The organism is Arthrobacter sp. Y3221048, assembly GCF_059092685.1.
In genome coordinates this window covers 793,066-850,235 of sequence record NZ_JBNHHX010000001.1, presented here as the reverse complement: position 1 = coordinate 850,235, position 57,170 = coordinate 793,066, and the positions used below count along the sequence as shown (strand labels likewise).

Annotated in this window: 46 protein-coding genes, 13 pseudogenes and 1 riboswitch; of the genes and pseudogenes, 33 read left to right on the top strand and 26 right to left on the bottom strand. The window is 62.9% G+C overall.

Going from position 1 to position 57,170, the window contains the following annotated elements; all coding sequences use genetic code 11:
• Positions 1-70 precede the first annotated feature (70 nt).
• Positions 71-214, bottom strand: coding sequence for a hypothetical protein (locus AC5RVS_RS04000; RefSeq protein WP_494107199.1), 144 nt, complete (start codon positions 212-214; stop codon positions 71-73).
• Positions 215-420: 206 nt separating this feature from the next.
• Between AC5RVS_RS04000 and AC5RVS_RS03995 the strand changes: the two genes are divergently transcribed.
• Together AC5RVS_RS03995 and AC5RVS_RS03990 are read left to right on the top strand one after the other, a co-directional pair.
• A complete protein-coding gene (locus AC5RVS_RS03995) occupies positions 421-1,233 on the top strand; it encodes a GDSL-type esterase/lipase family protein (RefSeq protein WP_494107198.1) in 813 nt (270 codons plus the stop codon).
• Positions 1,234-1,488: 255 nt separating this feature from the next.
• Positions 1,489-3,066, top strand: coding sequence for an amino acid permease (locus tag AC5RVS_RS03990; RefSeq protein ID WP_494107197.1), 1,578 nt, complete (start codon positions 1,489-1,491; stop codon positions 3,064-3,066).
• Between the two features lie 58 nt (positions 3,067-3,124).
• On the opposite strand, the gene AC5RVS_RS03985 is transcribed toward AC5RVS_RS03990, so the two are convergent.
• A complete protein-coding gene (locus tag AC5RVS_RS03985; protein ID WP_494107196.1) occupies positions 3,125-5,593 on the bottom strand; it encodes a hypothetical protein in 2,469 nt (822 codons plus the stop codon).
• Positions 5,594-5,600: 7 nt separating this feature from the next.
• A complete protein-coding gene (locus tag AC5RVS_RS03980; RefSeq protein WP_494107195.1) occupies positions 5,601-6,392 on the bottom strand; it encodes a peptidoglycan-binding protein in 792 nt (263 codons plus the stop codon).
• 300 nt (positions 6,393-6,692) lie between these two features.
• Positions 6,693-6,794, top strand: a riboswitch (glycine riboswitch).
• 147 nt (positions 6,795-6,941) lie between these two features.
• Here AC5RVS_RS03980 and AC5RVS_RS03975 point away from each other — a divergent pair.
• From AC5RVS_RS03975 to AC5RVS_RS03960, 4 genes and pseudogenes are all read left to right on the top strand, one after another.
• Positions 6,942-7,264, top strand: a pseudogene (locus AC5RVS_RS03975) (glycine dehydrogenase (aminomethyl-transferring)); the annotation flags it as partial.
• A gap of 46 nt (positions 7,265-7,310) precedes the next feature.
• Positions 7,311-7,697 (top strand): glycine cleavage system protein GcvH, encoded by a 387-nt coding sequence (gene gcvH, locus AC5RVS_RS03970; protein ID WP_494107194.1) that lies wholly within the window; start codon positions 7,311-7,313, stop codon positions 7,695-7,697.
• The gene (gene glyA, locus AC5RVS_RS03965) at positions 7,694-9,019 is read left to right on the top strand and encodes a serine hydroxymethyltransferase (protein ID WP_494107193.1); all 1,326 of its coding nucleotides are present in this window, start codon (positions 7,694-7,696) and stop codon (positions 9,017-9,019) included. Before gcvH ends, glyA begins: the two co-directional genes overlap by 4 nt.
• 8 nt (positions 9,020-9,027) lie before the next feature.
• Complete coding sequence (locus AC5RVS_RS03960; RefSeq protein ID WP_494107192.1) at positions 9,028-10,443, top strand: L-serine ammonia-lyase; 1,416 nt, start codon at positions 9,028-9,030, stop codon at positions 10,441-10,443.
• 58 nt (positions 10,444-10,501) lie between these two features.
• Here AC5RVS_RS03960 and AC5RVS_RS03955 read toward each other — a convergent pair whose 3' ends face one another.
• Positions 10,502-11,536: an AAA family ATPase gene (locus tag AC5RVS_RS03955; RefSeq protein ID WP_494107191.1), complete on the bottom strand. Its 1,035-nt coding sequence runs from the start codon at positions 11,534-11,536 to the stop codon at positions 10,502-10,504.
• A 94-nt stretch (positions 11,537-11,630) separates the two neighbouring features.
• On the opposite strand from AC5RVS_RS03955, the pseudogene AC5RVS_RS03950 reads away from it, so the two are divergent.
• From AC5RVS_RS03950 to AC5RVS_RS03915, 8 genes and pseudogenes are all read left to right on the top strand, one after another.
• A pseudogene (locus AC5RVS_RS03950) lies at positions 11,631-11,813 on the top strand (recombinase family protein); the annotation flags it as partial.
• A 56-nt stretch (positions 11,814-11,869) separates the two neighbouring features.
• Positions 11,870-12,994: a type IV secretory system conjugative DNA transfer family protein gene (locus AC5RVS_RS03945; protein WP_494107190.1), complete on the top strand. Its 1,125-nt coding sequence runs from the start codon at positions 11,870-11,872 to the stop codon at positions 12,992-12,994.
• Positions 12,995-13,087: 93 nt separating this feature from the next.
• Positions 13,088-13,225 carry a hypothetical protein gene (locus AC5RVS_RS03940; RefSeq protein ID WP_494107189.1) on the top strand — a complete coding sequence of 46 codons (138 nt, stop codon included), beginning with the start codon at positions 13,088-13,090 and terminating at the stop codon, positions 13,223-13,225.
• A 15-nt stretch (positions 13,226-13,240) separates the two neighbouring features.
• Positions 13,241-13,678, top strand: a complete 438-nt coding sequence (locus AC5RVS_RS03935) for a DUF4913 domain-containing protein (RefSeq protein WP_494107188.1) — start codon at positions 13,241-13,243, stop codon at positions 13,676-13,678.
• 1,398 nt (positions 13,679-15,076) lie between these two features.
• Positions 15,077-15,571: an HtaA domain-containing protein gene (locus tag AC5RVS_RS03930; protein WP_494107187.1), complete on the top strand. Its 495-nt coding sequence runs from the start codon at positions 15,077-15,079 to the stop codon at positions 15,569-15,571.
• A 663-nt stretch (positions 15,572-16,234) separates the two neighbouring features.
• Complete coding sequence (locus tag AC5RVS_RS03925; protein WP_494107186.1) at positions 16,235-17,437, top strand: cytochrome P450; 1,203 nt, start codon at positions 16,235-16,237, stop codon at positions 17,435-17,437.
• Positions 17,438-17,457: 20 nt separating this feature from the next.
• On the top strand, positions 17,458-17,664 hold the full coding sequence (locus tag AC5RVS_RS03920) for a ferredoxin (RefSeq protein WP_494107185.1): 207 nt from the start codon (positions 17,458-17,460) through the stop codon (positions 17,662-17,664).
• Positions 17,645-18,025, top strand: a pseudogene (locus AC5RVS_RS03915) (alcohol dehydrogenase catalytic domain-containing protein); the annotation flags it as partial. The gene AC5RVS_RS03920 and the pseudogene AC5RVS_RS03915, both read left to right, overlap by 20 nt.
• 15 nt (positions 18,026-18,040) lie before the next feature.
• Here AC5RVS_RS03915 and AC5RVS_RS03910 read toward each other — a convergent pair.
• The 8 genes and pseudogenes from AC5RVS_RS03910 to AC5RVS_RS03875 all read right to left on the bottom strand — a co-directional run.
• Positions 18,041-18,442 carry a hypothetical protein gene (locus AC5RVS_RS03910; RefSeq protein ID WP_494107320.1) on the bottom strand — a complete coding sequence of 134 codons (402 nt, stop codon included), beginning with the start codon at positions 18,440-18,442 and terminating at the stop codon, positions 18,041-18,043.
• Positions 18,443-18,692: 250 nt separating this feature from the next.
• A pseudogene (locus tag AC5RVS_RS03905) lies at positions 18,693-19,378 on the bottom strand (transposase); the annotation flags it as partial.
• A 401-nt stretch (positions 19,379-19,779) separates the two neighbouring features.
• Positions 19,780-21,039 carry an NAD(P)/FAD-dependent oxidoreductase gene (locus AC5RVS_RS03900; RefSeq protein ID WP_494107184.1) on the bottom strand — a complete coding sequence of 420 codons (1,260 nt, stop codon included), beginning with the start codon at positions 21,037-21,039 and terminating at the stop codon, positions 19,780-19,782.
• A 457-nt stretch (positions 21,040-21,496) separates the two neighbouring features.
• Positions 21,497-22,537 carry an NAD(P)-dependent alcohol dehydrogenase gene (locus AC5RVS_RS03895; protein WP_494107315.1) on the bottom strand — a complete coding sequence of 347 codons (1,041 nt, stop codon included), beginning with the start codon at positions 22,535-22,537 and terminating at the stop codon, positions 21,497-21,499.
• Complete coding sequence (locus tag AC5RVS_RS03890; protein WP_494107183.1) at positions 22,537-23,646, bottom strand: serine hydrolase domain-containing protein; 1,110 nt, start codon at positions 23,644-23,646, stop codon at positions 22,537-22,539. Before AC5RVS_RS03890 ends, AC5RVS_RS03895 begins: the two co-directional genes overlap by 1 nt.
• 195 nt (positions 23,647-23,841) lie before the next feature.
• The gene (locus AC5RVS_RS03885) at positions 23,842-24,573 is read right to left on the bottom strand and encodes an SDR family NAD(P)-dependent oxidoreductase (protein WP_494107182.1); all 732 of its coding nucleotides are present in this window, start codon (positions 24,571-24,573) and stop codon (positions 23,842-23,844) included.
• A gap of 104 nt (positions 24,574-24,677) precedes the next feature.
• Positions 24,678-25,563 (bottom strand): annotated as a pseudogene (locus tag AC5RVS_RS03880) (transposase).
• Positions 25,564-25,902: 339 nt separating this feature from the next.
• Positions 25,903-26,323, bottom strand: a pseudogene (locus AC5RVS_RS03875) (IS110 family transposase); the annotation flags it as partial.
• A gap of 250 nt (positions 26,324-26,573) precedes the next feature.
• Here AC5RVS_RS03875 and AC5RVS_RS03870 point away from each other — a divergent pair.
• A pseudogene (locus AC5RVS_RS03870) lies at positions 26,574-27,479 on the top strand (transposase); the annotation flags it as partial.
• Positions 27,480-27,556: 77 nt separating this feature from the next.
• Complete coding sequence (locus tag AC5RVS_RS03865; RefSeq protein WP_494107181.1) at positions 27,557-27,907, top strand: transposase; 351 nt, start codon at positions 27,557-27,559, stop codon at positions 27,905-27,907.
• Positions 27,908-28,166: 259 nt separating this feature from the next.
• On the opposite strand, the gene AC5RVS_RS03860 is transcribed toward AC5RVS_RS03865, so the two are convergent.
• From AC5RVS_RS03860 to AC5RVS_RS03850, 3 genes are all read right to left on the bottom strand, one after another.
• Positions 28,167-29,438, bottom strand: a complete 1,272-nt coding sequence (locus AC5RVS_RS03860) for a type 2 periplasmic-binding domain-containing protein (RefSeq protein ID WP_494107180.1) — start codon at positions 29,436-29,438, stop codon at positions 28,167-28,169.
• A gap of 412 nt (positions 29,439-29,850) precedes the next feature.
• A complete protein-coding gene (locus tag AC5RVS_RS03855) occupies positions 29,851-31,209 on the bottom strand; it encodes a TRAP transporter large permease (protein ID WP_494107179.1) in 1,359 nt (452 codons plus the stop codon).
• A 181-nt stretch (positions 31,210-31,390) separates the two neighbouring features.
• The gene (locus tag AC5RVS_RS03850; protein WP_494107178.1) at positions 31,391-31,900 is read right to left on the bottom strand and encodes a TRAP transporter small permease; all 510 of its coding nucleotides are present in this window, start codon (positions 31,898-31,900) and stop codon (positions 31,391-31,393) included.
• Positions 31,901-32,083: 183 nt separating this feature from the next.
• On the opposite strand from AC5RVS_RS03850, the pseudogene AC5RVS_RS03845 reads away from it, so the two are divergent.
• Positions 32,084-32,253: pseudogene (locus AC5RVS_RS03845) on the top strand (IS1380 family transposase); the annotation flags it as partial.
• 999 nt (positions 32,254-33,252) lie between these two features.
• Here the strand turns inward: AC5RVS_RS03845 and AC5RVS_RS03840 are convergent.
• From AC5RVS_RS03840 to AC5RVS_RS03805, 8 genes and pseudogenes are all read right to left on the bottom strand, one after another.
• A pseudogene (locus AC5RVS_RS03840) lies at positions 33,253-33,489 on the bottom strand (IS110 family RNA-guided transposase); the annotation flags it as partial.
• A gap of 137 nt (positions 33,490-33,626) precedes the next feature.
• Positions 33,627-33,909: pseudogene (locus AC5RVS_RS03835) on the bottom strand (hypothetical protein); the annotation flags it as partial.
• A 57-nt stretch (positions 33,910-33,966) separates the two neighbouring features.
• Positions 33,967-34,152 (bottom strand): annotated as a pseudogene (locus AC5RVS_RS03830) (IS110 family transposase); the annotation flags it as partial.
• Positions 34,153-34,944: 792 nt separating this feature from the next.
• Positions 34,945-35,298, bottom strand: a complete 354-nt coding sequence (locus AC5RVS_RS03825; protein ID WP_494107314.1) for an enoyl-CoA hydratase/isomerase family protein — start codon at positions 35,296-35,298, stop codon at positions 34,945-34,947.
• Positions 35,234-35,539: pseudogene (locus tag AC5RVS_RS03820) on the bottom strand (enoyl-CoA hydratase-related protein); the annotation flags it as partial. The gene AC5RVS_RS03825 and the pseudogene AC5RVS_RS03820, both read right to left, overlap by 65 nt.
• 418 nt (positions 35,540-35,957) lie before the next feature.
• Positions 35,958-36,647 carry a CbiQ family ECF transporter T component gene (locus AC5RVS_RS03815; RefSeq protein WP_494107177.1) on the bottom strand — a complete coding sequence of 230 codons (690 nt, stop codon included), beginning with the start codon at positions 36,645-36,647 and terminating at the stop codon, positions 35,958-35,960.
• Positions 36,644-37,435, bottom strand: coding sequence for an energy-coupling factor ABC transporter ATP-binding protein (locus AC5RVS_RS03810; protein ID WP_494107176.1), 792 nt, complete (start codon positions 37,433-37,435; stop codon positions 36,644-36,646). The genes AC5RVS_RS03815 and AC5RVS_RS03810 overlap by 4 nt, the downstream gene beginning before the upstream one ends.
• A gap of 5 nt (positions 37,436-37,440) precedes the next feature.
• Positions 37,441-38,073 (bottom strand): biotin transporter BioY, encoded by a 633-nt coding sequence (locus AC5RVS_RS03805; RefSeq protein WP_494107175.1) that lies wholly within the window; start codon positions 38,071-38,073, stop codon positions 37,441-37,443.
• Positions 38,074-38,352: 279 nt separating this feature from the next.
• Between AC5RVS_RS03805 and AC5RVS_RS03800 the strand changes: the two genes are divergently transcribed.
• From AC5RVS_RS03800 to AC5RVS_RS03785, 4 genes and pseudogenes are all read left to right on the top strand, one after another.
• Positions 38,353-38,511, top strand: coding sequence for a hypothetical protein (locus AC5RVS_RS03800; protein WP_494107174.1), 159 nt, complete (start codon positions 38,353-38,355; stop codon positions 38,509-38,511).
• Positions 38,512-38,674: 163 nt separating this feature from the next.
• Complete coding sequence (locus AC5RVS_RS03795; protein ID WP_494107313.1) at positions 38,675-38,998, top strand: substrate-binding domain-containing protein; 324 nt, start codon at positions 38,675-38,677, stop codon at positions 38,996-38,998.
• Between the two features lie 36 nt (positions 38,999-39,034).
• Positions 39,035-39,559, top strand: coding sequence for an acyl-CoA thioesterase (locus AC5RVS_RS03790; RefSeq protein ID WP_494107173.1), 525 nt, complete (start codon positions 39,035-39,037; stop codon positions 39,557-39,559).
• Positions 39,560-39,743: 184 nt separating this feature from the next.
• A pseudogene (locus AC5RVS_RS03785) lies at positions 39,744-40,356 on the top strand (carbonic anhydrase); the annotation flags it as partial.
• Positions 40,357-41,194: 838 nt separating this feature from the next.
• On the opposite strand, the gene AC5RVS_RS03780 reads toward AC5RVS_RS03785, so the two are convergent.
• The 3 genes from AC5RVS_RS03780 to AC5RVS_RS03770 all read right to left on the bottom strand — a co-directional run bounded on the left by AC5RVS_RS03780 (position 41,195) and on the right by AC5RVS_RS03770 (position 44,800).
• Complete coding sequence (locus AC5RVS_RS03780; protein ID WP_494107172.1) at positions 41,195-42,274, bottom strand: M20 family metallopeptidase; 1,080 nt, start codon at positions 42,272-42,274, stop codon at positions 41,195-41,197.
• A gap of 72 nt (positions 42,275-42,346) precedes the next feature.
• Positions 42,347-43,138, bottom strand: a complete 792-nt coding sequence (locus AC5RVS_RS03775; RefSeq protein WP_494107171.1) for an SDR family oxidoreductase — start codon at positions 43,136-43,138, stop codon at positions 42,347-42,349.
• Between the two features lie 303 nt (positions 43,139-43,441).
• Positions 43,442-44,800 (bottom strand): MFS transporter, encoded by a 1,359-nt coding sequence (locus AC5RVS_RS03770; RefSeq protein ID WP_494107170.1) that lies wholly within the window; start codon positions 44,798-44,800, stop codon positions 43,442-43,444.
• A gap of 568 nt (positions 44,801-45,368) precedes the next feature.
• Between AC5RVS_RS03770 and AC5RVS_RS03765 the strand changes: the two genes are divergently transcribed.
• The 12 genes from AC5RVS_RS03765 (at position 45,369) to AC5RVS_RS03710 (ending at position 57,020) form a co-directional block, all read left to right on the top strand.
• Positions 45,369-46,892, top strand: coding sequence for a pyruvate carboxylase subunit B (locus AC5RVS_RS03765; protein ID WP_494107169.1), 1,524 nt, complete (start codon positions 45,369-45,371; stop codon positions 46,890-46,892).
• A 2-nt stretch (positions 46,893-46,894) separates the two neighbouring features.
• On the top strand, positions 46,895-47,419 hold the full coding sequence (gene accB, locus AC5RVS_RS03760) for an acetyl-CoA carboxylase biotin carboxyl carrier protein (RefSeq protein ID WP_494107168.1): 525 nt from the start codon (positions 46,895-46,897) through the stop codon (positions 47,417-47,419).
• The gene (gene accC, locus AC5RVS_RS03755; protein WP_494107167.1) at positions 47,412-48,773 is read left to right on the top strand and encodes an acetyl-CoA carboxylase biotin carboxylase subunit; all 1,362 of its coding nucleotides are present in this window, start codon (positions 47,412-47,414) and stop codon (positions 48,771-48,773) included. The genes accB and accC overlap by 8 nt, the downstream gene beginning before the upstream one ends.
• Before the next feature lie 111 nt (positions 48,774-48,884).
• Positions 48,885-49,889 carry a LacI family DNA-binding transcriptional regulator gene (locus AC5RVS_RS03750; protein WP_494107166.1) on the top strand — a complete coding sequence of 335 codons (1,005 nt, stop codon included), beginning with the start codon at positions 48,885-48,887 and terminating at the stop codon, positions 49,887-49,889.
• A 78-nt stretch (positions 49,890-49,967) separates the two neighbouring features.
• Entirely contained in the window at positions 49,968-50,309 is a 342-nt protein-coding gene (locus tag AC5RVS_RS03745; protein ID WP_494107165.1) for a CHY zinc finger protein, read from the top strand.
• 1 nt (position 50,310) lies between these two features.
• Positions 50,311-51,060, top strand: a complete 750-nt coding sequence (locus AC5RVS_RS03740; RefSeq protein WP_494107164.1) for an energy-coupling factor ABC transporter ATP-binding protein — start codon at positions 50,311-50,313, stop codon at positions 51,058-51,060.
• Positions 51,060-51,683 (top strand): energy-coupling factor transporter transmembrane component T family protein, encoded by a 624-nt coding sequence (locus AC5RVS_RS03735; RefSeq protein WP_494107163.1) that lies wholly within the window; start codon positions 51,060-51,062, stop codon positions 51,681-51,683. Before AC5RVS_RS03740 ends, AC5RVS_RS03735 begins: the two co-directional genes overlap by 1 nt.
• Positions 51,684-51,726: 43 nt before the next feature.
• Entirely contained in the window at positions 51,727-52,356 is a 630-nt protein-coding gene (locus AC5RVS_RS03730) for a biotin transporter BioY (protein ID WP_494107162.1), read from the top strand.
• 322 nt (positions 52,357-52,678) lie between these two features.
• Positions 52,679-53,374: a maleylpyruvate isomerase family mycothiol-dependent enzyme gene (locus AC5RVS_RS03725; protein ID WP_494107161.1), complete on the top strand. Its 696-nt coding sequence runs from the start codon at positions 52,679-52,681 to the stop codon at positions 53,372-53,374.
• Positions 53,375-53,936: 562 nt separating this feature from the next.
• Entirely contained in the window at positions 53,937-54,188 is a 252-nt protein-coding gene (locus tag AC5RVS_RS03720) for a hypothetical protein (protein WP_494107160.1), read from the top strand.
• A gap of 214 nt (positions 54,189-54,402) precedes the next feature.
• Positions 54,403-55,026, top strand: a complete 624-nt coding sequence (locus AC5RVS_RS03715; protein WP_494107159.1) for a recombinase family protein — start codon at positions 54,403-54,405, stop codon at positions 55,024-55,026.
• Between the two features lie 1,139 nt (positions 55,027-56,165).
• A complete protein-coding gene (locus AC5RVS_RS03710) occupies positions 56,166-57,020 on the top strand; it encodes a hypothetical protein (RefSeq protein ID WP_494107158.1) in 855 nt (284 codons plus the stop codon).
• Positions 57,021-57,170 lie beyond the last annotated feature (150 nt).

Below are 57,170 nucleotides of genomic sequence, written 5' to 3'. Positions count from 1 at the left end.
GTCAGTGTAGCGAGGCCCTCCGGAAAAGCATGCGAGTGCGGCCGCTGGGGAACCTGCGGCGCCGGAGAGTTCAGGAAAGACGGCGGAACTCGCCTGCCCGGAGCTGGACATAGATCGGCAGTGCCAACTGGATGTGTGAGACGCCGACGGGCTCGTCAAGCAGTTCATTGATCGAGGTCTGCCCTTCCAGCTCGGTCACTTGGCGCCCATCCATGACTCGACCCTACGTCGACAGGACGCTCCCTTAACTAAGACACGCGAGCGCGTTCCACCAGCCGGTAGCCACCTGCGAGCGGATGTTGGAAAATTTACGCGTCGGGGGCTTCGCCCTCAACGGGGTCCCACCCCAATGAGGAGCGTTAGTTGCGGTTCCATTTGGGGTTGGCCTCAGGACGTGGCCCTCGTCCCAGAGGAGGTTCCGTGGGCAGCACCGTCCGGTTTCTGATCCTGCCGCTGATGTTGTTCGCGCTGCTGGTCGTGCCGGGATCCGCCGCCCTGCGATCGTATCCAAGCGCCATTGCGGGTCTCGGGGATTCCATTACCCAGGCCGCAAACACCTGTTGCCAGCCCGGCAACTACCCGGCCCAGTCCTGGTCCACGGGCGACGAGCGGTCCGACGGCATACGCAGCCACTACGAGCGACTGGTGGCGTTGCACCCGCAGATCAGCATCAGCAATTACAACAATTCCGCCGGCGGCGCCGAAGCGGCGGATCTTCCGGCGCAGGTGTCCATGGCCGTGGCCCAGAAGGCGGACTACATCACCCTCCTCATTGGAGCCAACGACCTGTGCGCCTCTTCGGCAGCAGCGATGACGTCCACCGCCGACTTCACCGAACAGGTCGCTACTGCTCTCGAGGCGCTGCATCACGGGCTGCCGCACGCCAACATCTACGTCAGCAGCATTCCCGACCTTCACCGCCTGTGGTCCGTTCTGCGCACCGATCAGGAGGCCAGACGGGTCTGGGCGGCCAACGGAACCTGCCCGTCCATGCTCGGCGCCGAGGTCACCGAGAACCAGCGGCAGGAAGTTGTGGCCCGCGAGCTGGCCTTCAACGAGATCCTCGAAGACACGTGTGCAAGGTACAAGAACTGCCACTGGGACCGGGGCGCCGTCTACGCCTACAGATTCTCCGCCACCGAAATCAGCACCCTGGATTACTTCCACCCCGGCCCCGGCGGCCAGGCCGCACTGGCCGAACTGACGTGGCAGGCATTCCAGGGACACCGTTGACCCGGATATTGGGACGGGCCGTCGCAGCCGGGCCCGTAGCAGATGAACAAGAGATATTTACTCAAAAGCGCGAGTAAGTTAGCAACTCTGATGCTTTTTCCGCGGCTGCTTCGGTACTCGTAAGATTTTGAGGTCCTTGTCAGAAACATTCGCTTCGCATGAAAACTCTTTTTCAGCGCGTGTTAGCTTGATCACCGTCCTTTCCGGCGGGCCCACCGGAAAGCTCAACCAACGCTGCTACCTTCCGGAGGCACAATGGGACTCAGCTCCCCCACGCACACAGACGACAGCGCTGTCGCGCCCGGACCCGCTGCAGAAACACAACGCGGGTCCTCCCCAGGGACAGGGGCAGTCCACATCTCCGGCAAGGCCGACAACGAACTCAAGCGCGGGCTGAGCAGCCGCCACCTGCAGATGATCGCCATCGGCGGTGCGATCGGCACGGGGCTGTTCGTGGCCTCGGGCGGCACGATTTCCCAGGCTGGTCCCGGCGGAGCCTTGGTCGCCTATGCGCTGGTCGGCCTGATGGTGTTCCTGCTGATGCAGTCGCTGGGCGAAATGTCGGCCAAGATTCCGGTAGCCGGCTCCTTCCAGACCTTTGCCACCCGATTTGTCTCGCCGTCCTTCGGGTTCGCGATCGGCTGGAACTACTGGTTCAACTGGGCCATCACGGTGGCCGCCGAGCTGGTCGCCGCCGGAATCATCATGGATTTCTGGTTCCCGGGGGTCCCCGGCTGGGTGTGGGCCGGGGCCTTTCTGCTGGTCTTGACCGGGCTCAACGCCCTCTCCGCCGAGTCCTTCGGTGAGTCAGAGTTCTGGCTCTCCCTCATCAAGGTCGCCGCAGTGGTGCTCTTCCTGATCGCCGGCGTGCTGATGATCTTCGGCATCCTCGGGAACAACTCCCCGGGCCTGAGCAACTGGGAAAACCGCGATGAAGTGTTCCACGGCGGTTGGGTCTCGATCATCTCGGTCTTCATGATTGCCGGGTTCTCCTTCCAGGGCACCGAGCTGGTGGGCGTGGCCGCAGGCGAAGCCAAGAACCCGCGCCGCGAAGTGCCGAAGGCCATTCGCACGGTCTTCTGGCGCATCATGCTCTTCTACATTGGTGCCATCTTCATCATCGGCTGCCTGATCCCGTTCACCGATCCGAGTTTGCTGGCCTCCGGCGAGGCCGATGTCGCAGTATCCCCGTTCACGCTGGTCTTCTCGCGCGCCGGAATCGCCTTCGCAGCGGCCCTGATGAACGCGGTGATCCTGACCGCCATTCTCTCGGCGGGCAACTCCGGATTATATGCCTCCACGCGCATGCTTTATGCCATGGCCCATGACGGGAAGGCCCCGAAAATCTTCCGGAGAACCAATGCGCGCGGCGTGCCGATTCCGGCGCTGCTGGCCACCGCGGCGGTGGGTCTCTTCGGGTTCCTCTCCGCGATCGTCGGTCAGGGCGCGGCCTACTCCTGGCTGCTGAATATGTCCGGCCTGTGCGGCTTCATCGTGTGGGCGGGAATCGCTATCTCCCACTACCGCTTCAGGCGCGGCTTCCTGGCCCAAGGCAACAAGGTCAGCGACTTGCCGTACAAGGCCTCCCTGTTCCCGATCGGTCCGCTGCTGGCCTTCGCCCTGCTGATCCTCGTGATCGCCGGACAGAACTACGAGGCCGTGCTTGCCGGCCGGGGCATGGAGGTGCTTTCCTCCTACATCGGGTTGCCGGTCTTCATCGTTTTGTGGCTGGCCCACCGCTTCATCACCAAGTCCAAGGTGGTGCCGCTGCTCGAGATGGACCTCGGGGCGCCCGAGGACCTCGAGGACGAACCCGCCGGCGCCACCCGGTGACCCCTGCTGCTTCCGGGCTACCCAGGCACTGCGTCTCGCCGGCGGTAGCCGCCGAGGGTTATCCACTCGGCACCGGCGCCGGTTCGTCAGCCGGATCGGGCGTAGGGGCAGGCTCCTGCACGGGGGCGGGTTCGGGCTGCGGTGTGCCGGTGGGTATCGGTGTCGGGGAAGTCGTTGCCGTTCCGGGCTCGGGTTCACCGGCGGGTGCCTCTGCCGGGGCGGATGGCTGCCCGCTGCCGGTGTCCGCCGGAGGTGTTGCCTCCGGAGACGGGCCCGTGTCGGAGGTCGGCTGTGTTTCGGACGCCGCGTCGGTGCCTGTGTCGGCGCTGCCGTCACCGATGGCGGCGTCCTGTTCGATGATGCCGAGAATGCGCATCTTGTAGTCGTTCAGCCGGGCCTGAATTTCGTCCAGGGGAACGTCGTCGAGCGACCGGCCGTAGGTTGCGATCTCCTCCCACAGGGTTGCCAGTTTCTCCGTGCCTGCGTCGCTGAGCGGGCCGTCGAGGGTGAGGACCAACTGGCTGGCGAGGGCGTAGGTGAGGCACTCGACGCAGTTGTAATTGGCCGCTGCCGAAAGGTTTTGGGGGACGACGACGTCGGTCTGGCCGAGGATCAGGACAACCTGAAAGCCGACGGCGACGGCGGTGCAGCCCCGGCAGGAAGCGAAGGCGTAGGCCTCGTTCGTGGCGTCTACCGGTCCGTCGGCGGCCCAGACAAGGGCGAAGGCGACGTCGTAGACCACGGATCCGTCCTCAACGTTGACGGCGAGGGCCTGGTTTCCGTCCTCCTCGGGGGCCAGCGGCCGGTCGAAGGGGAAGACCCAGGCCGGCGGTGGGTTTGCAGAAGGTTCAGTAACGGTGGTGCCGGGACCGCCGTCGTTCTGTAAATCCTCGGTAGTGTCCGCCGTGGCGGTCTCTTGGTGCCCGGCCTGCATCTCGCGGGGAACGAGGACCATCGCCAGTTGCGGATCCTCCGCCGTGGGCAGGTCGGTACCGGAGGGCCACGCCGCCACCGTTTGCCCTGCGCGGCCTTCGGCCAGCCCTGCTGATGACACCGGGGCGACGGAAGCTGCCGCATCGAACAGGGTTCCGCGTTCGTAGGGCTGCACCGGGCGGTAGGCGCCGTCGTCGGGCCACCAGGCCCAGGCCAAACCGGCGAGAACGGCGACGGCGGCGGCCATGGCGGTCACCCGCCGGAGCGGCCGGCCACGGGTTTTCGCCCAGACCGCCGTGCCGAGCTGGCGGGCTAGGCGGAGCAGGATGTAGGCAATCCCGAGAATGGGAAGCGCGACGGCGGTGATCGCCAGGACACGCACGGCCATGATGGCGAAGTCGCCGTCCGAACCGGCATCGGCCAGCAGCCTTTGTTGGTCCATGATGCTGGCCCAGGCCGTCCCCAGGACCCGGGGAAGCGAGACCACCATCATGAAGAGGCAGAACAGGAGCAGCGGAACCGTGACCAGGACCCAAGCGGTCACGACGGCCCTGGCCCAGGGCTTGAGCAGCTTGGGTTCGGGATCGGACCACCGCCAGGGCAGCAGCGCCAGCAGGGTGGGCTTGATCCGTTGGAACAGGTCGGGAACCCCGGTTGCGTCGGCGAGGATGTGGTAGCCGTCGAAGCGAACCAGGGGCAGCAGCTGGCGCACCATCTGCAGTATCTGGGTCACCACCACCAGCAGCAGCGCGTCGAAGCCGGTGAGCCACCAGGCGCCTATCGTGCCCACCACGACGATGGCGTTAAAGTACAGGCCGCCCAGATCCGTGCGGAGCCGGCCGCCGCGTCCCAGCCGGTAGGAGTCCGTGACGTCGGTGTAAAAGGCGGGCCAGATCAGGTACAGGCCGACGCCCATGGCTCCCGGCGTTGCGCCGCCGCGGCGTGCCCCGGCGGCATGGCCAAACTCGTGGAAGCCGGCCGAAAGAATGGTGGTGGCGAAAACCAAGAGCAGCAACCCGGGGTTGGCGAAGGCTTGGTGCGTTGCCGAGCCGAGGCCCTTGACCATCAGCACCCACCAGCACGCCGCCAAAAAGGCCAAAGTCACGGGCAAGGCGATCAGCGGATGGAACAGGACGGCGAAAGGAGCCGTCAGCTTCCGGGTCAGCGCGGGATCCGTGACCGTGTAGCGGAAGCGCATGCTCAGCAGCGGGCTGGCCTTTTTGACTTCGGGTTGTGAGCCGTCCGCGAGCCGCAGCAGGCCCAGCGGCAGCAGCTGTTTTTCGATCAGGGTCTGCACGTTTTCGGCAGTGATCAGCCTGCCGGACGTCCCGCCGGCATGTTCGGCAATTTGGTCGAGGCTTCGAGAGCCGTCCACGCCCTCCAAAACCGCATAGAGCAGCGGAGTGAGCTGGAGCGTCTGCCCGTCCGCGCGCCGGACCAGCGCGGGCGGCTCCCGGTAGCCGGAACCCTGTGCCGGTCCGAGGAGCTGCACGCCGTCGGCCAGCGTCGGGACGTCAATCGAAGGGGGTGCAGCCGACCGGCCGCCGGACAACACGTCACTCGCGGCCGGCGGCCGGCTCGGACCCATGCTCATTCAGGGACTATTGTTCGAGGTCGGACTGCTGGCCGGCGCTGGCCTCGGCGCTGCCGTCGATCTGCTGGTTGATGATGGCGTCCTGCTGCGCCACCGCGACGGCATTGCTGTCGACTGAGCCGATATTCGCCGCCACCGCGGCGTCAATCGGCGCGGCAACGTTGGCGTTGGCGGCCACAGCACCATTGATCGGGGCGGCAATATCGGCGTCCGCGGCCAGATTGACGTTGACGTTGAGCAGGTTCCCGTCGAGGGTCGACCCAAGGCCTTCCGTGACGGATCCGGTGTCGGGCAGGGTGCCGTCCGGCAGCGTGCCATCGGGAAGGGTGCCGTCGGGAAGGGTGCCGTCGGGAAGCAGCGCAGGAGCAGTTGCCTCCGGCCCGGAGGCGCCCTCCTGGGAAAGGCCGGAATCGCCGACGGCGGCTGTCCCGGCAGCGGGGCCGGCCGTTGCCCCGGCGTCGTCCACGGTGTCATTGCCCTGGTCGATGGTGCTGTCCTGCGTGGACTCGGCGGTCGCGTCCGCAGTGATGCCCTGGTTGATGATGACTCCCTGGTCGGACAGGGCCTGCGCCGTGGAGCCGGTCGAGAGGATGTTGGCCGAGGCGGCGGCATCGATGGGGGCCGCGACATTGGCGTTCGCCGCGACGGCCAGGTCGATGGGCGCGGCCGCATCGATGGCCAGGTCGAGATCGGCATTCAAATCCAAGATGGACGCGACTTCCTTGTCCGGCAGCGCCGTTCCGGACTGGGATTCGAGTTCCTCCGGCGACAGCGGCGTGCGTCCCTCTTCGTTGCTCATCAAAATCTCCGTCTCCGGCGCAAGGCGCCTTCCGTTCCAACCCGTGGTCGAAACCTGTCGATTCTTGTCAACGGCCCGGCGGCACACCGGGCCCTCGGTCATCAGCCTTCCTCTCGAGGACATCAACGCAAAGCATACTGATGAATCCTTTTATTGGGTAGGCGACGGTGCGGTTCCGGGCGCGCGGCGGCCGACGAAACCTTGGATGGGACCGGACTGATGCTCGGCGACCGGATTTTGATCGCACCGGGCACTGTGTGTATCGTGTGAGACGAATCACCCACAACTGAATGTGCCTTTCGAACCGTGGCGGGAGAGTCCTCTCCGCACACCATCCGGGCAGGCGCCGTAGGAGCAAATCCTCCCCAGGAATCTCTCAGGCCCATGTACCGCCGCGGCGAGGCAACTCTGGAAAGCAGCCAGGCAGCAGCCAGGCTCACCGACGGTGCAAGCGGAACACACTCCGCGGAATCTCTCAGGTCAAATACAGAGCGGGGAGGAACCCAATCCCAGCCGAGCCCTCGGGCCGGCCCGATCTTGGAGTTCCTCATGACGGTTCAACCACTTTCATCAACCTTTGCCGACCGGCATATCGGTGCCCGCCGGCATGCGGACATCGAGCCCATGCTCAAGCTGGTCGGCCACGACAGCGTGGACGGCCTGGTGGACGCTGCCGTTCCCCCATCCATCCGCCAGGCGAGCGTCCTCGATATCGACGACGCCCTGAGCGACACCGCCACGCCGCCGGTGAGCCGTCGCAATGTGGTGGAATCCCCGGCCTAATCCAGGACCTCACCGCCCTGCCCGTCGCCAACGCCTCCCTGCTGGACGAGGCCTTGGCGGTCGCCGAGGCCGTGCAGTGGCGCCGGCAGTAATTCTTTTCCGCATCAACAGCACGTTTCCAAGAAAGGCATCACAGTGAGCAAGGTCAACGCCGAACTACGATATTCCGCAGAGCACGAGTGGGTGGCCGCCGACGGTTCCGGCCCGTCCAGGATCGGCGTTTCTGCCGTGGCAACCGAGGCGCTGGGCGACATCGTGTACGTGGATCTTCCCGAGGTCGGTACCGTCGTGACGGCCGGCGAAACCTGCGGTGAAATCGAGTCCACCAAGTCCGTTTCGGACCTCTACTCTCCGGTGACCGGCGAGGTCACCGAAGTCAACGGCGACGCCGTGGCCGACCCTGCCGTGATTAACGATGACCCCTACGGCGCGGGCTGGCTGTTCACCGTCCAGGTGTCGGAGGAAGGCCCGCTGCTCTCCGCCGAGGAGTACGCCACCGCCAACGGTGGTGAAGTAGCATGACCGCGGCCATGACGGCTGTCGCCAGCGCCAGCCTGAACGCGGACCTGGGCGTCCTCGATCCGGAAATCGCCGCCCAGATCGACAACGAGCTGCGCCGCCAGCAGGCCGGGCTGGAAATGATCGCCTCGGAGAACCACACGTCCGTCGCCGTCATGCAGGCCCAGGGCTCGGTGGTGACCAACAAGTACGCCGAGGGTTACCCGGGGCGCCGGTATTACGGCGGCTGCGAGCACGTCGACGTGATCGAGCAGCTGGCCATCGACCGGGTCAAGGAGCTGTTCGGTGCCGGCTTCGCCAACGTCCAGCCGCACTCCGGTGCGCAGGCCAACGCCTCGGTCATGCACGCCCTGATCAAGCCCGGCGACACGATCCTGGGCCTGAACCTGGCCCACGGCGGGCACCTGACCCATGGCATGAAAATCAACTTCTCCGGCAGGCTGTACAACGTGGCCGCTTACGGCGTCTCCGAAGAGGACCACCGGGTCGACATGGCTGAGGTGGAGCGGCTGGCGCAGGAGCACAAGCCGCAGCTGATCATCGCCGGCTGGTCCGCCTACCCGCGCCAGCTCGACTTCGCGGAGTTCCGCCGGATCGCGGACGCCGTCGGGGCGTACCTGATGGTGGACATGGCGCACATCGCCGGCCTGGTGGCGGCGGGCCTGCACGCCAGCCCGGTGCCGCACGCCCACGTGGTCACGTCCACCACGCACAAGACGCTGGCGGGTCCGCGCGGCGGCATCATCCTGACCAACGAGGCCGACATCGCCAAGAAGATCAATTCCGCGGTGTTCCCCGGCCAGCAGGGCGGGCCGCTTGAACATGTCATCGCGGGCAAGGCCGTGGCGTTCAAGGTCGCCGCGTCCGAGGAATTCGCCGACCGCCAGCAGCGCACGCTGGCGGGCGCACGGATCCTTGCCGAGAGGCTGTCTCAGCAGGACGTCGCAAAGAAGGGCATCACGGTGCTGACCGGCGGCACCGACGTGCATCTGGTCCTGGTTGACCTGCGCAATTCCGCGCTGGACGGCCAACAGGGCGAGGACCTGCTGGCCGCCATCGACATCACGGTGAACCGCAACGCGGTGCCGTTCGACCCGCGTCCGCCCATGGTCACCTCCGGCCTGCGCATCGGCACGCCAGCGCTGGCCACCCGAGGCTTCGGCGAAGAGGCGTTCCACCAGGTCGCGGACATCATCGCCGAAGCCCTCATTGCCGGGCCGGCCGCCGACCTGTCCGTCCTGAAGACCCGGGTGGAGGCACTGGCCCAGGCGCATCCGCTCTACCCGGACCTGGCCCCGGTTTCCACACCAACCGAAGGTCGCTAAGGAGCATCATGGCTGTCGGCGTATTCGACCTCTTCACCGTGGGCATCGGTCCCTCCAGTTCGCACACCGTCGGTCCGATGCGGGCAGCCGCCGTCTTTGCCGGGGAACTGGTGTCAACCGGTGTGCTGGACCGGGTCGCCGGGCTGCGGGTGGATCTGTACGGATCCCTCGCGGCTACCGGCCGCGGCCACGGCACCTTCACGGCGGTGATGCTCGGGCTGGAAGGTTTCCAGCCCGAACAGATCCTGCCGGACGACGTCGAATCCCGTCTGGCAGAGATGGCCTCGACCGGCGAGCTGCAGTTGTGCTCACGGGTCGAGGGCTCGGCCGGCCTGGTCCTGGACTACCGGGTTGAGGACATGGTGCAGCATCCGCTCACCGTGCTGCCCCGGCACACCAACGGAATGAAATTCCAGGTGACCGACGACGCCGGCGCGATCCTTCACGAGGCGACGTTCTTTTCCGTGGGCGGCGGCTTCGTGGTCCGCGACGGCGAGGAAAGTGCGGCAGCGCGGGAACTGAATGCCTCCAAGGAGGAGCTCCCCTACCCCTTCCGGACGGCGGCGGAACTGCTGGAACACTGCCGCAACACCGGCCTGGGCATCAGCGACATCATGATGCTCAACGAGAAGGCCTCACGCTCCGAGGCGGACATCCGTGCCGGCCTGATCCACATCTGGCAGGTGATGGAGGAATGCAAGGACTCCGCCATCAAGCGCGAAGGTCTCTTGCCCGGGGGGCTGAACGTCCGCCGCCGGGCCCCCGCCTGGCATGAGCGGCTGCGCAAGGAAGACAAGGACCGGGACCACAAGTACTGGCAGGAATGGGTCAACCTGGTGGCCCTGGCCGTGAACGAAGAGAACGCCTCGGGCGGCCGCGTCGTCACCGCACCAACCAACGGAGCGGCGGGCATCATTCCCGCGGTCATGTTCTACGCCACGCACTACGCGCCGGGCATGGACAAGGCCACGCAGGCGGACAAGGAAGACGTCATCGTGAAGTTCCTGCTGGCGGCCGCCGCCGTCGGGGTCCTGTACAAGGAGCAGGCCTCCATCTCCGGCGCGGAGGTCGGCTGCCAGGGCGAGGTGGGTTCCGCGTCCTCCATGGCTGCCGCAGGTCTAGCCGAGGTGATGGGCGGCAGCCCCGCGCAGGTGGAAAACGCCGCCGAGATCGCCATGGAGCACAACCTGGGGCTGACCTGCGACCCGATCGGCGGCCTGGTGCAGATCCCTTGCATCGAGCGCAACGCCATCGGCGCCGCCAAAGCCGTGAACGCGGCCAAGATGGCGCTCTGGGGCGACGGGACGCACCGCGTCTCGCTGGACGAAGTCATCATCACGATGCGCGAAACCGGCAAGGACATGAGCTCCAAGTACAAGGAAACCGCGATGGGAGGCCTGGCCGTCAACGTCGTCGAATGCTAGGCGCGCCACGCTAGCCGCAGCGAACGCGGCATTCGCCTGACAGCCGCCGCAGATCCGGTCAGGCCAGCCAGCGCCGCCAGCGTGACTGCTCTGGTTCCGGCGTTGGTTCCGGCTCCGGCTCCTCGCCCAAGGCCAGCGCGGCTTCGACGATGTCGTCCTCGGTGAGCATCATGACGGCTTCACGATCGAGCGTATCGAAACTTTGTTCCTCGTCCAGCGACAGCCGCAGCGCCTGGCGGTTGAGCGCCTGCTCGAACAGCGTACGGGCGAACCGTGCGTTGCCGGAGTCCTCGCCCGCGTGGAGCCCGGTGAAAATGCGGCGCAGCATCTGGTCCGCACCCGGCTCCAGCGTGTACTCGTGTTGGGCCAGCATCTGGTGGAAGATCGTCTGGAGTTCGTCGATGGAGTAGTCGGGGAACGTGATTTCCCGGGCGAATCGGGAGCGCAGTCCGGGGTTCGAGAGCAGGAAGGACTCCATCAGCTGCGGGTACCCAGCCACGATCACGACCAGGCGGTGGCGGTGGTCCTCCATCCGCTTGAGCAGGACCTCGATCGCCTCGGGGCCGAAGTCCGCCCGGCCGTCGTCCGGGGCCAGCGCGTAGGCCTCATCGATGAACAGGACGCCGTCCAGCGCACGCCGGATCACCCGGTCCGTCTTGATGGCGGTCGCGCCGACGTACTGCCCCACCAGGCCCGAACGGTCGACCTCGACCAGGTGGCCTTTCTGCAGTAGACCGACCGCGCGGTACATCTCGGCCAGGAGCCGCGCCACGGTGGTCTTGCCCGTCCCCGGGTTTCCGAGGAACACCAGATGCTGTGATGTGGCCACCTCCGGCAGGCCGTGCGCCTTGCGGCGGGCCTGGACCTGGAGCAGTGCGACGAGGGCCCGCACCTGTTCCTTCACGGTCTCCAGTCCGACCAGCGTGTCGAGCTCGGCCTGCACCTCGGACAGCGGCCGGGCCGGCCCAGGCCTCGCACCGATGCGATCGCCGACCAGGTCGTCGACGCGCTCCGAACCGTGCAGCTTGAGCTGATCGGCCAGATGGCCGATGGTTTCGCGCAGGTCGTCGAGCGGATTGCGGCTGGCAGCCATGCACCCACTGTAGTACCCGGTTCCCGACCGGGGTGGGGGTGGCCTCACTAGTATCACCCCCCCTTTTGGCCGTAGTTCACGCGCCACAGGAGTCCGCGCCGACGACACCTTGGTCATCACCAAACTCGACCGACTCGCCCGATCCCTGCCCGACGCCCGGGACATCGTCGAAGAGCTCACGAAGAAGAAAGTGAAGCTAAGCATCAGAGAATCCGTGCACTACCCCACTGACCCCGTCGGCCGCCTGCTCTTCAACGTCCTGGCCATGGTCGCCGAAAAGGCGCAACAGCCAAAGCCGGACGACTCGGGGTAAAGGACAACCCCGGTATCGTCGTGGGCCAGGTCGTCTCCACCAACCAGGAATTCATCCAGTCCTGGGAAGACCTCAGCCTCGATATCTGGGGACCACGAACAGGTAAGTCGACCTCCCGGGTGATGCCCGCAATCCAGAACGCACAAGGGGCTGTGGTTTCGACGTCGAACAAGCGCGACGTCGTGGACGGCACCCGCGGCGTCCGCGAGGCCACGGCCCCGGTGTGGGTGTTCGATCCGCAGAAAATTGCCCAGGAGGAACCGGACTGGTGGTGGAACCCGCTCTCCTACGTCACGGACGAAGAGAAGGCCTACAAGCTCACCCAGCACTTCTCGGTCGGTTCACGGGTCCCGGGATCCAAGCCGGACGCCTACTTCGATCCCAAAGCCGAAGACATTCTCTCCTCGTACTTCCTCGCGACCGCACTGGGCGGGCTGCCCATCACGCAGGTCTATCTCTGGGTGACGGAGCAGGTAAACCGCGAACCCATCAACATCCTCAAAACACATGACTACGAGCTGCAGTACAAAGGCCTGGAGTCCACGCTGGAACTGGCAGACAAACAGCGCGACGGCATCTTCGGCACGGCCGAGAAAATGATTCAGTGCCTCAAGAGCAGGAACACGCTGCGGTGGGTCGCCCCGACTGGCGGCGCGAGCGTGGCCACCGATAGGCGCCGTCAGTTCAACCCGCACGCGTTCGCTGCCTCACAGGAGACGATTTACATCCTCTCCAAGGAAGGGGCCGGCTCGGCCGCTCCGCTCACCACGGCACTGACGGTGGCCATCGCTGAGGCCATGGAAGAACGCGCCGAGCGCAGCGGCGGACGCCTGCCCAAGCCTGCGCTGTTCGCCCTTGACGAGCTGGCCAACGTCGTCCGCTGGGCCGGGTTGCCCGACCAGTTCAGCCTCTACGGATCCAAGGGCCTGATCGTCATGGGCATCCTGCAATCCTGGTCCCAGGGCGTCGAGCTCTGGGGCGAGGCGAACATGCGCAAAATCTGGTCCGCCGCGAACGTCAAGGTCTACGGCGGCGGCGTGGCCGAAGAAGGATTCCTCCGGGCGCTCTCGGATCTGATCGGTGACTACAGCTACATCAATGTCTCTGTCTCTTCCGGCAAGTCCGGGTCCAGCCGCTCCCGGTAGGAGGGCAAGGAACGCATTTTCGATGTCTCCAACCTCGCTGAACTCGACCGCGGCCGCGCGGTGGTCCTCGCTTCGAGGGCACCGGCAACGCTGGTGCGCACACTGCCCTGGTACACGGGCACGCACAAGGAAGCCGTGGAAGCGTCCATCCAGAAGTACAGCCCGCAGCTCGAAGTTGAGCCAGTCCCGGTCCCGGCCGCGCCGGACGCTAATCCCTGGGTCACGAAGTAAGGAAGCGCCTGCCTCATGGAAGATGATTTCGGATTATTCGATACCGACACTCCCGCACTCAGTCCCGGCGAGAGCGAGGACGGAAAGGCCGGGGAGACACCGGAGCTCGTCTACGGTTCGGCCGAAGAATTCCTGCACGAGCAGCTGCTGCCCACGTACGTCCGCAGCGTCACCGGGAAATCCGCGAAATGGTGCATCGAGTGGTACTTCCACCCCGAAGCAGTCTCACGTGTGGCGGCCATGTGGCGTTCCTGGGAGCACCTGCGGCTGGACGCTGCCACCGGCATGAGCGTCTGGTGGCGGGACCACGCAGATCACCACATGAGAGTCCTCCTGGACCCACAAGGACCGTTCTACAACTGCGATATAAAAGAACACCCCGACCCCGAACATCTGGAACCGAAGAAAGCACCGGAGGGCCGGTTCCCAGACGTGCGGACGCAGCCGGTCTGAGAGTGCGCGCACCGCAAGAGGTTCATAATCCCAAGCCTGGCGCTATGGGGTTTCACCAGCGATCGTCAAAATCCCAAATAAGACCCGGACTCTGACAGCCCCCAAGAAGCCCGTCAGATGTAACACTTGAGCTGCCTGCGCGGGCGCTTTTCACGGGCAGGGGCAATCGCTCATTGGTGAACCACGGAAACGCGGCGAACCTCACGTCTCGTTTCCCTCGGGGTCGTCGCAGCGCGCGATGACCTCGGCGAGCTCGTTGGGTTTGCTCACCCTGGGTGCATGGCCGCGCGCCGCGGGTTGCGGGTCAACACCCTCGATCTGCCGAGCCGGCGAGCCGGCGCATGCCTCGCCGACGATAGGTCTGTCACGACGTGGAACCAGATCCAGCGCCGGTGTAGGCGCCGTGGACGAGAAAAATCGGCTTGGGCATGGCGGTGTCGCTTTTCTCTGGGAACGGCTCCGGTTAGGTAACCGGCCGCATGGTCGAGATCCTAGGCTAAAGCACCCTGAACTAGAACCGCTGCGACATGATCGTCGATTGCCCCCGGAAGCTGTTGCGGTGAGGGACCGGCTGAGCGACAGCGGGGGAGGAGGTTTGCTGGGAGTGGTGTCTCCGTTCGAAAACGGTGCTTTGGTCGGAGCCGGATCCGGACCCGGCAGGGGGATGGGCCCGGATCCGGTGCGGCTGCCGGCAGCAACTGACTGAACGGATGCCCCGAGAGCATCGGCAGGGGAGTGCCGCGGTTCCCTTGGCGGAGGCATCCGTCTCCAGCGGCGCCGTTCCGGGCGCCGCGGGTCTAAGTGGTGTGGGGGGCGGGAGTACGGGTATTGCTTAGGGAGTGCCCGGGTCTTCCCGCTCGTACGCGGTTTGGCACCGGCATATGCGACGGGGATTGCGGAGGAGGCGCCAAGGTGTGCCCAAACCTGACGTTAGGTCCGGCGGAGCGCTGCATCAACCGCATTGAGCAGTGCCGCTGCTTCGGTCCATGCGTCGGATGAACTGGTCCGGACTGATCCGCAACTCGATCCCATTGGCTTTTTCGAGAAGGTATCGGTCCCCACTTGAATCGGAGATGAGCCAGGCGACGGAAGAGTCGGGGTAACGGTGTCTATGCTGCCGGTCCCCAGCAGCTTGCCGTAATGCCATGCCTCGACCGAGGCACCCAGCAGCCTGGTTCAGTCTACGTCCGGAAACGTGCCTTGGGAAAACGCGACAACCAAGCTGATTGCCCTCGCTCGACATCGTTGCGACGTGCTCTTCGCCAGACTCCGCGACATGATTTCGACGAAACACCATCAAGGCAGCCTGACCCTTGACGAAGAAAAGGGACACCCTCACCCAAATGTCCGAAGAGTCAAAGATATCGGGCTTGGGCAAGGATAGGTTACGATTCGAGAATGGGACGCCCTAGCGAAGAGGTCTTCGAGTTCACCCTCGCGTGGGGGATCAAGCGTAGTCTGATCGACTACGTCGACGGGCTCCCCGACGGTGCCATCGCCACTGACGGCTTAGTCGTCGCGCCGGAACTGGAGTTTCATTTCCCGCTTCACGACACGTCGGACTTCGATTCGACTACTGGCTCGGGCGTCGTCCGATTTCGCGGCGTTGTGCAATTCAGTGGGCACTTCGGAATGATGCTCTTCACTTTCGCCAACCCCTGGATGCACGTCGACGCCGTAGGCAGCTCGCTATCGGTTGACGCGTTCTCCGGCTCCGGTTCGCGCCTCACTCTGCTCTCGCTCGGTGAGGTGGAATCGACGAAGAACGATGCGTCGACGGACTTTGTCGCGATGCGCCCCGTACTGACGGAATTCGGCGCAGGACTGCTCGACTTCTATCCTGCCGGTGCTGAGTTCGACCCGCTTAGCGCCCGAATCCCGCTCACACACTAGAGCGTGTCTCCCTTGTGTAGGCGTCTATGACTCTTCTATGTCTTGTCAAGAGCTGCTCGGCATGGAATGGCGGCGTTAAGCGTACGGTAAACGCCGCAGGCTAGGTAGCGTTTGATGCATCGTTGGAATTCCGGTCGGTGCGGCCTTCTGCTCGCTGGTTCTCAACGTGTCTGCCGGTCTATTCGTCGTGGATCGTCTCGGCAAACCGCCATGGTCACCGATACGATGGTCCATCGCCCCGGAGAGCGGCAGCAGGAGACGGCCCGAGCCCGCGGCGGATCAATTATGACCAACTCATACCGCCCTTATCCCGGGCAGCTCACCTGAATCCTTCGAGCTCGAGCGCCATATGCGCTGGTGTCGGGGGTGGCATCTGAAGCCTTGAACAGGGTTGCCGGCGGTCGGATCGGGTCGTGGGCGGCAGGGGTTGACGCTGGTTGGTCTTGAAGCAGCCACATGGTGCACTCGCCGGTGTTTACGCCTATTACTGCCCGTTCGTATTGTTGATCAGTCGATGGATGTCACTCTCTTCTCGATCTAATTGGACGCAGCTCCTCGTCTAAACTGCCCCGCCTCTTCTCGTGTCACAATGTAGCGGCCGCCACAGCGCCAGTGTAGCGTCCGCTATACTGGCGCTATTGTTCGAAGACGAAAGGGATCGCGATGATCGAGTCGGTGTATCAGATTGACGGCAACCAGAGCGTGATCGTCGCGACCGCGTTGCGGCGCGAGATCCAAGAGCTCAAGGAGGCGCACGGACCGGTGATCCGCGCCACCATGCCCTACGGAGGTGACGGCTGGTTGGTGCTCGGATATGACGAGGTGAAAGAAATGACGTCGTCTCCGTTCTTCTCTACGGACGTTCACGGCAAGGATGTTCCGCGCATGCGGCTAAACAACGGTGCGAAGCCGCCGTGGCCGCGGACGATCTCGATGTACGACGGCCAGGAGCACCTCGCTCGCCGTCGTCTGCTGACGAAGCATCTGAGCGTCAAACGAGTCATGGCGCTCGAGCCTCAGACCGTCCATGATGTCGAAGAACAGCTCGACCGCGTCGTTGCGATGGGTCCGGGCGTCGACATCATCAAGGAGTTCGTAGACATAGTTCCCGTCGCGGTGATCTGCAGTCTCCTCGGCGTCAATTTCGAGGAGCGGGACCGGTTCGTCCCGGCGACGCAGGCTCTCATCGGCGGCTCCGTCACGGACCCCGTCGAAGGGGACCGGCTCATCCTGAGCGTCAAGGAGTACTTCGCGGAGGTGATCAAACGGCGCCGGCAGAACCCGACCGATGATCTCCTGGGTGCGCTGATTCACGATACCCAAACGAATGAGGTCTTCACGGAGGACGACCTCAACAGCATAGGATTCACGGTGCTATCCGCAGGGCACGATGCGACGACCGCCATCATGGGCGGAATGCTCTACTTCCTAGCGCATTCGCAGCAGCTGTTCCAGCAGCTGAAGGCCGATGAGAGCCTCATTCCGAACGCGCTGGAGGAGTTCGTTCGCTTCCTTCCGGCGGGGACGGGACCGCGTAGCCGAATTGCCATGCAGGATGTCGAGATTGGCGGGGTGACGATCAAGGAGGGGGAGGGCGTCATCTTCTGGGTGCACGCCGCCAATTTCGACGAGTCGGTCTTCAATGCTCCGGAGCGCTTCGATGCTGCGCGAGATGAGGCCCCGCATCTCGGATTCGGATACGGTGTGCACGGTTGCCTCGGTCAGCAGCTCGCTCGGATGGAGCTCAGTGTTGTGCTGAAATCGATCCTCCGCAGGTTCGACCGTTTCGACGCCGTTGACCCGTCGCCCGACTGGCGGGAAGGCCTATTGTTGCGCGGTCCGAAGTCGTTGCGGGTTACCTGGTAGATCTGAGCAAGAGGAGAGCTATGATGAAGATTCGTGTTGATGCCGACCAGTGCATTGCCAGCGGTATGTGCGTACTTCAGGCACCGGACCTGTTTGATCAGGACGAGGACGGCATCGTCGTCGTCCTGAACGATAGCCCATCGCCCGAACGTGAGGCGGCCGCTCGACGCGCAGCAGCAGTGTGTCCTGCAGCGATCATCTGCGTCGATGACGACCCCGGCGCCTGAGAAAGCGATGACGAGCAACACGATGCGCGCGGTGGGGATCACGCGAGGCGGCGGGCCAGAGGTGCTCTCCGTCGTCGCCATTCCTATTCCAGAGCCGAGTCGTGGTCAGATCCGAATTCGGGTTCACGCCGCAGCGGTGAACCCCACCGACCTCGGCATGCGCGGACGCGGCGAGAACGGCTCGATGACGGGTCCACCGCCTTGGGTGCCCGGAATGGACGCCGCGGGGGTCGTCGAGGCGCTCGGCGTCGGAGTAAAAGATTTCACCATCGGTGATCGCGTCATGGCAATAGTGACGCCTTTCGGCACGGCCAACGGTGCGCAGGCCGAGTATGCGGTTGTACCCGAGGAGTCGGCGGTGCTCATCCCAGACCGACTAACGATGGCGCAGGCTGCCTGCTTGCCAATGAACGGCCTTACCGCCCTTGTTGCCCTCCGCGAATTGGATCTCGCGCCTGGAAGCTCCCTCCTGGTAACCGGCGGGGCGGGGCAGTTGGCCTCCTACGTGATCCCGTTCGCGAAGCAGCGTCACCTCGAGGTAATCGCCGACGCGGCGCCGGGAGACGCCGATGCGGTCAGATCCCTCGGGACGGATCATGTCGTCCACCGGGGGGACGGTCTCGCCGATCGGGTGCGTGCGTTGTACCCGGCAGGGGTCGATGGCGTCATCGACGGGGCATCTTTGGGCCAGCACGTTCTGCCAGCTCTCAAGGACGCCGGCAAAGTCATCGTGGTCACGACATGGCTTGGATCGATCGAGCGGGATATCGAGGGACAACAATCCGAGTCAGCCGGTTCGCCAAGGACCGTGAGGGGCTCCAGAAGGTCGCGGATGCCGCTGCTGAAGGGATCATCGTCCCGCGCATTGTCCGGCGACTCTCGCCCGAGGACATCGCAGAGGCGCACCGAGCCATGGCAGCACGGGGGGTGCGGGGTCGTTTCATCATCAGCTTCGACTGAGCGTGACCCCCGTCCCTACGAAGCATCCATATCCCGTCCCCTCCCCCCGATTTTGCGGAGGCGGCGTTGCTGAGGTGGCGGTAGAGGCGTCGGTCGAGGTAGCGCTTGAGGCAGCGGGGGATCTCGCGCCCTGTCTTCCCTTAGGCGCGACGCCTGACGGCATAGGCGCGGGTTTCGGGGCAGTGGACCATGCGGACCGTGGCGATGACGCTTAGAGCACGGTTGAGACGCCTGTCCCCGCAGGGGTTGAGCGGTGCCGGGTGGTATTGCCCGAGGATGCCGGGATGGGGTTCACTCCGGCGAGGGCGGCAAACGCGGCCTCATCCCTGGCCCGTCCGGGAAGGGACCAGGCGACCAGGACCGTGGATCGGTACGACTCGGAGCAGAGCGATCAGGGCGTTCACCTTGGAAGTCCGCTCGACCGTCATCTGCTCCCTCGCCGCCACTAGCACCCGGTAGCGCGGCACGGACGCCCTCGGCCTGACGAGGGAGCCGCAATCATCGGCTTGGCGTCGAGAGAGAGGGCGGCTGCCGCGATCGCTGCCGCATCCAATAGGTCGGACTTGCCGACCCCGCGGCGTGCGCGGCTGCGTTCTCGGCGCTGCGACAGCCTTAGAACCCGCTCCGGCGACAGTGTTCGCCAGCTGGGATCCATAGCTGCCGATGCCCTCGATCACTCATAGGGAGGCCAGGCGCCGCCGGTGCGCCATGCTGCCCAGTCCATGGCCCTGCGCATGCCGGCCCCTGTGTTGGGCGGCACTGCCGATGACGAACGGGGGACTTCGCGACAGTGGTCATCGCGATCGCTTTCCTTCCTCCAGACGGGCAAAACTTCTGGCCGGCGTCAGTCCGGGTGGAAGTCAGTCCGAGGCAACACTGCGGACGGAGCTGGACCGCCGGGTCCGGAACTGTCATGAAGGTTCCGGCGGTGGGTTCTTCCGCTCTCGTACGAGAGCAGCCCCTCACCCAACGCAAAGCATTGGTGCGGGGTTCTGCGCGGGCGGAGCGGTGCCTGATCAGCTCATCGACTTCCGCCAGGTCCTCGACCCACTGCCCACGTCTGCCAACAGGCGAGGGCGGAAAGTCCGATTGAACCGACGATGAAGTCAAAATTAACGCAACTGAAGTACTAGGCGAACTGTCGACCCCGACCTGCTACTCCACTCCCGACAGGGTCGTGACCGCGGCCCGAAGTCCGTTCACAGGATCGGCCAAGGCAGCGCGCGAGCCCTCGTAAACCATCCCGAGGATCGCCTTGCCCTGGACGAAATCCTTCGTGCTATTCACGGCATCGATGGCGAGAATCTGCGAGTTCTTGAGGTACATGACGCTGAACTCACCTTGGTCCGTCGAGCCGCGCACTACCGTCTCGTCATAACCGGTCAGCAGACCGGCGGTCTGCAAGCGCTCGGCGAACTGATTCGACCAGAACCACGGGATCGGATCGTAAGGTCGCGGGTCGCCAAGAATCGCGTCGGACACCGTCTTCGCCTGATCGACGACATTCTGAACCGACTCGAGACGAACCATCTGCCCTCCATAGAGCGGAATCGGAAAGCTTACGCAGTCCCCAATCGCGAACACCCCAGGCAACGACGTCCGACACAGCTCGTCTACCTCGATTCCGTTCCCGATCTCAGCACCGGCAACGGACATCGGTCCGATTTCCGGGATGAGACCCACACCGACGACCACGAGGTCAGCAGGCAGGACCTCCCCCGAGGACAGCCGAACGCCGGACGCTCGGCCGCCCTCACCGATGAACTCCTCGACGCCGACCCCAAGGCGGAAACGGACACCAGCCTCCCGGTGACGGCGAACAAAATAGTCAGCGACTAGCGGGCTCGTCACACGAGCGAGCACCCGGTCGGCGACCTCCACAACCGTCACGGCCAGTCCTCGCTTCCTCAGCGAGGCCGCCGTCTCCAGCCCAACGTATCCACCGCCGATAATCACCGCCGCCTTCGCCCGCTTGACGTCGGCGCTTAGCCGTTCGGCGTCGCGAAAACGGCGGAGCGTATGCACGCCTCCGAGATTGGCACCTGGTACGGGTAGCGTACGGGCCTTGCCGCCGGCCGACCAGATCAGGTTCTCATAGCCCAGTCGACGGCCGTCGGAGGTAACAACCAGGCGCTGCATCGGCTCGATCGCGACCACCTCCGTCTCGAGCAGCAGATCCACACGAGAGTCCGCCCACAACTTGGTCTCCTGCAGGAGAAAGCCCTCGAAGTCAACCTTGCCCTCCAGATAGCCCTTCGACAACGTGGGCCGATCATACGGCGGCACGGACTCGTTGCTTATGACCGCAATCGTGCTTTCGTAGCCGCGGGCGCACAACTGGGCCGCTGTTTGCGCCCCACCATGCCCGCCCCCGACAATGATCGTGCCGTACTGCCCACTCGTATCCTGCGTCATATCTCAACCACCTTGTGTGAATGTCAAGCTTGTCGGCCGCGGGCGACGTCACTCGGTCAGGCTTGGGGCCTTACCGGGCGAGATGCCACGGCATTGCGGGCCTCATCCGAGTCAGGTCGAGGCGAAGAGCTCTTCGTACGCCCTGCGCCGGTGATGTCCGAGACGAGCACCGTGGCGTCGCGGTCGCGAAGCGGAACAAAAAGGATCTACCAATGCCGGCCCCGGCTTGTGGCCGACGGCGACCTTCGCCAGCGAAGTCCATGGCCTCTCCCTGAGTCCGAGGACCCAACTTGACCGTAGGAGGTAGCGAGCCCGTCGTCTCGATCCTCTATCGGCTTTCTCGGTGTCGACGTGGAGATGGGGAGCGTCATCGGACTACCTTGCATTCGCCGTCGGGCTTCTGCTTGCTCACGATCTGCAACGGTGTGCGCAACCCAATGTCAACGGTTTGACTCATCTAGGGCACCAAGACGGCGCGGCCCCGCACGTCGCCGGACTTCAAACGTTCGTAGATTTCCGGTCCTGCTTCAAGCGGATATGTTTCAAACTCCGCATGGATCTGACCAGCGCGCGCCAGATCGACAATGTTCCACAGCTCCGAGAGCGACCCCCAGAACGGCCTGAGCACCGAAACACCCATTGGCAACCGCCCGACTGCCACCTCAAGCACCCCCGGACCCGCCCCGACCAACGAGATGACACCACCGCGCGCGACGACACGGCGGCCGAGATCGACTGTGGGCTGGACACGAACCATGTCCAAGACCACGTCGACTCCCGCCCCTTTTGTGAGTTCGAGAATGCGAGCTTCGCTGTCGGAGTGCGTCAAAAGGGCATGATGTGCGCCCAGTTCGATGGCATGGTCGAGCTTGTCTTGGCGTGCGTCGACGGCGATGACAGTCACGCCAGGCGCGATCGCGCGCAGGATCTGTATCGCAAGATGCCCGAGTCCGCCGATGCCGAGCACCAACGCTGTGGCGCCGGGCCGCAGCTGCGGCATGCACTCATTGACTGCGTGGTACGAAGTCAGTCCTGCATCGGTTAGAGCAACCGCCGCGACCGGATCTAGATCGCCCAAGGGCACCAAGTGTCGTGCGGACGGCACGAGCAGGTATTCCGCCATGGCTCCATCGACCTTGATACCCGGAGGCCGTGGCCCGCCCTGCTGACGACAGAAGTTCTCGCTGCCGACAGCGCAAGACACACAGCGTCCGCAACCCCACGGAGCGTAGACCAAGACCGATTCGCCGATCTCGACGCTCTCGACCCCGCTTCCCACCGCGACAACCTCGCCCGCAGCTTCATGCCCGAGAGTGATGGGCAGAACTGCCCCACCTGCCACCCAGTCTTCGCGCGGAATATTCATGAGCCACTCGTCAGAGTGGCACATCCCGGCGGCAGTTATCCTGAGCAGCGCTTCACCCGGACCAGGTACAGGAACGTCGACCACTCCGACGCGGGGCGGTTCACCAGAATTGTAAAAGCGCAGCGCGCGCATCACACTGGGTTTTCGGCGACGGACCGTTGGGCGGCTTCGAACAGTGCGACTCCGCGCTCATCGCCGACGACGGTGTTCTGCATACGGTTCATGACGTAGGCGACTGTCATCTTGGAGCCGAGGTCATTCGTTACGAACGAGCCACCCCAACCACCCCAATAATACGTGGAATCGTTGACCGGAAGGGGAAGCCCGGCCGACCGAAGTGCGAACCCGACACCCCACCTCGTGGCCAAGCCGGTAACCCGGTCAACGTTATCGGCCTGAAGAGCAAACACGCTCTCACACGTCTTGCGTGACAAATAGCGGCGCCCATTGATCTCGCCGCCGTTCGACAGCACCCGCTGCACCATCGCGACCGAACGGGCGTTGCCGTGCCCACCCGCGGCGCCGACCTCGGCTCGCCGCCACCAGTCGGCGTTGGCATGATCTCCGCCGATCCCCGGGTTCATGAGAGCCCGCGCGGCGATGCTGTTCATGTCTTCGAAGCCGTGGTGATCTTCGGAGAGCGGCGGCGGAGCGATGACGGGACTGATCCGGCCGTAGTCGGCCTCCGACACTACGATCTGGAAGTCGGCGCCCAGCGGCTCGGCCAACTCCTTGCGGAAGAAGTCCGGAAGGGCCTGTCCGGTCACGCGGCGGACGAGCTCACCGATCAGGAAACCGTGGGTGAAGCCGTGGTAGCCCGAACCGTCGCCCGGGGTCCACCACGGAGCCTGAGCTGCCAGCAGCGAGGTCATCTTCTCGAAGTCACCGAAATCGGCCGGCTTCAGCGGCTCATCCCAGCCCGCGAGCCCGGAGGTGTGGCTCAGGACGTGACGGACGAGCACACCGTCCTTGCCTGCCGCGGCGAACTCCGGCCAGTAGCGAGCCACCGGCGCCTCAAGGTCCAGGTCACCCCGGTCAATCATCAACAGGGCTGAGAGGACTGCCATTGTCTTGGTCGTCGACCACGTGTTCGTGATCGTGTCCTTCTCCCACGGGCGCCTCTGTGCCTCGTCGGCCAGTCCACCCCACAGGTCGACGACGATCTCGCCCTCGACCGCGACTGCAACCGACGCACCGAGGTCCAGACCCTTGTCGAAGTTGTTCTGAAATGCTTCACGCACGGCCTCAAACCGCGAATTACACGTACCTTGTACCTCAACCACTGTGATCATTCTCCTTATTGTTGATGGGGAGCCGGCCGTTGCCGACCGCCAAGTCATTCCCGCCGACGCCCGACATTAGACGCCGGTCTTGAGAAATCAGGCCCAGATCGATCCATTAGTTGTTCTGCACGTCACCGGCAGACCACATCGCAATCAGCGTGCCAGCCAGCCGCCGTCGACGACGAGATCCGCACCAGTGATGAAGCTGGACTCCTCGCCGGCGAGGAACGCGATCGCGTTCGCAATCTCGTATGAAGTCGCAACACGGCCCAAGGGTGCATTCGACGTCATCCAATCCACCCGCGCCGCGTCCGAGACCCGCTCAAACGACGGCGTCCGGACGAAGCCAGGCTGAACGGTGTTCACCCTGACCTTGTCCGGGCCCCACAGGACGGCCGCATTCTTCGTCATGCTGAGAACAGCGCCTTTCGCAGCGTGATAGGAAAACATGTCGCCCTTCCCGCCACTGGAACCGAAGATCGACGCCACGTTGACGATGGAACCAGCACCTCGCACCGCCATGAGGGGGCCGACAGTGCGCATTCCGAGCCACACGCTCATCTGGGTGATGCGAATGATCCTGTTCCACCCCGCCACCGTTTCGTCGACTGCGGTGGTCATGTTGCCGACTCCCGCGTTGTTGACCAGGACGTCGACTCGACCTGTGGTCGACATTACGTGGTCGACAACCTCGGCCCAGCTGTCCTCATCGCTCACATCATGGGCGAGGTGATGGTCCGCGGTAGCAAGGACCTCGTCCCCGGCGCTAGCGGTGACGGCCGCAAGGTCGGTGGCGAAGACTGTGAATCCAGCCTGCGAGAGCTTGGCCGCGGTGGCGGCGCCGATCCCCCCGCAACCTCCTGTGACGATTGCTGTCCTGCTCATGCCTATCTCCTGTTCAACCTGTAGAAGCAATGACAACCGCGCCGACCTCGACTGTGTCACCAACTGAGACGCCCATCACAATCTAGACTGTAGCGAGCGCTAAGTCAAATACGACGCCGTGCTCCGTTGACCGATTGTGCGCCAAATCTGCGGGCGAGGGCGATGAGGGGCTTGGTTGTGTTTCTTGCCCTGGGCGCGTTTGCGGTCGTAGTAGGCCCGGGAGAGCGGGTCTTTCAGGGCGGCGAATGCGGAGAGGAACAGCGCGCGTTTGAGGACCTTGTTCCCTCGTCGTGAGGAGTGGTCGCCTCGGATTGAGGAGCCGGAGCGCCAGGTCACCGGGGACAGGCCGGCGTAGGAGGCCAGGTGCCCGGCGGTGGCGAATTCCTTGCCGACGACCTCGGTGAGGAGTCGTGCTTCGGTCCTGATCCCAACCGCCGGGATAGAGCTCAGGACCGAGTGAAGAGGGTGGTCCTCCACGAGGGCCTCGACTTGGGCGTGGATGGTGTCTCGGGAGGCGCGCAGGTCTGTGAGCATGCCGGCCAGCTGCGGCAGCACGACCGCCGCGGCGCGGGTGCCGACCACGATCACAGTCTGCTGGTCGAGGGCGTCGAAGGTTTCCTCCGTGAGGCGTGCATACATGCGCGGGGCGAGCCGATACGGCGCATGGCAAGGCCTGGCAGGTAGCCGGCGGCTTGGACGACCGCGACGGGCAGGCCCCGATGGTGGCCGGTTGATCCACGACGAACAGGATGGATCCGTGCTTGGCCAGCTTCTCGATGACGGCCTTCATTTTGGCTTCGTCGTTCGGCAGAGCTTTGTCGTAAATCTTCTTGCCGTCCCGGTACAAGGCCACGGCATGGTGCTCGCCCTTGCCGACATCGACTCCGAGGAAAACATCGACCTCGGCATGGTTCTTGATCACGCGTTCCCTTCCAGCAGTAGAAACAGAGCCTCAGGCGCTGGCTTGGCTGCGGTGTCAGCGCTCGGCATCCACGTTACTAACGGCCTCGAATACTTTCTGCCCGGCCCCTATCAGCGATATCTCCGGCACCTTCTGGCCCCGGTGACATCACCTCCCGGATCATGGTCGACTGGGGGCAGGAATCATGCCGGGGCCGTCAGGCCAGCGGTGTTGGGGAAGGCGGCTGATGCGTCGTAGCTGGATCCGGTTTGGAGGCAGTGATAGAGGCAGCCGAGGAGGCGGTTGAACAGGTTGCGCTGGCTGTAGTGTGTCTGTCGCCGGAAGTTTTTCGCCGGTCGTAGTGGGCACGGGCTCCGGCAGAGCTGGTCAGGGCGGAGAAGGCCCAGACGTAGCCGGCGGCGGCGAGCTTGCGCTCGTGCGAGCACGGCGATGGCCTGAACCAGTTCCGAATAACGAGGCAAAGGCCGGTGGGCGTGGCGGTCGGTGCGCAGGATGTTGGCCAGTGCCGTGGCGTCTTGGGCGTCGGATTTTCTTGCGGGAGACCGTATGTCGTTCGCGGTATCGGGCCACGGCCATGGGGTTGAGGGCGTAGACTTCCCGGCCGCTTGAGCGCAGAGCCGCGACGAGGAAGCCGCGTGTGGTTTCGATGGCCACCGGAACGCGGTTTTCGGCCCGGTCTCCGTGGGTGGAAAGCAGGTCCAGCATTTCCGCCAGGCCGGCGGCCGTATCTTCAATTCTTTGCGAGGCCAGCAAGCGGCCCTGTTGGTCCACGAGTGCGATGTCGTGGTGTCCCTCTGCCCAGTCGATGCCGCAGAACACTTCCGTCATTGGTGGTCCTTCCCCTGTCGTCGATAGCTGCAGAGGACCGCTGCGACCTGGGACAGTTGCGACCTAATGGAAGAGCTCGACGGCTCGACATCTGATTGGCATTCACGTCCCTGTCGGATGCTGCCGGGGCCGGGTCTCAGCGTGAGAACTCTGGGTTCGCGTTCCTGATCGAGACGTTGGCGGGTCTTCACGGTTCGTGGGGAATTGACCTCGTGTCGTAGATAGAGAAAGGGCCCGTGGCCCTGCTGGGATGAGTGTGTCTAAGCATTCACCCTGGAACAGGAACCACGAGCCTTTGAACGAGCCTACCCGGGTGGCAGTCGACGCTGCCACCGTCATCTTCAACCTGCCCGATTTCAGAGTCATCAACACAGAAATCCTGCCCCTCGACCAGCGCCGGATCACTGTAGAAACCGACCAGCCGCACGGCTGCCCTGACTGCGGCACCATCTCGGCCAGACGGAAGGCCAAGCGCCTGCAGCGGCTACGGGACATTCCGATCGCCGGCCCGGTGCAGCTGCTATGGAACAAATACCGCTGGTTCTGCGATGAACAGGCCTGCGAACGCAAGTCGTTCAGCGAAGCCACGGAGCAGGTTCCGCGCTTCGCCCGTTCCACTCGCCGGCTGAAGGAGTCGCTGGTCTCCGCGGTCATTGATTCCTCCCGGGCGGTGTTCGAAGCGGCTCGCGCCTTCGGCGTCTCGTGGTGGCTAGTCCAGGAAGCGATCAATTCAGCAGCGACGACCTTGCCGGATGTGAACACGCTCAGCCCGCGCTACCTGGGCATCGACGAACACCGCTTCCGGTCCGTCCGCTATTTCCAAGACCCGAAATCAAAGACCTGGACCAGGTACGAGCCGTGGATGACCACGATCGTGGACCTGGACACCGGACAGGTTCTGGGGGTGGTCGACGGCCGCGATCACAAGGGCGTCGGCGAGTGGCTGATGGCCCGGCCGCTGGAGTGGAGGCTCGGTGTGCAGGTGGTGGCCATCGACCCGTCGGCCGCGTTCCGCAAAGCGCTGCGGATGTGGCTGCCCCGCACCGCGGTCAGTGTGGACCACTTCCATCTGGTGATGCTGGGAAACAACATGCTCACCGAGGTACGGCAACGCCTGACGCAGGAGACGAAGGGCCGGCGCGGCCGGGCCAAGGATTCGGTCTGGGCCAACCGCATGCTGTTGCTGAAGGCGGACGAGAAGCTCTCCGACCGGCCCGCAACAGGTTGCAGACCGTGTTCGACGCCGACGATCCCACCGGCAAGCTGCAGGCCGCGTGGGAAGTCAAAGAGCAACTCCGCCTCCTGCTGCGGACCGGTTCCCTCGCCGATGCGACGACGGCCAAGGACAAACTGCAACAGCTGGTCGAGCGGGCCGGGCAGCCGGAAACCAGCCGACTCTGGCGCACCGTCTGTCGATGGTGGAAAGAGATCGAGGTCCTCATTGTCACCGGTGCGACGACAGCGAAGGTCGAATCGAACAATGTCAGCATAAAAGCCAGGAAACGCGTCGGCCGCGGCTATCGCAACGCAGGAAATTACCGATCGCATATCCTATTGACCAGTGCGGCCCGGACGGCAGCATGAACACTCAGCTACAGCAGGCCGTTCCCCACGAACCGCACGTTGGCCGGCAGCAAGCCCCCGGAAGTCAACCTACGTTCCGTGGGGAGAGGGAGCCAGAGGGACTATCTTTAACGGCACCAGGCCACGGTAACGGGAAGTCCTCATCTGGCTCCCTCACATCCCATTAGGTAACGGGGGACGGGTGGCTAGTTAGCCTAAGCGACCAGTCGGAGCTCTTTTTGGGTGCCCGCTGCGCTACATCACCGGACCCACCCCTAACTCAATTCGGACGATGAGCTAGGTAGATTTCCTCATACATTTTCTCCACAAACGGGGTGAACTCGAACGGCTTAGATCCGTGCGCCTTAGCAAACTGCACGTAATCTTCCATCTCCTCAAAACCTTCTTCCTTGGCGATTCCCGCCCACTTTTCGAGTGCCGCTTCGAAGTCAGCGATCAGTTGCTCGCCATTCACATTCTCCGACTCCTCGGTCTCCCTAAGCAACTCTTCGACGGCGTCATCGAGTGCCGCAGTCGATCTCTCATCAAGATTCGAAATCTCCCCGTTCTTTTTCTGTACTGTAGCAACAGCATCAACGATAGCGTCTGGTTCCGATTCGTTGAGGGCAAGTTGTCCGGTCAACTCATCGAAAATTAGCTGCTGCGCCGCCAATGGCAATCGATCAATACTCGGTCCGAATAAAAAGGCGCCGGCAGAACGAGAAAACGCTCGCTCCTTCGGGAAACTGACGTAGGGAGTAAGGTCCAGCGTACCCACCGCCTCTGCCACAAATAGACTTGAGAAGGTACAATCCAGCATGTTTCGCTGAAGTGCATCAAAGGTTTCAGTGTATGCCATGGAAACGGGGGTCATATTCAGCGCTTTTGCGATGACGGTATCGCCAGTTCCGCCAGCACGTATTTGTCGACCGGAAAGGTCTCCAGGTGAGAATGCCGGCTCAGTGCACATAATCAAGTTTGACGCGGAGGGCTTCAGCGGCACATAAACGCCGACGCCCTTCTCTTCAAACTCTGATATTATTTCTTCAGTATTCCAAGCTACTTCCTGAATCGCCGCGTTGAGGATCATTTCATTTACAAACGGTCCTGTCGCGGCCTGCGATGAAATCTTTAGAAGATCATTGTAGACCGGATATTCCTGTGGGGAGTACATAGGCAGTTCCCACCCTATGTCGATCCTGCCATCGGCGACAGCATCTGTGACCTCGCCAACTGGCGCAATAGGTTGGCCCCAAACGATATCTACTTTAATCTTCCCGCCAGATTTGTCGTGAACGGCCTCAGCGAAAGAAATATCATACTTCCCCACAGCACTGTTGGGCGAAGGGGCGCCCGACTGAAACGTAAGGGTCACTGGCTTCATTTCAGCGAGGGCCTCCTGGTACGCCTCTGCGCTTGAACCATACTCGACACCGGCTCCCGCACTCTCTCCGCCTGCGGTCGCCCCATCCACGGAGCCTGCGCAACTTGTCGTGAAGAACACGGCAATTGAAGCGACTGAAAGCGTCATCTTTTGCTTAGTTGAGAGCATTAAATTTCCTCCAGAAATAGTTCCTGTTGTAGAGCAACATTTTGCAGACCTAATCTGTGCGGCTTAACAAAATGGGCACCCAAGGTTTTGTGCATCTTGGCTAAGGGAAATCTCTCGGGCAGCAATAATGTCTAGGCCGTAATGACAGTATGGGTGCTAAAGTGCTGCTTTCAAGAGGCTCCCGAGGCATAGATTGTGACTAGCATCCCTTTCTGTCTTGCAAATTGTTATCCATGAGAATGGTGGCGAATTTGGGGACCCTGTAGTCAGCAACATCTTCAAATTCAATATCAATCCGTCCTAGTACTCGTTATGCGTTGGTTGTAGGCCGCAACTGTCCGCAGAGCCTGACAGTGGACTCGCCTGCGTTACTGCGGCAAATCTTGATACCGGTTGCTGTGCAGCTGCTGGTTCACTCCATGAGTGCTGGCAGCCACTCGGCCATCTGGGGCATTGCGATCATGATGACGAGGAACAGGATGGCGATGGGCAGGAACCACAGCAGGGATGTGAAGACGTCCTTGAGCGTGATGTTGTGGCCGAGGTTGACCTCGGGTGCCTTGGTAATGTTGTGAACGACGTAGGACAGCATGCCCACCGGCGGGGTGAGCATGCCTATTTCGCCCAGCAGCACGACGAACACGCCGAACCACAGTGGGCTGACTTCCATCATTTCGAGGGTGGGCAGCAGGATCGGGATGGTCAGCAGCATCATCGACAGGGTGTCGAAGAACATGCCCAAAACGAGGTACAAGACGATGAGTACGAGCAGGAAGCCAACTCGGTCCAGGCCCAGGCCGGTAATGAAGTCCGTTATCACCGGTGCCAGACCGGTGATGGACAACAGCTTGGTCAGCATCTCGGCACCGATGATGATGAAGAAGATCGCGGCAGTAGCGGATACGGTTGCCATGGCGGCTTGGGTGACCTTGGCCAGCGGGTTGTCCTTGCGCGTGTAGAAGAGCGTGAGCAGCAGAGCGGTCAGCGCGGCTGCCGCACCGGCCTCCGTAGGGGTGAAGACGCCGGAGAACATACCGCCGAACAGGACGATCATGATGACCGGGAGGCCCCAAATTTCACGGAGAGACCGGAAGCGCTGAGACCAGCTGACCTTCGGTTTGATGCTATCGACGTTCTTGCCGCGTCCCACGAGATGGGGTGCGAAGACGCCCAGACACAGGATGAACAGCCCGAAGCTGCCCGCGACCAGGATGCCGGGCACCGCACCGGCGACCAGCTGGGGGCCGACCGGAACGGATGCGATGCCGGCGTAGACGACCAGCAGGATGGATGGCGGGATGAGGTTGCCGGGCAGACCGGCAACGATGACAGTACCTACCGCCACACGCTTGTCGTAACCGGCGCGGAGCATCTCAGGAATGCCTGCCTTGGCCAGGGTGTAGGTCATGGCGACGGTCGAGCCCGAGACCGAGGCTAGGCCGGCGCCGGCGGCGGTGGTGCCGATGCCGATGCCACCGGGCAGCCAACTGAACCAGCGATCGGTGGCGCGGTAGATCCCAGTGGTCATGCCCGACTGGGTCAGTAGCATGCCCATGAAAATGAACATCGGCAGCACACTCATGGACCATTGGGAGACGGCGTGGAAGGGCGAGGCGGACAGGACGTTGACGGCGGCCGGCATGCCGCTGATGGCGTAGACGCCGACGATGCTGGGAACGGCTAAAGCGATCGCGACCGGCACGGACAGGAACATCAGCACGAGCATCAGGCTGATACACCACACGCCCGCCACAACGACCGAAGGACTCATGAACAGGCCGATCATGCACGCAGCCATCAGACCGAAACCGATGAGCAAGGTAATCAGGCTCGGCCTCTTAATACGCGAGTCCGGAGGCAGGAGGCTAGGCATGGTGCCTGCGTTGGTGGTTTCTGTATATGTCTTCATAAGATTCTTCCTAGCGGGTGGCGGTCAAGGAGCCACTTCGATGTCATACTCGGCGCGCTGCCCGGGCGAGGTCCGCTTCGCCACCGGTGCGGCCGATCATCACGATGTCGATGATGTAGAGGGCTGCCAGTAGCACGAAGACCAGCGGAACGCAGAAATAGACGGGCCAAGTGATGATGTCAGTCACTCCGGCCCTTGCACCCAACTCCATGTTGGTCAGCGCCTCAGCGAATCCGTACCAGGCGAAGGCGGAGCTGACAAGGGCGCCGAGCCCGCACGCGAAAATCTTGAAGATGTTCGCGGTCTTCTCGCCCATACGCTCGACAGCAAGGGTGACGGTGATCTGCTCCTTTTGCAACTGGGCTGCTGGGATGCCTAGCAGGGCGACCAGGGGCAGGTACCAGAACGCCACGATCTCGTTGGAGCCGTAGATCGGGGAGTTGAGGAAGGACCGCATTGATGCGTGGAGGACTATGTGCAGCATCATGACGAGTAGCGCGATCATCGTGACGATCGAGAGCGCTTTGTAGAGGCTCTGATTGAAGTTCAACATCAGGAGTTACCTTTTGTCTCGAGAGGTAGGACCGCCAAATTGAAGAGCATGCCGAGTGAGCTGCCCGTAGCGGAAGCAGATTCGGCAGCTCGCTCTTCACATATGAGAATATGATCCTATATAGCGCTCGATAGCACAACTGTACGGTGCGTGGGCTGCCGCCGTCTGAAACCGGCTGTCTGATTCGTGGACGTTGACGATACGATCGTTGAACTCAACGGCTACGCATGGCAGGGCTCCAGCTACGGCCACTCCGGGGGCGTGGACTAAACGCTCTGCTGGCCACAGTCAGCACCATCAGCTCGGTACGTGCGATCGCAGCGCAGCGGCTGCTCAAAGGAGCGGCGAACTCGGCCCTCGAGGCCCGGTAACTGGTCACCGAAGCTCCAGCTAGTGGTGCTTGATTAAGTCCGTTGGCACCGGTTCGGCAGCGCTAATTTCGAACTATATGTACCGATCAATGTGCCGGCCTCCAAGAGTTCGTGCAGGAGGTGTTCGCCTCCCTGCCGAGAAGGAAGGCGGAATTCGGTTCATCCGGTATCGTCGTCTCCTCCACGCCGTGATCGGTCGAGCCGGTGCGCCGGGTTTGGCGGCGAGGGCGGAGGACGTGGTTCGGGCCCGAGGCGTGGGTCGACGACGACACCGGGTTCTAGTAGGACGGCTTGCCCGGGGTGGCCCGGCAGTACCCGGGCACCCTGGGTAAGATCGACAACTGTTAGCGCGGGGTAATCGCCAACGCAGTCGTCATGCCGCCTCGCGTCTGAACTGGGACGAAACCCGTGCAGAAATCAATGAGGAGGCGGGGCGGGCCCGGCGAAGCATGCAAGGGTTGAGCGCCCCATCATCACGATTCTGGTCAGCGGCTCCGGACTTTTCCAGCAGAGAAGAATCAGCTGGCTAAGTCAGCCACTGCATCGGTGGCATCACGTCATAGCCTCGTGAGCCCCGACCCCAGCACGGATGAGCTCGGCTCTACGTCTTCCACGCAGAGGTGAATGTAGGTCTCAGAGGTGGTCGCCACCCAGTAATGGGTGAGCCTCTTGGAGGCTATCTCGATCGGCACTCTACGCGAATCAATTCCATGGCCCGAGTAATTCTGACCGGCTGCTGCCGGTGATGATTGCTGTAGGCGCCCGCCCCAGCAGGACTGCCCACACCGCAACGCGTGCCTGACCTGCCCAGATTTCCAGACCACTCCGTCGTTTCTGCCGATCCACCGCCGTCAACGCGATGACAATCTCGAGCTCATCGAGCTCATCGAGCTCGCCGAGCACCTCGGCAACGCACGCCTGGCCGGCGACCACTGGCAGGTCGCCGACAACCTCCAGTTCGTCATCGACGCTCTGGAAGCTCGCCGCAACAACACACCTGATGCCGGCAGCGGAGAGGGCCCGTGCCAACCCGAAACCCGTCGGACCTGCTTCGTAAACGGCGGCTACCGGTCCCGAAAGACTGCGCAGCCACTCCAAGATTTCGTCATGAGCCGGGGTAAGCCGGCGTCGAAAAATCTCGCCCGTCCCGGTATCCAGTGCGCAGCCGATTACCGAACGCGCATGGACATCCAACCCCACGCTTGTACGCTCATACATAGCTGGAACCTCCCAATTTCAAATGTGGCTCTACCCGTCCGCCAAGTGTGGCAGGCAACCCACGTCTTGCTTTGAAAAGGAGGTTCCAGCCCAAAACCCGGCTACCTCATATCGTCGAGCCGCTTTCGTCTGCTCCGTTAGGTGATGCCGGGGCGCACTCTCAGGGGGTGCCTCTGTGGTTTTCGTTGAGCGGCCGAAGCGAGGGTTGCAGGCTTCGGGCCTTGATACAGGGTGCTGTCGCCGAGCATTGCGAAGAGGACGTCCGAGCGACGGCGGGCAAGGGCGATGGTGGCTTGGTCGTGTCGTTTGCCTTCGGCTCGTTTGCGGTCGTAGCAGGCGCGGGAGGGCGGATGGAGTAGTGCCCGCGAAGAAGGCGGAGAGAAACGGGGCGCGTTTGAGGTTCTTGTCACCGAGTTCGGAAAAGGCTTTATCAGCCAGCGCGATCGACCGCAGGGTATGCAGCATTGTTCGTTCAGCGACGGCCACGGGCAGCGCGCCGATCGTGGCGGGCTGGTCGACGACTAGCAGGATTTTGCTGTGCCGTTCAAGGCCAGCCAGAATACCACCCAGTCTGGTTTCATCGTTGGGCAAGGTTCTGTCATCGAGCCGTTTGCCGGACCGGTCCAAGGCGACGGGCTGGTGGTCGGATCTACCGACATCCACGCTCAGACCCGCGATGCGAGCGAGATCCCTGACCCCGGCCACCGCAGTTGGATCGCTCTCGATGAAGTCGACCACCTTCTGGACCGCCTTCGGGTGCTTGCGAGTGTGGCGCGTGACGACGGATCGCAGGTCGTCCGTGTAGTTGTGGACCTGGCTGAAAAGGAGACCGTCGATCAGGAGCTGCTGCAGCCGTCTCGAAAGCACGGGATGTTCGAGCAGGCTAGGGCCAGTGTCTCCGGAGCCCTGCGACGGAGGCAGGGCCCAACAGCCGGCCGCGCAGCGGACGCCCCGATTCGGGTTCACGGTCGATGGCCGGGTGGCAGCGCTCGAGACCCGGTGGCATGACCGACTTACCGAGCTTGGAGAGTCGGCAGCCTCCACGTTTGAGTCCTGGCGGATTCGCGCGGAGGCTTCTCATGTCCTCGGCCAAGGTGCCGTGCCAACCATCTTGTCAAAACAGCTGACGGTTCGGGTTGTACCCATTGGGGTCAGGTGGTGGCGCTCCGCACAGCTCAAAGCTGTCCCTATTGGCGTGCAACCCGCTCGTTGTCAGACCTATCCCCCCATGCTGAACTCCGGCCTCGGGCCGAAGTCACGGTGGCAGTACTTAAGTTCGTTTCCACTGGGGACGCTTTATCGAGAAACTGTCCGGACATTCACGGTTATCGGCGAGTAAACGATTTGTGTGCGGGTAGCGCTGCAGGATGCTCTATCGGGCGAGAAATTCAGCTATCAAGGATTGGGCCTACGCACCCACCACCCGCGAGCTAATGATCGCGGCCTCCTTTCTACTCATATCCTCTTGAGTGGCCTGGGCGCTACGACGGATAGCCATCGTGTGTCACCGAGAGCGCCGCTCGCCCCATTGGCCCATTGGCTAGCCAGCTTCCGGGCTCGAGACAGTGCATCTGGGACGATTTCCTCCACCAGTCCCTGGTGAAGCGCGCTCTCGGCCGGCATGGGCTTGCCGGACAGGGCGAAGGCCAAAGCCCGTTGCTGGCCAATGGCTCGTGGAAGGGCGACGGACGTCCCGCAGTCTGGGGTCAGTCCGACCGGGGTAGGCGAAAAAGAATTTGGTGTCCTCCGCGGCAATGATGACGTCCGAAGCGAGCATGAGCCCCAGGCCCGCTCCCGCAACCGCTCCATGCACGGCAGCGACAACCGGTTTATTCAGTGAGGCCAGCTCGTGGAGGTAGGCCTGCTGGTTTTCAGATGCGACGAAGGACGAAACGTCCCCTCCGCCGCAGAAGTGGGACCCTGCACCGCTCAGCAGCACCGCACGGACAGCCTCATCCCGTGCCCGGTCCGCTGCCGGGTCAAAGAGGGCGATGGCTAGGGGTAGGTCGATTGTATGGCTTATGACAAGTAAACTCCGTGGTGTTCGCATTAGATGCGAATAGACGTGTCCCCCTGTTCCATCGGATTCCTGCGGGCTTTTTGGCGCACTTGGGAGCAGGGACCGGTGCATGGACTCCTGCTGTGGGAGCTGCCAGCGCGAAATTGGTGAGCCTGACCTGCTGTTTTACCGGCATGCTGGTCTCTTCTCGCGTTTGACGCGAGACTTTCGCGCATTATGCGAAATATTTCTGCTGCCGTTCCTGAACACCTGAAGGCCGGGATCGAGGTGCTCAATGCCGAGGAAAGCGTGTGGCTGGCCATGCTGGATGGCTGGGGTGCCCAGCAGATGAGCCGGAATCCTTCTGCCGGACCCCATGTCAGGGACGATAAAGAGAAAACATCTCCCCCAGAGCCTGAGCAAGAGCGCGGCCCAAGCCGCTGCCGCAACTGCTCCCGTCACTCCCGGACTAAGATTGGCCGTTCCTATCAGTCAGGTCCCTGATTAGACGATGTTTCTCCGCGTCCGGGCCGGCCGGCAGTCCCCGAGCGACCAGGGCCTCCCCGGTGGCGCGGGCATGGCCGACCGTGGCCACCAGCACCGGGCCCGCCAGCCTTACCGGTCCGCGGCGCAGGCCGCGGGAGGCCAGGGCCTCGGCATGGGCCCGCACGGCGGCTCCGATCCACGGGATCGTGCGCAGCATGACGTTGACGGCCAGCGCGGCGGCTTCCGGGTCGACCCCGAGCCGGCGGAACGCGCCGAAGAATCGGGCCAGGCCGTCCAGCAGTTCGGTGCCCGGCGTGGTGATCACCAGCAGGCGGGCGGCGGCCAGGGCGCCGAAGACGGCGGCCACGACCACGAGTGCCGGCCAGAGGGCGTCGAGAGGGGACAGAGGGTCAGTTCCCCAAACCCCGGAGGCCCAGCGGGCCACGCCGGCGAAGGCCAGCATGGGCCAGCCGCGCCGCCATGGGGCCAGGAACTCGCCGGGGATCCCGGCCAGCAGGTACAGGCCGAGCACCCCCAGCAGCACGAGACCGACCACAACGGGCTGGCGCCAGGCCACCAGGACCACGGTGAGCACCAGCAGCACCGCGTACTTGGCACTCAGTGGCGAGCGGTGGACGGGGGAGGTCCCCGGCCGGTGGTCGAGCAGGTTCACCGCATGCCCTCCCGGCAGGCCGCGCGTTGCGCCCGCACGTCGCGGCGGTACCACGCCACCGCACCCGGCCCGTCGGCGTCGTGCACGACGCGCCCGCCGGCGACGACGAGGCAGCGGTTGGCCTGGGCCGCGAAGTCGAGGTCGTGTGTGGTGTACACGAGCTGCCGGCACCGGCCGGTCCCCGGCAGGGAGAGCAGCAGCTCCTGCACCTCCAGGGTCCAGTCCAGGTCGAGCAGAGTGGTCGGCTCGTCGGCCACAAGCAGGGCCGGGTCGGTGGCGAGCACGGTGGCCAGGGCCAGGCGCTGGCGCTGGCCGCCGGAGAGGTCGTAGATGCTGCGGTGGGCCAGCCCGGCCAAGCCATGGGCGGCCAGCAGCTCCTCGGCCGCCCGCCGCCGGTCGCGCCGGTTGCGGATCGTGCGGCGCAGGGACAGCTCCATGTCCTCGCCCGCCGTGGGCATGACCAGCTGCACCAGCGGGTCGGTGAACATGAACCCGGTCAGGGACCGCACCTGGCTCGTCTTCTCCATGGTGTCCAGCCCGTGCACCCGCACGGTACCGGCGGAGGGCTGGACCAGCCCGTTGAGGAGCCTGACGAGGGTCGACTTGCCCGAGCCATTCGGCCCGATTACCGCGACGACCGGCTCCGCCAGGGTGAGGTCCACGGGGCCGAGGATGCGAATCGTGCCGGGTTCGGCCCCGGCCTCCTGGCCGGGGGCCGCGGCAGTACCCGGGAGGTCGACGACGGCGCCGCGGACCTCGATGACCGGTTCGCCTGCGGTGGTGGGCACCTCGCTCAGAACCGGCGCAGGGCCAGTGCGGGGAAGGCCCGGACGATGGTGGCGGCCACCGTCACGGCCAGGACGTTCTTGATCATGTCGCCCGGCCAGAAAACCATGTCGGCGCCGATGGCGGTGGCCAGGTCCAGGTCAAGGGCGATCATCATCCCGGCGATGCCCATCGGGTGGATGAAGATGAAGGAGGCGACCATGGCGCACAGCCATACCAGGGCCCACCAGCCCAGGCCCATCCGGCCGGCCCCCTTCGCGGCGGCAACCTGGCCGCGGCGCAGCACCATGGAAGACAGGGCGCCGGCCAGGAAGGCTGCCAGCGGGAAGGCGAGCAGGTAGCCGGCCGAAGGTCCGGCCAGCACGCCGATCCCGGCGTTGAATCCGGAGAACACCGGCAGTCCGGCGAGTCCGACCACGACGTACAGCGTCACCGCCAGGAATCCCAGGCGCGCGCCGAGGATCAGGCCGGCGAGCATCACCGCGAAGGTCTGCAGGGTGATCGGCACGCCGAAGCCGGCGACCGGGATGGGCGGCAGCATGGAGCACACGGCGATGAGGGCGGCGAACACCCCGGCCAGGGCGACTTGCGTGGGCACGGCCAAGGGCTTGCGCGGCGCGCTCAGGACTGCGTAGCTCATGGTTCTCCTTCTTTGCTGGCGCTGGGCCGGCAGGGTTGACGAGTCGTTGAAAATCTCGTTGAGAATACGATTTCATAAGCATAACGTGAATACGATTTCACGCACTATAAGAGCAGTGAGGAACGAGGGCGAAGTTGACGAACGCAACGGAAACGATCGCGTCTGTGATGAGTCTGGGCGGCCGCCCGGCCGCCAGCCGTCGCGAGATCAAAATCATTGACGCCACACTGAGGGATGCACACCAGAGCATCTGGGCCACGCGCATGCGCGCCGAAGCAGGTGGCGGGCTTCGACAAGGCCGGCTATGAGCACGTTGATCTCGTTGCGCCGATCCAGTTCGACGTGGCGCTGCGCTACCTCAAGGAGGACCTGGGGAGGTCTCCTTGGCCTAAACTGTCCGCCGAGACGGGCGGAACCGTCAAATCTACCGTTGAGTGATACCGGAGCCAGCCGTGGTCCTGTGTGGCTGATGGGCCGCTGCTGGTGGCTACGGTTGGCCATGCCCGCGCGACCGGGGAAGCGCTGGACGCCCGGGGCTTGCCGGTTGACTCGAAGGTAACCGAGCCCGACAACGAACTCTGATCCGCAGGCGACCGGCCCCCTGAGCTTCTGGACGAAAAGGCTTGACGCGACCTCAAGAATACGATTACATACGGGAATACGATTTCACACAGCGGGCCGTCGACTAGGGCGGCGAGGACTGCGACAACCTGAGGATCTCTGGGTCGTGGGTTACGACGATATCCCGATGTCGGCGTGGAAGGTGCTCGACCTCACCACGATCCGTCAACCTGTTGACGAGATGGCCATACTGTCGCTCGAAATGCTCCTGGCACGCATTGAGAACATCGACACGGATTTTGAACACAAACGCATCGCGACCGAACTGGTCGTACGCGGTTCGACGGAATACTTGCCGGCATGAGTTCACCGTGTCGTCTGTAGAAACATAGGAGGACTCATGGAAATTATCGTTCCCATGCAGGTGCGGTTTACGGACGTCGACCGATTCGGTCACATCAACAACGCAGTCTACTTATCCTATATGGAGTTCGCCCGTCTCCGGATCTTTCAGGACGAGTCGCTCGGATCTTCGGTGGAAAGCCTCGCGGGAGAGGGTGCCGGAATCGTAGTCGGCTATCAGGAGATCACCTATCGGGCTCCTATCGGGCCGAACGTCCCCAGGGTCGATGTAGCCGCATGGGTGACACGAGTGGGGCGATCGAGCTTCGATATCGCCTACAGCGTTCGTGATGGAGAAGTGGAGTGCGCAATCGCTTCTACATCTATCGTGCTCGTCGACATTTCGACCGGAAGCCCCCGCGGACTCCCAGATCGTGCGAAGGAGGTCCTGGAGCATTTCAGTGGGCCACCTGTCGACGTGCGGGCGGTACGATCCGGTCCGACCCTCGTCCGCGCAGTGGATCCGCGCGGGAATTCCCATCAGGCAGCGCAGCAGAGGCGGACCGCGATATCGCAGTTCTAAAGTCCACCAGGCGCGTAGACGGCTCGCGGGCCAACATGGCCGCGGCTTTCGCTCTGGTTTACCCCGGCGAACGCGGCAATAGCCATCGAATTTCCGAATATTAGGCGCATTTTAGACCAACTAGCTCAACCTCGGCGCGATCGCCCCTGAGGCATAGAGCTGCCCCAATCAGTAAGGTTGCTTAGTGTCCACAACATTGACTCCCGCCCAAGCCTGGCAAAAACTTCTCGACGGCAATGCACGCTTCGTAACGGGGAGCTCCGTCCACCCGAATCAGGACGCGGCCCGGCGCAGTTCGTTGATCAACGAACAGCATCCGTTCGCCATCATCTTCGGCTGTTCCGACTCCCGGCTGGCAGCCGAGATCATTTTTCGACCTGGGTCTAGGCGATGCTTTCGTGGTCCGCACCGCCGGCCACGTTCTCGGCGACGCCGTCATTGGCTCCCTCGGATATGGCGTGGACATGCTCAAGGTGCCGCTGATCGTCATCCTGGGCCATGACAGCTGCGGGGCCGTCATAGCAGCCAAGAACACTGTGGATACCGGCGAAATGCCGTATGGCGGCCTCCGCGACTTAGTGGAGCGGATCACTCCGGCTGTGCTAACGGCCAGGCGGTCCGGTCTGGAGGACATCAACGACATGGTGATCGAAAACGTGCGCCAGTCATCTGAACGCCTGCTGGACAGCTCACGCGCCATTTCAGAGGCCGTCGAAGCCGGACAGACAGCCGTGGTCGGTGTCGCCTACAGGCTTGCCGACGGTCGGGCAGACCTGGTCGTCGGGCACGGCGCACTTTCTGATCCGGTTCTCGGCACACATCGTGGGGCAGCTCGAATCGAACTCGCTGATCCGTCCGCTCCGCGAGTACAACGGCACGAGCCGAGCGCTCTGTGAAAGAGGGCACCCAGCTGTAACCGCCCTAACGACGGTTACAGCTGCCAACAAACTGCGGTGGGGCGCGGACGATCAACGGGATCGTCAATCCTACCGCCACGATAACGTTGCCCCACCGCCACTTACCACCATCCTGGCTGCGAAGTGAACAGTGATATCAGGAGCAGATGCAACCTAAGGATTTCCAAAAACTTAATATGAATCCCCGAAAGCACCTATTAGGAAGCAGTTCCTCATGGAAAAAACTTCACCACTGACTGCGATGAAGCCTATACGAGTAGAGGATTGGGCCGCACTCCCGGGCGTTTCAATTGACGTTCGTCGGAACGGCACAACAGTATGTTCAGGCATTGTGGACGCGGTGACAGAGGACGGGTCCATTCTTTGGGTGAACCCCGTAGGGTCCGAAAGAAGACTCTTCGAAAAGAGAAGTTCATATGAAGCCTGGACCGATGAACAATCTGTCCCCTTCATGTACAGGATCTCGGGGGAAATCAAGAAATTAGCCCAGTAAGGAAGTCGTGCCGGCGATGTTGTCCGGGCAACGAGAAGGAGCAAACATGAGTACAGCTGTCGTCACACGCCAGGGCGTTCTGGCCGATGCCCTCGTCCCCAGCACCGCCCTAACCAACATCGCCCTGCCATGCCCGCCGCCTGGAAGCTGGCCGCCCGGCTGCCCGAGAATTTTTCCCGGTTAGCGTGTGGCTGCCGGACGCGCAACCCTTGGTCCCTACGATCCCTATTTCTCAGCGCGCAATAGTGCCGCCTCCGCAACCCGCCAGAAATGTTCAATCGCAGTGTCGAGAGAGGACAGATCAAGTGTCTCGTCGATGGCGTGCATCATGGCAGGATCTCCTGGACCCCAGATCACGATGGGGGCATCGGGGAACCGGTCTTGGAGAACCGAACCGTCGGTGAAGTAGGGGGCTGCGGGAGCTGGCGAGTAGTCCCGCAATACCGTCGGGGGCTGCCCGGCGCGGACGGGAGCCAGATTGATCAGCTCTGTGATTCGAAGGTCACCCTGGAGGTTGCCGAGCCAGTCGAGAATTCGTTGGGGATCACCTACCGTGCGGAAATCAAGGGATAGCTCTGCATGGTCCGGAACGATATTGGGCACGCTCCCCCCGGAAAGGTAACCAAGGTTGACCGTCTCTCTACCCAAGTACTCATCGGAGGCCGCAGGAAAGTCATCGAGGTTGTCGACGACTCCCCTCACGAGAGTCTCGATGGCGTTGATCCCGGCATGTGGTCGAGAACCGTGGGCGGCTACGCCCTGCGCTTCGACCCTCACCCAAAGAGCCCCACGGTGACCAAGCGAAACCTGGTTGTTGGTGGCCTCAGGAACGATGATAAACGCGGGGTCCAATTGGGCCAGCCCCTCAGCTGCGACAACAGCTCCTTTACTGCCGATTTCCTCATCCGCCGTCAAAAGGACAGCTACGTCAGCTCCGGCGGCGTTCGCGCGAATCAAGGTGACCAATGCTGCGACCAGGCCACCTTTCATGTCGACGCTCCCCCTGCCGTGGAGTGTCCCCCGTTCGAAATCGATAGCACCGTCAAACGGATGAGAGGACCAAGTGCCGGCGTTACCGGCCGGCACGGTGTCGGTATGACAGACGAACATCACCGGCGCCGACCCGCTGCCAGTAGTGAGCAACGTCCAGGGATAGTTGTTCCCGCGACTGATGGTGACATCAGAGGTGTGCTGCTCCACAAAGTCGATGCAGAGGCTTTGGAGATGGTGCTGGGCGTCCAGATTTCCAGATTCCGTCTCGAGTTGTACGAGCGTCTGCAGGAAACGTAAGTAGTTGTTCTCCATAGGTCTCACATTCCGGCTTTCATTTCCCAAGTTTCGACATGACAGCAACCCTCTTTCGGAGTTGGCACTCAACTATCGAGACAGCCACCCACCATCGATAGTGAGGGCAGCGCCACTGACATAGGCAGCTGCGTTTGACGCAAGGAACACGACTGCTCCTGAAAGATCCTGTGGGCGTCCCCAACTGTTGGCGGGAATACGGCGCAACATGTTTTCCACCCGCTCAGCGTTCTCCCTGTGAGCAAGGGTGAAGTCGGTTTCCATATACCCCGGGGCGATGGCATTAACCCTGATGCCATGCGCAGTCCATTCATTGGCCAGCGCTCGAGTGAGGCCAAGCAATCCATGCTTGGAAGCCGCATAAGCAGGAACTTCCACGCCGCCCTGGAACGAGTTGATCGAGGCGATGTTAATGATGCTGGCAGGGGCATCACCCGCCGCAAGAACACCATGAGCAAAAGCTTGGCTGAGAAGGAAAGGAGCAGTGAGGTTCACATCGAGAACTGCTAACCAATCTGATTGTGCCGACTCGATGGCTGGGCCTCTCCGAATAATCCCGGCATTGTTGACCAAGATTGTCGGCTGTGGGAACGCGTCTCGAGCCCACGAGATTAGATGTGCTGCGCTGTCCTGTGTTAGGACACTGAGATCAGTTACATAAGTGGAGCAGTTAACCCCGCGGTCACGTACCTCCTCAGCTACCTGGTCGAGGTCACCGAGCCCAACCGCCAGGATATCGGCCCCGGTCTCCGCAAGTGCGAGAGCCATGGAACGCCCAAGACCGCCTGAAGCCCCAGTCACCAGCGCTGCCTTTCCATCTAATCGAAAGAGCTCCAGGACGGGAGTGCGGGATGTTGTGGTCATAAGTGAAATGCCTTCGTTTAATGCTGACTTCGAAATGTGGAAGGCCAGGGCAAACAGGCCCCGAGAATTCGCAGAACGTGTTTACACGAGACCCACGGGACGCGAGAATGTTCTAGCTCGTATCCCCACGTCCGCTTTTTCGACATCCGCTTAGCCCTGCAGTGATGTCAGCCCGAAGTCCAGACCGTCATTGCCTGCCTCAGACGGCACGCGGAGGGTCAAACCTGGCCAGACACCCGCCGCCGTCACTGAAGAGGTGCATGACGGCGGCAAGGCGTCTGACAGTACTTTAGAAGGGTCGAACTACACGGCCCGCAGATCCACTCCCTTGGTTTCCGGCAGCAACTTCATTGCAACCAGGGTCAGGAGGCACAGAACGACGACCAAGGCCCCGGACAGCCATGCCAGATCGATCGACACGAACAACTGGTACACGTAGGGTGCGGTGCCGCCAAAACCAGCCACGGACACCGAGTAGGCGAGGCCGATGCTTTGGGTGCGCTGCGACGTCGGGAAGACTTCCGACATGATCGAGGACAGCAGCGAACCCGAAGCAGCCACGATCACCAGAGCAATTGTCGAAGCAACCAGCAGGGTCCACGGCTCATCAGTGATCATTGCCATGAGGGGAATCTGAAGCACACCCATCGCGATCGCGAAGAAATAGATGACTGGCTTGCGTCCGATACGGTCAGAGAGCCTGCCCCAGAGCGGTAGCGCCACCAAACCTATAACCTGCGCGACCACCGTCACCCAATACGCACCCTGAATGGACATTCCTTCCTGCGTGATGGCATACGTCGAAACATAAGACGACCAGGTGTAGTGGGCCGCTGTCACACCCGACACCATTCCGATGATCAAGAGGATTGAAACCCACCGGGGACGCGGATTCCGCGCCCCGGCACCTTGGCCTGCAACTCCACCTTCCACCGGAGTGGAAATCGCTACAGGCTTCACCGCGACCTCCTCATTCTTCTCATCGAAGACCTCAGATTCGTGCATCCCCCGCCGAAGGTAGAGAGCAAACACCGCACCAAAAGCACCCAAGATGAACGGGATCCGCCACCCCCACTCGGCCACTTGCGATTCCGCAAGAACCAGGGAAATGATGCCTCCCAATACATACGCAATGACCGAGCCACCGAAGATTGCGACGTACACGAGGCTTCCCCATTGCCCGCGCTTCTGCCGGGGGGCAATCTCGGGAATGTAGCTGTTCGCCGTCGCCGACTCGCCACCATGAGCGAAGCCCTGAATCATCCGGATTAGAAGCAGCCCAATAGAAGCACCAAGGCCGATGGTCTCATACGACGGCATGAGCCCAATTGCGACGGAGGCCAGGGCCATCATGACCATCGTGGTGATCATGACCTTCTTTCTTCCCTTACGGTCCGAGAGCGCTCCGAATACAACGCCGCCCAGCGGGCGCATGAGAAAACCAACCGCAAATACTGCCAACGTTGAAAGAAGAGCCGAGGCGGGATCTGACTGGTTGAACATCGCGGCCGCAATGAATGGAGCGAATACGGCGTAAGAACTCCACTCGTACCATTCCAACAGCTGGCCGATCGTACTGGCACGAAGGGATCTCCGACGCTGTCGGCCGGATACTAAATCCTCGCCTAGAGCAGGCTCTCTCTTGTCTACTGACTGAACCATCAAATTACCCTTCTAATTCAGATCGAACACATAGGGTGAAGCGTCCACTGCTAACGGTCTGACTACGTATTCATGATCACGCTGCGAATTGGCTAACAAAAAGTCATGATGCCTGAACTATTGACACATCAGCCCGGATCTCCGGGCCCGGGTTGACTTCGCTCTCCTGTCGAGGTTCGCCCCGCCTCCCCGCATCCACGTGCACAGGACGGCTGGGCGCATCCCTCTGAAGAGGAAGCGTTATACTTCGGAACCGATCGCTCATAGCTTGGGGCAGGCCAGCAGGTCATTCCGCAAAACTGCACGGGCCGGTTCGACAGCTCGTATGCAGGCAGTACGGCTGATCGAGTTTTGCGGCCTGGGCATTAGCGGCGACCGCCCACGCTACCCAGGCCTCTTGGCCCGTCAGTGCCGTGAACGTTTTACCTAGTTTTATCGTCTTGACGTGTCGTGTCAAGAATCACATCGGGGGGTTGACGAAACCCGGTGAGTACGATTTCATAAAACGTGAATACGATTTCACCACAGGGGGCGGCCCGGGTGACGCCAAGGAATGAGGTCAGAATTGATGGACGCAACTGAAACGATCGCGTCGGTAATGAGCGTGGGCGGGCGACCAGCCGGGAGCCGGCGCGAAATCAAGATCATCGACACCACGCTGCGTGATGCGCATCAGAGCATCTGGGCGACGCGCATGCGGACCGAACACATCGAGCAGATGGCTGCGGACTTTGACAAGGTCGGCTTTGAGCACGTCGATCTCGTGGCGCCGATCCAGTTCGATGTAGCGGTGCGCTATTTGAAGGAGGATCCGTGGGAGCGGGTGCGCCGCGCTCACGAGCTCGCGCCGAACACCAAGTTTCGCGCCCTCCTCCGCTCCCGGAACATCGCCGCGTTCGATTTTTTGCCCGATGACGTGATCATGGCCTGGGTGGAGCGGCTGTACGCGAACGGATTCCGGGTGATCGGCTCCTTCGATGGGCTGAACGACATCGACAACATTGCCCCCGGGCTGCGTCACGCCAAGAAGCTCGGAGCCGAGACGTTCGGTGCAGTGTCATTCTGCGAGAGTCCCGTCCACACGGACGAGCTGTTCGTGGCGAAAGCAACGGAGCTCATCGAGAAAGCCGACGTCGACCGGATCATGCTCAAGGATGCCGGGGGTCTGCTCACCCCGGAGCGCATCCGCACACTGGTGCCGGCGCTCAAGGACGTCATCGGTGATCGTCCGCTCGAGGTCCACACCCACTCCCTCACCGGGCTGGCACCGCTCGTCTGCCTCGAGGCGGCCGAGGCCGGCGCGGATTCGCTGCACCTCTCTGTGGCCCCGCTCTCCTCCGGCAACGGCCAGCCTTCGGTGCAGAACGTCGTGCGTGATCTGCGCGCTTTGGGCTACGTAGTGAACGTCAATGACGAAAAGATCGGCGAGATCAGCCAAACGATTCGCCAGATCGCCGAACACGAGAACAAGCCCCTCGGCGAACCGATCGAGTACAACGGCCTACACTTCATGCACCAGACTCCCGGGGGCATGCTCTCGAACTTCCGCACGCAGCTTGCCACCGCCGGGCTCGCCGACCGCTACGACGAGTTGCTGCTGGAGATCGCGCAAGTCCGCTCTGAATTGGCGTACCCAATCATGATCACGCCATTCGCGCAGTTCGTCGGAACCCAAGCGGCCATGAACGTCATGACTGGCGAGCGCTACAAGATGGTGCCGAACGAGATTAAGAAGTATGTGCTCGGTTACTACGGTGACTTGCTCGCCGAAATCGACCCCGAGTTGCGGCAGAAGATCATCGACAATGGCGCCTCGGATATCGCGCTCGAGCCCAGCGAACCGAAACCCATGCTGGAAGACCTCGCGGCACGTTATCCCGACGAGTCGATTGATCACCACCTGCTGAGGGCCATGTTCGCCGGAAGCCAGGTCGACGAGATGAAGATGGCCGTCGCCTCGGGCGGTAACCCCGACGAGATCCCGCACCCGTTGCTCGGGATCGTGAAGTCGCTGCACGCAACCGGCCAGACCGGCACCAAGACCCTGAATGCCGGAGACCTGAAGATCAGCATTACCAAAGGAGAGAACTGACCATGTCGCTTAACCAGCCTGACATTCGCGAACTTAGGGCCCTCGTTGATTGGGCTCACACCACCACCGATGTGCGTGAACTGTCGATCAAGTACGGAGACATCGAACTCTTCGTATCGCGCAATGAGCGCACCGCCATCGCCCCGACCACCGCAGCGCCCGTAGCGATGACCGCCCCTGCTCCCGAGGCGGCCCCTGCCCCGGCGGCCACAGCCACTGCGGTCGCTCCTGCGCCCGCGCCTGTCGCCGCGCCGGCTTCTACTCCGACCGCGGCCACCGAGGACGAGGTCGTCATCACCGCCCCGATGGTTGGCATCTTCTATGCCTCTCCGAAGCCGGGATCCCCTGCGTTCGTCAACGTCGGCGATCGCGTCAGCCGGGATTCGGTCCTTTGCATCCTCGAGGTCATGAAACTGATGAACAATATCGAAGCAAACGTGGACGGCGTCGTGGCGCAGATTCTCGTAGAGAACGAACAGGCCGTCGAGTATGGTCAGCCGCTGATGGTGATCAAGCGCGATGCCTGAGCAGCTGGGCAGCGTCCTTATCGCTAATCGGGGCGAAATCGCGCTCCGCATCATCCGCGCCTGTCAGGAACTCGGGATCCGCAGCGTCGTGGCCTACTCCGAGGCCGACCGTGAATCGCTGCCGGTCAAGCTCGCCGACCAGGCCGTGTGCATCGGTCCGGCGAACTCGGTCAAGAGCTACCGGGATCCGCAAGCAATCATCAGTGCCGCCCTGGCGTTCCAGGTAGATGCGATTCACCCCGGTTACGGTTTCCTGGCCGAGAACGCCGATTTCGCGGCACTGTGCGAGCAGGAGGGAGTCGGTTTCGTCGGTCCTGCGTCGGACATCATCCGCCGCATGGGCGACAAGATCGAGGCCAAGAAAATTGCCCGCGCAGCCGGCGTCCCAACGGTGCCGGGTTCGTTGGGCGCGATCGCCCAGTACGATGAGGCACTCACCGTGGCCAGCGAGGTCGGCTACCCGCTCTTGATCAAGGCCGCTGCGGGCGGTGGTGGCCGCGGCATGCGCGTCGTCGAGTCCGGCGAGACACTCGAGCGGGACCTCAGCGAGATCATGTCAGAGGCCGAGACGGCCTTCGGGGACCCTTCCGTGTACATCGAGCGGTACCTCACCGATATCCGGCACATCGAGATCCAGGTCATGTCCGATGGACAGACCACTGTGCATCTGGGTGAGAGGGACTGCACGGCGCAACGACGCAATCAGAAGCTGGTCGAGGAGGCCCCGTCTCCCGTCCTCGATGACGAACTGCGCGACGGTCTCGCCCAGGCCGCCGTCGCGCTGTGCCAGGAGGTCGGTTACCGCAATGCCGGCACGGTGGAGTTCGTGTTCGACAACATCGATCGAAAGTACTACTTCATCGAGATGAACACGCGCATCCAGGTGGAGCACCCGGTGTCGGAGATGATCACGGGCATCGACCTGATCAAGCTCCAGCTCGAAATCGCCGCCGGCAATCCACTGCCCCTGACTCAGGATGACATCGTCATCCGCGGTCACGCGATCGAATGCCGCATCAACGCAGAGGATCCGCAAAAGGGATTCCTTCCGAATCCCGGTCTGATTGAGAACTTCCGCGCTCCGGGTGGGTTCGGGGTGCGGCTCGACACGCACATTGAGACTGGCTATGTGATTCCGCCGTTCTACGACTCGATGATCGGCAAGCTCATCGTCTGGGGTCAGGACCGTGATGAGGCGATTAGTCGCGCCTTGCGGGCGATCGAAGAAATGGAGGTTGATGGCATTACCACGACGGCACAGTTCCAGGGCGAGATCCTCGATAGCGACGTGTTCCGCAGTGGTGCATTCAACACCGCCTTCGTTGCGAAGTTCTTGGCCGACCAAGTGAGCTGAAAGGCTTATGCGGGGGCCGTGCCGACAGCGGTACGGCCCCCGCGGGCACTTCCGGTTATCATCTATAGGCTCGGCAGGATAAAGGCGATGTGACACGTTTAGTCGCCGGAGATGAGGGATATGCTGACTGGCAGGGAGATCGCACGGCTAGCCGGCGTATCGCAGGCCACCGTCTCACGGGTCGTGCAGGGATCGACGCGCGTCAGCGAAGAGAACCGGCGCCGGGTCGAGGAAGCAATGGCCAGGTTCGGCTACGTACCTAACGCGCAGGCACGCGCAATGCGTACCCGGCGGTCGGGGACGATCGGTGTCATCGCTGGCGAAATCACCAACCCCTGGTATCCCGAGATGATGTATGCACTGGCTAGGGAGATCGGCATTGCGGGCCTCCGAACCAACTTCTGGGTGTCCGAGGGCGAAAACAGCGAACAGGCAGCGATCGAGGCCATCCGGTCCAAGCTCGTCGACGGGTTGATCTTCACCACCGCAACCCGGGATTCAAAGGCGTTGCGCACTGCGCTCGATATGAGACTTCCAGTCGTCCTCGTCAACCGTAGTTTGGAGGGGGTCACTAGCGATCAGGTCACCGGAGACAACGTTGGCGGTGGCGCGGCCGTCGCAACCTATTTCCTCGCTCACGGCCGCACGGACGTCGCCGTCGTCGGCGGCGGACCGGGGATCAGCACGGGACGCGAAAGACGCAAGGGATTCGTGGATGCCTTCGCCGAAGCGGGAATCGGCATCCCCCTTGCTCGCGCCCCCGAGACAGAATTCACCCATGAGGCGGGCCTCGACGCCGGAAGGCTGTTGCTCGCAGATGACCCGCCGCATGCGATCTTCTGCACGACGGACATCGTCGCGTTTGGCGTCATCGACGCGGCAAAAGAACGTGGCTTGCGTGTGCCCGAAGACCTGTGGGTTGCCGGCTATGACGATATCCCGATGTCGGCGTGGAAAGTGCTTGACCTTACGACAGTCCGGCAACCCATAAAGCAAATGGCCAAAGTGTCGCTTCAGGCTCTCCTCGCTCGAATCGACAACCCCGACGCCGCGGTAGAACAAAAACGTTTCCCGACGGAACTTATATTGCGTGGGTCTACGGGCGTCACAAATTAATGAAATACGTAAGTAAGGGGTACTCGTGCCGCTAGAACAGAATTTGCAGCGCTGTGGCTCCTGCCGGAGCGAGAGAAGGTGACGGTGCGACGGGTTCTGGGCAGCCCAGTCGATGACCAGACACGGTGCGTCCACTACCGCACGCCACTGGATGTGGTCGCGATCAAGTTCCGCTGCTGCCGCCAGTACTACCCCTGTCATCTATGCCATCAGGAGAGCGCGGGTCATTCGGCGGTTCAGTGGCCGGCCGACGAGCACCACATCACGGCCGTTCTCTGCGGGGTCTGCGATAGCGAACTGTCCATCCGAGACTACCTTGCAGTGAACGGTTGTCCGCGGTGCGCTGCAGAGTTCAATCCGGGATGCCGTTTGCACTCACAGCTGTACTTCATCACAGAGACCCGCCAGGAGAACGCTTAGGGTGTCGATCAAGCAATCACTCCGGAATCCCTTGCGCCGCGATCAGCCCGCGGGGACATCAGCGCCTCAGCACCCTGGCATCCGGCTGACGGGCGTCTCCGTCATCAGGGAGGGCCAAGAGGTCCTGCGCAGCCTCGACCTGAGCCTGAACGATCACCGCATCGCGGTGATCGGGCTCAACGGCTCGGGCAAATCCACCCTGGTACGCCTCCTCAACGGTTTGCTGCTGCCCACCCGCGGCACGGTCCAGGTGGGCGAGGTGACCACCGCAAAGGACGCAAAGCGGATCCGGCGCCAGGTGGGGTTCGTCTTCCAGAACCCCGAAAACCAGATCGTGATGCCGCTGGTGGCCGAGGATCTCGCCTTCGGCGCGAAGAACTTGGGTTTGAGCGGAACCGAGATCGCGGCCCGGGTTGACGGGATCCTGGATCGCCTGGGCATCACTCACCTGCGCGATCGAGAGTGCTACGCCTTGTCTGGCGGGGAGAAGCAGATGGTCGCCCTTGCCTCCGTGCTGGTCATGAAGCCGTCCACGATCGTGTTCGACGAACCAACCACCATGCTGGATCGGCGCAACCGGCGCCGGCTCCAAGCCGCCATCAGCGATCTTGACCAGCGGGCCATCGTAGTGACCCACGATCTCGAGCTGATCGACAACTTCCAACGCGTCTTAGTGATGCACAATGGGCGGGTCGCCTTCGACGGTGCCCCCGGGGCCGCCGCAGAATTCTACCGCGGAATCAGCGACTGATGACAAAGTCCACCTCAATCCTGACTTGCATCCCGGCCGGCTGGAAGTTCGCCTTCCTGTGCTTGTCCAGTCTCGGCATCTACGCTGTGGCACACTTGGCCGTTCAGGTCTCGATCCTCGTCCTAGCCGTAGTCGCAGCCTTGCTCACCCGAACCCCGTTGGTCCGTCTGGTGCGGATCCTGGCTGGGCTTCTCGTCATGGCTGGAATCGTCTTCGCCGCCCTGGGGCTTACCAACGGCTGGGAGGCGGCCGCGCTCTCGGCTCTACGGCTGCTCAGCCTCTGCCTGTTCGCCTACGCCGTCAGCCTAAGCACGCCGTTCAGCGCGATGCTCGCCCTGTTCGAACGGGTCCTGGCGCCCACCCGGCGCTTCGGTTTGAACCCAGCCCAGATGAGCCTGGCCCTGTCGATGACGGTGCGGTTCATTCCGGAAATCCGCCAGCAGTATCTCGAGGTCCGCGAAGCCCAGTTCGCCCGCGGTCTGGATCATAACCCCCTGGCCCTGCTGGTTCCCCTGCTCGTACGAACTCTCAAGTCTGCCCAGGAGATCGCCCTGGCCCTCGATGCCCGGTGCTACGACTCGGCGCCACATCGGCCGCGCACAGCCCAACGCACCTCTGCCTGAATTAGTCCCATCCCATTTACTTAGCCCAACCTGAAGGATTCTTATGTCCCCCGACACTTCGCAGACCACCCACAACACGGTCCTCGTGGCCGTTTTCGCCGCCATGATCGCCGCCCTCGGCTTGGTCCCGCCGATCACTATCGGCATCATCCCAGTACCCATCACCCTCCAGACCTTGGGCGTGATGCTCGCCGGCGCGCTGCTTGGGCCTATGCGCGGAATGCTCGCCGTCATCGTCCTACAGGCTTTGGTGCTGGCAGGACTACCGCTGCTGGCCGGGGGCAGGGGCGGTCTCGGAGTATTCCTGGGCCCGACGGGTGGCTACCTCATCGGTTGGATCCCCGCCGCCCTGGTCATCGGGTTGCTGGTCAAGTACTGGGCACTGAAGCGGACCGGCCGTGCTGCCCAGTTCATCGCAGTCCTACTCAGCGTGGTCTTGGGCGGCATCTTGGTGATCTACGCCTTCGGGGTGCCCTGGACGAGCATGATCACTGGTCTGCCGCTGTCTACCTCAGCCCTGGGTTCGCTCGCGTTCATACCCGGGGACCTCCTGAAGGCAGTCATCGCGACACTGGCCGCTATCAACGTGCACCGCAGCTACCGCGGTCTGCTGGGAAGCATGAAGACCACCCGCCGACTGCAGGCAGAGCCCCGCGCCGAAAGTCATCCCTAAGCACCTCCCTAGGAGCCCAAACGCGGTCGTCTCGATCGGCGTTGGACGCTTTGTCCCTGGACTAGTCCACGGTGCCGATCGGGCGAAACCCGTCTTGCTACCTGCTAGTTACCAGACCGGTGACGCCGGCATTCGAACGGGGGAAACCGGTCCTCCCCCAAGACGATTCATGGCCAGACCGTCAAGCTTGATCTGGAGTGTGGAGGTCTCCACCGCGAAGAGGAGTCAGATGGACGGTCAGCCTCGGCAGCCACCCGCGGTGGAGCGTTTTGAAGGCCTCCACATCAAGTGGTGCTCGCCCGTGGCCCGGTATGCTCGACTCATGTCGACCGATCGCTACCGTGCCGCGCTGGCCACCAGCCTCGACCGTCTCATCCCGCTCGCATGCCAGCCGGAGGAAATACTGACCCGTTCTGTTCCTGCCTGCCCAGGGTGGACGCTCGATGAGCTGTTCGGGCACCTCGGATCCATCGAACGGTGGGCAGCCGAAGTGCTTCTAGAGGGGAAGCCTGCCGACAAACCGGACCCGCCGACCACGGGCGCCGCAGCATGGTTTATCGAGGGCACCAACACTTTCCTGGGGACAATGACGGCACTTAACCCGGAGGCACAGTGCTGGAACTTTGGCCCACCCCCGCGCACGGCCGGGTTCTGGCTTCGTCGCCAGGCACACGAACACGCCATCCACCTCATCGACGCCTGCCAAGCATCAGATCTGGAGGCCCCGGTTCTCGACGAGAACTTTATGCTCGACGGTATCGACGAGGTTCTGTCAATGTTCACCCCACGCCAGTTGCGCCTGGAACGGATGCCGCGCCCGGAAGCGGCGGTGACCTTCCGCGTCCCCGGTGCGACCACCTGGAAAATCGGCCAAGGGCCCTCCAAAGCTTCGATTACCGCCCCGATGCAAGAAATGTATCTGGGTCTCTGGGGCCGCTCCGACCTTGAAGATACCGCAATAATCGAAGGGGACGCAGCCTTTGCACTCCGCGTCCTGCAAGGCCCCCTCACACCCTGAACCAAGCCGTGGGATCCTCGGTCACGACTGACCCACTGAACGGTCCTTCAGCGCACCACTCCCCCGGCAAATCCCACAGATAATAAGGAGCGGGTTTCAGCGCTCCTCGAATTCGCGTAAACCCCGCCCGCAAAGGGGCCCGGTGAAGGTGCCCCAACCGCGGCAGATACGAATCGCTCTCAGCAGACAGGGCGACTGATCACAGACCGAAGTCACGGCCCTAGGGGATTCGTCCCCCACCGAACCGGGGCCGGCCCCGGTTGAGACCGACATGTTCGTTATCGAGTGCGGGGCAACATCGAGCAGAACGCCATCGTGGCGGAGTTCGTGCGTACCCTGAAGTCCTTCGAAGGGGCTGCTGTTCATGACGACGAACGGCTGACCAGATCGACGAGGCGATCATCTCCCGCTGCACGGCCCAGCTATAAGGTGCCGAGCCGGGACGATGCCCGGCGCATCTGACAGTGTGCGGGCGCTGGTGCTTTCCAGCGGGCCGGGCCGGGTCTCCTGAGCGGGGCGGGGGTCTCGTCGACGCGAAATCAGAGGGTGCTAGGTTCAAGCCATGACACAGGTTCAGCCCGGAACAACCCAGACAGTAGAGATCCGCGTTACGCGCGTGCCCGGCCCCCGGTTCGCCCCTGAGGACTTCGCCCGGCGCTTCCTCGCCCTCTGTACTGCGCTCGGCATCGACGCGGCGCTCACCGATGATGGGAGGGGCGTAGAGTTCGGCGGCGACGGACTGGAGCAAGACGGCCCGGAGGACGTGCTCTCGCAAGGGCTCTCAGACCTCATCCAAGCCCGCTTCGATATCTAGTTAGGGCCGTTTGACGGTTCCACCGTTCAAATGATGGATCTGCAAGCGACTTCTGAAAGACGACGCCTGCGAGATGCCTAGTTGGAGTACACCCCAACCTGACGTCAGGCAGGTATTCAAAAAGGTGTCCACATAGGGTTAAGTATGCTATTTATTGACACAACGCGATGAAAGTCTTAGATTTCAACCTGACACTTTGGAGATTAGAGGGCGGATGACAGGTCAGCGTATCGGGTATGTGCGCGTCAGTACCTTGGACCAGAACGAACAACGCCAACTTGAAGGCCAGGCACTCGACCGCGTGTTCATGGACAAGGCCTCCGGCCGGGACACCGCTCGACCACAGCTAGTCGAACTGGTTCGCTTCGCGCGCGACGGCGACGCCGTGGTGGTACACAGCATGGACCGGCTGGCCAGAAATCTGGACGACCTGCGCTCCCTGGTCCAGAAATTGACCGCCGAGGGCGTCCGAGTGGAGTTCGTCAAAGAGGGACTGGTCTTCACCGGCGAGGACTCCCCCATGGCCAATCTCATGCTTTCGGTCATGGGCGCCTTCGCAGAGTTCGAACGCTCCCTCATTAAGGAGCGTCAGCGCGAGGGCATCGCTCTTGCTCGCCAGCGGGGCGCCTATCGCGGTCGGAAAAAGACGCTCTCCCCGGAGCAGGCGGGCGAACTCGTTCGCCGCGCAGCCTCTGGTACCCCGAAATCGACACTGGCTCGGGATTACGGGATCAGCCGCGAGACGGTCTACCAGTACCTGCGCCAAGCTGCAGCAGCGACAGCCGATGGAGCGTCGCAGGCCGCCGCAGCTTATTTGTCTCCCCTGCCTGAAGCATGATCGAGACAAACTAGGGCCGGCGGGTACGTGCGAACAGGACTACCGCAACCGCGGCGGTGAGGGTTATTGCTCCTACGGCAAGGAGCGGACGAGCCAACCAATCCTGGTAGACGAAACCGTCTTCGACGGGAACGACATGTCCGACTGCGGCACTCACAACCCCAGCAGGATAGAGCGAGAGCACGGCCGACAGGCCGAAAGCAGCTAAGACGCGGGCCATGACCGGACCGTGTGACCGCGAGAGATACCGTCCCGTCCAAACCGTGGCACCGGTCCACAGCAGCAGCGCCACTACGTTTCCTACATTTGATCCGGTTTGAATCGCCGCGTACGAGTCGGCAACATCCAGGCCGGTATTGGTCGGGGCTACCAAGAAGTTCGAGATGAACCCGATCCCCCAAGCCAGGCCCGCCGCGGCCCACACCTCGGCAGCAATCCTGGTGGCGGCGCGTGGGGGTGGGATTGGTGGCTGCTTCCTTTCCAAGTCATACGTATTCAACGAATCCTCCAAGTACATCGCGATCCCGTTGTTGCCACAATCTGTCCCCGGGTCGATCCTTCAGCGCGGCGCCTCCCAGTCCCATCAAAGACCCAGGCCGCTATTGCTGAGAAGCGGAGGTGTGAGACGCATTGGTGAGACGGTGCAACCCCAGCGTAGCTGCGAGTGTGTGAAACAGCCCGTGGCCCGGCACCTAGTCCTGATAACCGGTTGATTCCCGAGACTCTTTCATCCGGCTGGCATCCGCCATCGGCCATCGGCCATCTGGAGGACATCCCTTTGCGCGGCCGGCCTCCACCCCAAAGTCCGCTGGCCGAAAAATCTTGGATTCGTCGGGAGAGGGCCGGAGGGGTGCCGCAATCGACGGCGTGGCCGTGTATTTGGCGGTCGTCGTGCACCGGCGTAACTGCGCAGCCATGTAGTGCCGCCGCGATCGGCAAGGACGCTGCCGACCAAGAAGCGACCGCCTCGTTCCAGGCAGCGCTTCCGCGTGCCGGCGCTCCCGCCCCCTCGAACACCTGTTCCCGCAGAGAGCGGCCTTCGATGTCTCTCGTGTTAAGACTCTCCAGTTCGTGCGGAACCTCTGCCAGACTCAGAGCGTCGGAGTTGCACCGGCGATGGCGAGTGGGACGGACACCAAATGGAGGCCGACATGCGCAGGCTGGCCCTGACGACATTGACGATTTTCGCCCTTGCCTCTCCCATAACTGGTTGCGGCACGGTGGGCGCGTCACCAGACCGGGATGAAGATGGCCCCATAGCCACCCTACAAAGCACACCCATCACGCAGCCGTGGCAAACGCCTGACGGCGGCGTAATTGTGACTTGCGGTCACGGCCCAGCTTTTCCGGCAGCGATGGTTGCCGGCAGCGGCATCGAGGTGTACCCCGATGAAGCCGCGGCGATTGTCGCTGCGCTGGCCGACCTGAAGGTGATGGGCGGTATCGACGCCCCGGAGTCATTGCAGCAGGCTGACGCTGAAGAGGTGAAGTGGACGGTGCTGTGGTCGGACGATTTGAGCGGCGAGAAAACCCTGGGCCTCCTGCTTGCCCCAAGCGATTCGACGGGCTTCTCCCTGGACACCGATTGGTACATCATCCTGGGACGTCAGGACGGCCAGTGGCGGGCCACAAGCTGGAGCGAGTGCGGTGCCCGACCCGCCCTGCCCGAGGGGAGCACTTGGGCTCAGGTCGCCCTGCCTGTCGACACCAGGACCCCAGACGGCGCGACCGTGAATCTGCTGGTTTCGGAGATCGAATGCACCGGTGCAAGAGCCCCAGGCCCCTTCTTGGCGGCCGAACCCGTCATCGTCGAGACCGACGAGGAGATCACCGTCTACTGGACCTCCCAGCAGGTCCCGGGTGACGCCACCTGTCCCGACAACCCCTGGGTCGAGCGCACCCTGCATCTGGATCAAAACCTGGGGGATCGCACGTTGCTGGACGGGTCGACGTGGCCGCCAACTCCCGTCGTCATCGGGGACGCGCGCGGTTAGGAACACGACCCTTCCCGCGCCGACCAGGTTTAGGCCCGCTTCGGTTCCTCTAAGGAACGCCCTTCCAAGTGTGGAATCAACCTGGCAGGACAAGGAAGGGGCGGCATGCCCGTCTTGACACTGCTCGCTTGACAGGCTGTGCCGTCAAAT

What these genes read in the sequence shown, in the direction of transcription:
- AC5RVS_RS04000 (WP_494107199.1), bottom strand. Translation starts at nt 214, where the DNA reads ATGGATGGGCGCCAAGTGACCGAGCTGGAAGGGCAGACCTCGATCAAT.
- AC5RVS_RS03990 (WP_494107197.1), top strand. Translation starts at nt 1,489, where the DNA reads ATGGGACTCAGCTCCCCCACGCACACAGACGACAGCGCTGTCGCGCCC.
- AC5RVS_RS03985 (WP_494107196.1), bottom strand. Translation starts at nt 5,593, where the DNA reads ATGAGCATGGGTCCGAGCCGGCCGCCGGCCGCGAGTGACGTGTTGTCC.
- AC5RVS_RS03980 (WP_494107195.1), bottom strand. Translation starts at nt 6,392, where the DNA reads ATGAGCAACGAAGAGGGACGCACGCCGCTGTCGCCGGAGGAACTCGAA.
- glyA (WP_494107193.1), top strand. Translation starts at nt 7,694, where the DNA reads ATGACCGCGGCCATGACGGCTGTCGCCAGCGCCAGCCTGAACGCGGAC.
- AC5RVS_RS03960 (WP_494107192.1), top strand. Translation starts at nt 9,028, where the DNA reads ATGGCTGTCGGCGTATTCGACCTCTTCACCGTGGGCATCGGTCCCTCC.
- AC5RVS_RS03955 (WP_494107191.1), bottom strand. Translation starts at nt 11,536, where the DNA reads ATGGCTGCCAGCCGCAATCCGCTCGACGACCTGCGCGAAACCATCGGC.
- AC5RVS_RS03935 (WP_494107188.1), top strand. Translation starts at nt 13,241, where the DNA reads ATGGAAGATGATTTCGGATTATTCGATACCGACACTCCCGCACTCAGT.
- AC5RVS_RS03930 (WP_494107187.1), top strand. Translation starts at nt 15,077, where the DNA reads ATGGGACGCCCTAGCGAAGAGGTCTTCGAGTTCACCCTCGCGTGGGGG.
- AC5RVS_RS03925 (WP_494107186.1), top strand. Translation starts at nt 16,235, where the DNA reads ATGATCGAGTCGGTGTATCAGATTGACGGCAACCAGAGCGTGATCGTC.
- AC5RVS_RS03920 (WP_494107185.1), top strand. Translation starts at nt 17,458, where the DNA reads ATGATGAAGATTCGTGTTGATGCCGACCAGTGCATTGCCAGCGGTATG.
- AC5RVS_RS03900 (WP_494107184.1), bottom strand. Translation starts at nt 21,039, where the DNA reads ATGACGCAGGATACGAGTGGGCAGTACGGCACGATCATTGTCGGGGGC.
- AC5RVS_RS03895 (WP_494107315.1), bottom strand. Translation starts at nt 22,537, where the DNA reads ATGCGCGCGCTGCGCTTTTACAATTCTGGTGAACCGCCCCGCGTCGGA.
- AC5RVS_RS03885 (WP_494107182.1), bottom strand. Translation starts at nt 24,573, where the DNA reads ATGAGCAGGACAGCAATCGTCACAGGAGGTTGCGGGGGGATCGGCGCC.
- AC5RVS_RS03860 (WP_494107180.1), bottom strand. Translation starts at nt 29,438, where the DNA reads ATGCTCTCAACTAAGCAAAAGATGACGCTTTCAGTCGCTTCAATTGCC.
- AC5RVS_RS03855 (WP_494107179.1), bottom strand. Translation starts at nt 31,209, where the DNA reads ATGAGTCCTTCGGTCGTTGTGGCGGGCGTGTGGTGTATCAGCCTGATG.
- AC5RVS_RS03850 (WP_494107178.1), bottom strand. Translation starts at nt 31,900, where the DNA reads ATGTTGAACTTCAATCAGAGCCTCTACAAAGCGCTCTCGATCGTCACG.
- AC5RVS_RS03825 (WP_494107314.1), bottom strand. Translation starts at nt 35,298, where the DNA reads ATGGAGCGGTTGCGGGAGCGGGCCTGGGGCTCATGCTCGCTTCGGACG.
- AC5RVS_RS03805 (WP_494107175.1), bottom strand. Translation starts at nt 38,073, where the DNA reads ATGAGCTACGCAGTCCTGAGCGCGCCGCGCAAGCCCTTGGCCGTGCCC.
- AC5RVS_RS03790 (WP_494107173.1), top strand. Translation starts at nt 39,035, where the DNA reads ATGGAAATTATCGTTCCCATGCAGGTGCGGTTTACGGACGTCGACCGA.
- AC5RVS_RS03780 (WP_494107172.1), bottom strand. Translation starts at nt 42,274, where the DNA reads ATGGAGAACAACTACTTACGTTTCCTGCAGACGCTCGTACAACTCGAG.
- AC5RVS_RS03775 (WP_494107171.1), bottom strand. Translation starts at nt 43,138, where the DNA reads ATGACCACAACATCCCGCACTCCCGTCCTGGAGCTCTTTCGATTAGAT.
- AC5RVS_RS03770 (WP_494107170.1), bottom strand. Translation starts at nt 44,800, where the DNA reads ATGGTTCAGTCAGTAGACAAGAGAGAGCCTGCTCTAGGCGAGGATTTA.
- AC5RVS_RS03765 (WP_494107169.1), top strand. Translation starts at nt 45,369, where the DNA reads ATGGACGCAACTGAAACGATCGCGTCGGTAATGAGCGTGGGCGGGCGA.
- accB (WP_494107168.1), top strand. Translation starts at nt 46,895, where the DNA reads ATGTCGCTTAACCAGCCTGACATTCGCGAACTTAGGGCCCTCGTTGAT.
- accC (WP_494107167.1), top strand. Translation starts at nt 47,412, where the DNA reads ATGCCTGAGCAGCTGGGCAGCGTCCTTATCGCTAATCGGGGCGAAATC.
- AC5RVS_RS03750 (WP_494107166.1), top strand. Translation starts at nt 48,885, where the DNA reads ATGAGGGATATGCTGACTGGCAGGGAGATCGCACGGCTAGCCGGCGTA.
- AC5RVS_RS03735 (WP_494107163.1), top strand. Translation starts at nt 51,060, where the DNA reads ATGACAAAGTCCACCTCAATCCTGACTTGCATCCCGGCCGGCTGGAAG.
- AC5RVS_RS03730 (WP_494107162.1), top strand. Translation starts at nt 51,727, where the DNA reads ATGTCCCCCGACACTTCGCAGACCACCCACAACACGGTCCTCGTGGCC.
- AC5RVS_RS03725 (WP_494107161.1), top strand. Translation starts at nt 52,679, where the DNA reads ATGTCGACCGATCGCTACCGTGCCGCGCTGGCCACCAGCCTCGACCGT.
- AC5RVS_RS03720 (WP_494107160.1), top strand. Translation starts at nt 53,937, where the DNA reads ATGACACAGGTTCAGCCCGGAACAACCCAGACAGTAGAGATCCGCGTT.
- AC5RVS_RS03715 (WP_494107159.1), top strand. Translation starts at nt 54,403, where the DNA reads ATGACAGGTCAGCGTATCGGGTATGTGCGCGTCAGTACCTTGGACCAG.
- AC5RVS_RS03710 (WP_494107158.1), top strand. Translation starts at nt 56,166, where the DNA reads ATGGAGGCCGACATGCGCAGGCTGGCCCTGACGACATTGACGATTTTC.